The sequence below is a fragment of the Zoogloea oryzae genome (assembly GCF_030161255.1).
Classification (GTDB): domain Bacteria; phylum Pseudomonadota; class Gammaproteobacteria; order Burkholderiales; family Rhodocyclaceae; genus Zoogloea; species Zoogloea oryzae.
Genome location: NZ_BSPX01000015.1, coordinates 1 through 57,671, shown reverse-complemented (window position 1 = coordinate 57,671; position 57,671 = coordinate 1). Strand labels below are relative to the sequence as shown.

The 57,671-nt window shown below is 61.6% G+C and carries 54 protein-coding genes and 1 tRNA gene (1 of these 55 running past the window's edge); 15 read left to right on the top strand and 40 right to left on the bottom strand.

The window, feature by feature from the left end; genetic code table 11:
- Positions 1–1,737, top strand: the 3' portion of a protein-coding gene (locus QQK25_RS07145) for a nitrate reductase (protein ID WP_284187313.1). 996 nt of this gene lie to the left of the window's left edge; the window shows 1,737 of its 2,733 coding nt (coding positions 997–2,733); its start codon lies off the left edge, out of view; it ends in the stop codon at positions 1,735–1,737.
- A gap of 106 nt (positions 1,738–1,843) precedes the next feature.
- Here the strand turns inward: QQK25_RS07145 and QQK25_RS07140 are convergent, their stop codons facing one another.
- Positions 1,844–2,101 (bottom strand): acyl carrier protein, encoded by a 258-nt coding sequence (locus QQK25_RS07140; RefSeq protein ID WP_153160311.1) that lies wholly within the window; start codon positions 2,099–2,101, stop codon positions 1,844–1,846.
- 211 nt (positions 2,102–2,312) lie between these two features.
- Between QQK25_RS07140 and QQK25_RS07135 the strand changes: the two genes are divergently transcribed.
- Positions 2,313–3,911, top strand: coding sequence for an acyl-CoA ligase (AMP-forming), exosortase A system-associated (locus QQK25_RS07135; RefSeq protein ID WP_284187312.1), 1,599 nt, complete (start codon positions 2,313–2,315; stop codon positions 3,909–3,911).
- The gene (locus tag QQK25_RS07130; RefSeq protein WP_284187311.1) at positions 3,908–5,152 is read left to right on the top strand and encodes a pyridoxal-dependent decarboxylase, exosortase A system-associated; all 1,245 of its coding nucleotides are present in this window, start codon (positions 3,908–3,910) and stop codon (positions 5,150–5,152) included. Before QQK25_RS07135 ends, QQK25_RS07130 begins: the two co-directional genes overlap by 4 nt.
- 85 nt (positions 5,153–5,237) lie before the next feature.
- Here QQK25_RS07130 and QQK25_RS07125 read toward each other — a convergent pair whose 3' ends face one another.
- The 27 genes from QQK25_RS07125 to rlmE all read right to left on the bottom strand — a co-directional run bounded on the left by QQK25_RS07125 (position 5,238) and on the right by rlmE (position 31,126).
- Positions 5,238–5,531, bottom strand: coding sequence for a DUF3579 domain-containing protein (locus tag QQK25_RS07125; protein WP_153160313.1), 294 nt, complete (start codon positions 5,529–5,531; stop codon positions 5,238–5,240).
- Between the two features lie 219 nt (positions 5,532–5,750).
- Complete coding sequence (locus tag QQK25_RS07120) at positions 5,751–6,047, bottom strand: DUF2818 family protein (protein ID WP_284187310.1); 297 nt, start codon at positions 6,045–6,047, stop codon at positions 5,751–5,753.
- A gap of 21 nt (positions 6,048–6,068) precedes the next feature.
- Positions 6,069–7,535, bottom strand: a complete 1,467-nt coding sequence (gene nuoN / locus QQK25_RS07115; protein WP_153160315.1) for an NADH-quinone oxidoreductase subunit NuoN — start codon at positions 7,533–7,535, stop codon at positions 6,069–6,071.
- A 39-nt stretch (positions 7,536–7,574) separates the two neighbouring features.
- Positions 7,575–9,062 (bottom strand): NADH-quinone oxidoreductase subunit M, encoded by a 1,488-nt coding sequence (locus QQK25_RS07110; protein ID WP_284187309.1) that lies wholly within the window; start codon positions 9,060–9,062, stop codon positions 7,575–7,577.
- Positions 9,063–9,143: 81 nt separating this feature from the next.
- Positions 9,144–11,186, bottom strand: coding sequence for an NADH-quinone oxidoreductase subunit L (gene nuoL, locus QQK25_RS07105; RefSeq protein ID WP_284187308.1), 2,043 nt, complete (start codon positions 11,184–11,186; stop codon positions 9,144–9,146).
- Positions 11,187–11,198: 12 nt separating this feature from the next.
- Positions 11,199–11,504, bottom strand: coding sequence for an NADH-quinone oxidoreductase subunit NuoK (gene nuoK / locus QQK25_RS07100; protein ID WP_141349329.1), 306 nt, complete (start codon positions 11,502–11,504; stop codon positions 11,199–11,201).
- A 33-nt stretch (positions 11,505–11,537) separates the two neighbouring features.
- Positions 11,538–12,140 carry an NADH-quinone oxidoreductase subunit J gene (locus QQK25_RS07095; RefSeq protein WP_284187307.1) on the bottom strand — a complete coding sequence of 201 codons (603 nt, stop codon included), beginning with the start codon at positions 12,138–12,140 and terminating at the stop codon, positions 11,538–11,540.
- Positions 12,141–12,179: 39 nt separating this feature from the next.
- The gene (gene nuoI, locus QQK25_RS07090; RefSeq protein WP_284187306.1) at positions 12,180–12,668 is read right to left on the bottom strand and encodes an NADH-quinone oxidoreductase subunit NuoI; all 489 of its coding nucleotides are present in this window, start codon (positions 12,666–12,668) and stop codon (positions 12,180–12,182) included.
- An 8-nt stretch (positions 12,669–12,676) separates the two neighbouring features.
- Positions 12,677–13,726 (bottom strand): NADH-quinone oxidoreductase subunit NuoH, encoded by a 1,050-nt coding sequence (gene nuoH / locus QQK25_RS07085; protein WP_284187305.1) that lies wholly within the window; start codon positions 13,724–13,726, stop codon positions 12,677–12,679.
- Complete coding sequence (gene nuoG / locus QQK25_RS07080; protein ID WP_284187304.1) at positions 13,726–16,080, bottom strand: NADH-quinone oxidoreductase subunit NuoG; 2,355 nt, start codon at positions 16,078–16,080, stop codon at positions 13,726–13,728. Before nuoG ends, nuoH begins: the two co-directional genes overlap by 1 nt.
- A gap of 7 nt (positions 16,081–16,087) precedes the next feature.
- Complete coding sequence (nuoF, locus tag QQK25_RS07075) at positions 16,088–17,398, bottom strand: NADH-quinone oxidoreductase subunit NuoF (protein WP_284187303.1); 1,311 nt, start codon at positions 17,396–17,398, stop codon at positions 16,088–16,090.
- Entirely contained in the window at positions 17,395–17,871 is a 477-nt protein-coding gene (gene nuoE, locus QQK25_RS07070; RefSeq protein WP_153160322.1) for an NADH-quinone oxidoreductase subunit NuoE, read from the bottom strand. Before nuoE ends, nuoF begins: the two co-directional genes overlap by 4 nt.
- Positions 17,872–17,929: 58 nt before the next feature.
- The gene (locus tag QQK25_RS07065) at positions 17,930–19,183 is read right to left on the bottom strand and encodes an NADH-quinone oxidoreductase subunit D (RefSeq protein WP_284187302.1); all 1,254 of its coding nucleotides are present in this window, start codon (positions 19,181–19,183) and stop codon (positions 17,930–17,932) included.
- A complete protein-coding gene (locus QQK25_RS07060) occupies positions 19,176–19,778 on the bottom strand; it encodes an NADH-quinone oxidoreductase subunit C (RefSeq protein ID WP_284187301.1) in 603 nt (200 codons plus the stop codon). Before QQK25_RS07060 ends, QQK25_RS07065 begins: the two co-directional genes overlap by 8 nt.
- Positions 19,779–19,790: 12 nt before the next feature.
- Complete coding sequence (locus tag QQK25_RS07055; protein ID WP_153160325.1) at positions 19,791–20,267, bottom strand: NuoB/complex I 20 kDa subunit family protein; 477 nt, start codon at positions 20,265–20,267, stop codon at positions 19,791–19,793.
- Between the two features lie 46 nt (positions 20,268–20,313).
- Positions 20,314–20,688, bottom strand: coding sequence for an NADH-quinone oxidoreductase subunit A (gene ndhC / locus QQK25_RS07050; RefSeq protein ID WP_284187300.1), 375 nt, complete (start codon positions 20,686–20,688; stop codon positions 20,314–20,316).
- Between the two features lie 82 nt (positions 20,689–20,770).
- A tRNA-Leu gene (locus QQK25_RS07045) sits at positions 20,771–20,855 on the bottom strand.
- 62 nt (positions 20,856–20,917) lie between these two features.
- On the bottom strand, positions 20,918–21,280 hold the full coding sequence (secG, locus tag QQK25_RS07040; protein WP_284187299.1) for a preprotein translocase subunit SecG: 363 nt from the start codon (positions 21,278–21,280) through the stop codon (positions 20,918–20,920).
- Positions 21,281–21,298: 18 nt separating this feature from the next.
- Positions 21,299–22,051 carry a triose-phosphate isomerase gene (gene tpiA / locus QQK25_RS07035; RefSeq protein ID WP_284187321.1) on the bottom strand — a complete coding sequence of 251 codons (753 nt, stop codon included), beginning with the start codon at positions 22,049–22,051 and terminating at the stop codon, positions 21,299–21,301.
- Between the two features lie 112 nt (positions 22,052–22,163).
- Positions 22,164–22,919 (bottom strand): phosphate ABC transporter ATP-binding protein PstB, encoded by a 756-nt coding sequence (gene pstB / locus QQK25_RS07030; protein WP_284187320.1) that lies wholly within the window; start codon positions 22,917–22,919, stop codon positions 22,164–22,166.
- A 92-nt stretch (positions 22,920–23,011) separates the two neighbouring features.
- The gene (gene pstA, locus QQK25_RS07025) at positions 23,012–23,857 is read right to left on the bottom strand and encodes a phosphate ABC transporter permease PstA (protein WP_284187298.1); all 846 of its coding nucleotides are present in this window, start codon (positions 23,855–23,857) and stop codon (positions 23,012–23,014) included.
- Positions 23,857–24,903, bottom strand: coding sequence for a phosphate ABC transporter permease subunit PstC (gene pstC / locus QQK25_RS07020; protein ID WP_284187297.1), 1,047 nt, complete (start codon positions 24,901–24,903; stop codon positions 23,857–23,859). The genes pstA and pstC overlap by 1 nt, the downstream gene beginning before the upstream one ends.
- Positions 24,904–24,996: 93 nt before the next feature.
- Positions 24,997–26,034: a phosphate ABC transporter substrate-binding protein PstS gene (gene pstS / locus QQK25_RS07015; protein WP_284187296.1), complete on the bottom strand. Its 1,038-nt coding sequence runs from the start codon at positions 26,032–26,034 to the stop codon at positions 24,997–24,999.
- A 152-nt stretch (positions 26,035–26,186) separates the two neighbouring features.
- Entirely contained in the window at positions 26,187–27,539 is a 1,353-nt protein-coding gene (gene glmM, locus QQK25_RS07010) for a phosphoglucosamine mutase (protein ID WP_284187319.1), read from the bottom strand.
- A 57-nt stretch (positions 27,540–27,596) separates the two neighbouring features.
- Entirely contained in the window at positions 27,597–28,427 is an 831-nt protein-coding gene (gene folP, locus QQK25_RS07005) for a dihydropteroate synthase (protein WP_284187295.1), read from the bottom strand.
- 69 nt (positions 28,428–28,496) lie between these two features.
- Complete coding sequence (ftsH, locus tag QQK25_RS07000; RefSeq protein ID WP_284187294.1) at positions 28,497–30,389, bottom strand: ATP-dependent zinc metalloprotease FtsH; 1,893 nt, start codon at positions 30,387–30,389, stop codon at positions 28,497–28,499.
- A gap of 116 nt (positions 30,390–30,505) precedes the next feature.
- A complete protein-coding gene (gene rlmE, locus QQK25_RS06995) occupies positions 30,506–31,126 on the bottom strand; it encodes a 23S rRNA (uridine(2552)-2'-O)-methyltransferase RlmE (protein ID WP_284187293.1) in 621 nt (206 codons plus the stop codon).
- A gap of 59 nt (positions 31,127–31,185) precedes the next feature.
- Between rlmE and yhbY the strand changes: the two genes are divergently transcribed.
- Complete coding sequence (gene yhbY / locus QQK25_RS06990) at positions 31,186–31,635, top strand: ribosome assembly RNA-binding protein YhbY (protein ID WP_284187292.1); 450 nt, start codon at positions 31,186–31,188, stop codon at positions 31,633–31,635.
- A gap of 13 nt (positions 31,636–31,648) precedes the next feature.
- On the opposite strand, the gene QQK25_RS06985 is transcribed toward yhbY, so the two are convergent.
- The 7 genes from QQK25_RS06985 to QQK25_RS06955 form a co-directional block, all read right to left on the bottom strand.
- Complete coding sequence (locus tag QQK25_RS06985) at positions 31,649–32,110, bottom strand: DUF4149 domain-containing protein (protein ID WP_284187291.1); 462 nt, start codon at positions 32,108–32,110, stop codon at positions 31,649–31,651.
- A 10-nt stretch (positions 32,111–32,120) separates the two neighbouring features.
- Complete coding sequence (gene greA / locus QQK25_RS06980) at positions 32,121–32,597, bottom strand: transcription elongation factor GreA (RefSeq protein WP_284187290.1); 477 nt, start codon at positions 32,595–32,597, stop codon at positions 32,121–32,123.
- Positions 32,594–35,818 (bottom strand): carbamoyl-phosphate synthase large subunit, encoded by a 3,225-nt coding sequence (gene carB / locus QQK25_RS06975; RefSeq protein WP_284187289.1) that lies wholly within the window; start codon positions 35,816–35,818, stop codon positions 32,594–32,596. The genes greA and carB overlap by 4 nt, the downstream gene beginning before the upstream one ends.
- A gap of 71 nt (positions 35,819–35,889) precedes the next feature.
- Positions 35,890–37,032 carry a glutamine-hydrolyzing carbamoyl-phosphate synthase small subunit gene (carA, locus tag QQK25_RS06970; protein ID WP_284187288.1) on the bottom strand — a complete coding sequence of 381 codons (1,143 nt, stop codon included), beginning with the start codon at positions 37,030–37,032 and terminating at the stop codon, positions 35,890–35,892.
- Between the two features lie 171 nt (positions 37,033–37,203).
- The gene (locus tag QQK25_RS06965) at positions 37,204–39,798 is read right to left on the bottom strand and encodes a response regulator (protein ID WP_284187287.1); all 2,595 of its coding nucleotides are present in this window, start codon (positions 39,796–39,798) and stop codon (positions 37,204–37,206) included.
- Between the two features lie 128 nt (positions 39,799–39,926).
- Positions 39,927–40,733: a 4-hydroxy-tetrahydrodipicolinate reductase gene (dapB, locus tag QQK25_RS06960; protein ID WP_284187286.1), complete on the bottom strand. Its 807-nt coding sequence runs from the start codon at positions 40,731–40,733 to the stop codon at positions 39,927–39,929.
- Between the two features lie 63 nt (positions 40,734–40,796).
- Positions 40,797–41,168 (bottom strand): outer membrane protein assembly factor BamE, encoded by a 372-nt coding sequence (locus QQK25_RS06955; protein WP_284187285.1) that lies wholly within the window; start codon positions 41,166–41,168, stop codon positions 40,797–40,799.
- Between the two features lie 118 nt (positions 41,169–41,286).
- Between QQK25_RS06955 and fur the strand changes: the two genes are divergently transcribed.
- Positions 41,287–41,751, top strand: a complete 465-nt coding sequence (fur, locus tag QQK25_RS06950; RefSeq protein WP_284187284.1) for a ferric iron uptake transcriptional regulator — start codon at positions 41,287–41,289, stop codon at positions 41,749–41,751.
- A 28-nt stretch (positions 41,752–41,779) separates the two neighbouring features.
- Complete coding sequence (locus QQK25_RS06945) at positions 41,780–42,355, top strand: TMEM165/GDT1 family protein (RefSeq protein WP_284187283.1); 576 nt, start codon at positions 41,780–41,782, stop codon at positions 42,353–42,355.
- On the opposite strand, the gene recN is transcribed toward QQK25_RS06945, so the two are convergent.
- Positions 42,356–44,017, bottom strand: a complete 1,662-nt coding sequence (recN, locus tag QQK25_RS06940) for a DNA repair protein RecN (protein WP_284187282.1) — start codon at positions 44,015–44,017, stop codon at positions 42,356–42,358.
- A 29-nt stretch (positions 44,018–44,046) separates the two neighbouring features.
- Positions 44,047–44,931, bottom strand: a complete 885-nt coding sequence (locus QQK25_RS06935; protein WP_153160506.1) for an NAD kinase — start codon at positions 44,929–44,931, stop codon at positions 44,047–44,049.
- Positions 44,932–45,022: 91 nt separating this feature from the next.
- Between QQK25_RS06935 and hrcA the strand changes: the two genes are divergently transcribed.
- The 3 genes from hrcA to QQK25_RS06920 are packed head-to-tail and all read left to right on the top strand — an operon-like array spanning position 45,023 to position 47,544.
- Positions 45,023–46,051: a heat-inducible transcriptional repressor HrcA gene (gene hrcA / locus QQK25_RS06930; protein ID WP_153160345.1), complete on the top strand. Its 1,029-nt coding sequence runs from the start codon at positions 45,023–45,025 to the stop codon at positions 46,049–46,051.
- 16 nt (positions 46,052–46,067) lie between these two features.
- Positions 46,068–47,165, top strand: a complete 1,098-nt coding sequence (hemH, locus tag QQK25_RS06925) for a ferrochelatase (RefSeq protein WP_284187281.1) — start codon at positions 46,068–46,070, stop codon at positions 47,163–47,165.
- A gap of 34 nt (positions 47,166–47,199) precedes the next feature.
- Positions 47,200–47,544, top strand: coding sequence for a phage holin family protein (locus QQK25_RS06920; RefSeq protein ID WP_284187280.1), 345 nt, complete (start codon positions 47,200–47,202; stop codon positions 47,542–47,544).
- 14 nt (positions 47,545–47,558) lie between these two features.
- Here QQK25_RS06920 and QQK25_RS06915 read toward each other — a convergent pair whose 3' ends face one another.
- On the bottom strand, positions 47,559–48,014 hold the full coding sequence (locus QQK25_RS06915; RefSeq protein WP_284187279.1) for an AP2 domain-containing protein: 456 nt from the start codon (positions 48,012–48,014) through the stop codon (positions 47,559–47,561).
- 248 nt (positions 48,015–48,262) lie between these two features.
- On the opposite strand from QQK25_RS06915, the gene trxC reads away from it, so the two are divergent.
- Positions 48,263–48,700 carry a thioredoxin TrxC gene (gene trxC / locus QQK25_RS06910; RefSeq protein WP_284187278.1) on the top strand — a complete coding sequence of 146 codons (438 nt, stop codon included), beginning with the start codon at positions 48,263–48,265 and terminating at the stop codon, positions 48,698–48,700.
- A gap of 18 nt (positions 48,701–48,718) precedes the next feature.
- Here trxC and QQK25_RS06905 read toward each other — a convergent pair whose 3' ends face one another.
- Positions 48,719–50,080: a protein kinase domain-containing protein gene (locus QQK25_RS06905; protein WP_284187277.1), complete on the bottom strand. Its 1,362-nt coding sequence runs from the start codon at positions 50,078–50,080 to the stop codon at positions 48,719–48,721.
- Between the two features lie 162 nt (positions 50,081–50,242).
- Here QQK25_RS06905 and grpE point away from each other — a divergent pair, with 162 nt between their 5' ends.
- The 4 genes from grpE (at position 50,243) to QQK25_RS06885 (ending at position 55,393) form a co-directional block, all read left to right on the top strand.
- Positions 50,243–50,833, top strand: coding sequence for a nucleotide exchange factor GrpE (gene grpE / locus QQK25_RS06900; protein ID WP_284187276.1), 591 nt, complete (start codon positions 50,243–50,245; stop codon positions 50,831–50,833).
- Between the two features lie 92 nt (positions 50,834–50,925).
- On the top strand, positions 50,926–52,860 hold the full coding sequence (gene dnaK, locus QQK25_RS06895; RefSeq protein ID WP_153160352.1) for a molecular chaperone DnaK: 1,935 nt from the start codon (positions 50,926–50,928) through the stop codon (positions 52,858–52,860).
- Positions 52,861–52,964: 104 nt separating this feature from the next.
- The gene (dnaJ, locus tag QQK25_RS06890; RefSeq protein ID WP_153160353.1) at positions 52,965–54,095 is read left to right on the top strand and encodes a molecular chaperone DnaJ; all 1,131 of its coding nucleotides are present in this window, start codon (positions 52,965–52,967) and stop codon (positions 54,093–54,095) included.
- 143 nt (positions 54,096–54,238) lie between these two features.
- Positions 54,239–55,393 (top strand): ABC transporter substrate-binding protein, encoded by a 1,155-nt coding sequence (locus tag QQK25_RS06885; protein ID WP_284187275.1) that lies wholly within the window; start codon positions 54,239–54,241, stop codon positions 55,391–55,393.
- A 67-nt stretch (positions 55,394–55,460) separates the two neighbouring features.
- Here the strand turns inward: QQK25_RS06885 and cysS are convergent, their stop codons facing one another.
- Positions 55,461–56,846: a cysteine--tRNA ligase gene (cysS, locus tag QQK25_RS06880; protein ID WP_284187274.1), complete on the bottom strand. Its 1,386-nt coding sequence runs from the start codon at positions 56,844–56,846 to the stop codon at positions 55,461–55,463.
- Positions 56,847–57,057: 211 nt separating this feature from the next.
- Between cysS and QQK25_RS06875 the strand changes: the two genes are divergently transcribed.
- The coding region (locus QQK25_RS06875) for a tetratricopeptide repeat protein (RefSeq protein WP_284187273.1) at positions 57,058–57,671 on the top strand (614 nt) is incomplete at its 3' end.

Sequence of the window (57,671 nt, the reverse complement as noted above, 5' to 3'; positions counted from 1 at the left end):
CTCACCGGCCAGCCCAACGCCATGGGTGGGCGCGAGGTCGGCGGCCTCGCCAACCTGCTCTCGGCCCACCGCGACATGGCCAACCCCGCTCACCGGGCCGAAGTCGCCGCCCTGTGGGGCGTGGACAGCGTGCCCGCCACGCCGGGCAAGAGCGCCGTCGAGCTCTTCAAGGCGCTCAAATCGGGCGAAGTGAAGGCCGTGTGGATCGCCTGCACCAACCCGGCCCAGTCGATGCCAGACCAGGCTTTGATCCACGACGCCCTGAAGACCGCCGAATTCGTCATCGTGCAGGAAGCCTTCGGCCACACCGAAACCTGCACCTACGCCGATCTCCTCCTGCCCGCCACCACCTGGGGCGAGAAGGACGGCACCGTCACCAACTCGGAACGCGCCATCACGCGCGTCCGAGCCGCCGTGTCCGCGCCGGGTGAAGCACGCCACGATTGGGCGATCGTGGTGGATTTCGCCCGGCGTCTGGGCACTCGCCTGGGCAAGGGGGCGCTCGCCGAGCGCATGTTCTCCTACGCCAGCCCTGAAGAAATCTGGAACGAACACCGGGAATCCACCCGCGGCCGCGACCTCGACATCACCGGCATGAGCTACACGATGCTCGAGCAGGCCGGCCCCCAGCAATGGCCCTTCCCGGAAGGCGCCAGTGCCGGCAAGGTGAGGCTCTACGAAGACGGCGTGTATCCCACGCCGACTGGCCGCGCCCGCTTCGTGGCCACCGAACACCGCATCACCGCCGAATCCCCATCGGCCCACTACCCGCTCCACCTCAACACCGGCCGCCTGCGCGACCAGTGGCACGGCATGAGCCGCACCGGCCTCGTCGCCCGCCTCTACAGCCACGAATCCGAACCGCTGCTGCACATGCACCAGGACGACATGGAACGCCGCCGGCTGGCCGATGGCGATCTGGTCAAGGTGAAGAGCCGGCGTGGCGAGGTGGTGCTGAAGATCCAGCAATCGGCCACCGTGCGCCCAGGGCAATGCTTCGTGCCGATGCACTGGGGCGGCAACACCATGGGCGGCCAGGGCGTGAACGTGCTGATGCCCTCCGACTTCGATCCCACCTCAAAGCAGCCCGAGCTCAAGCACGCCGCCGTGCAGGTAGAGAAATACACCGCCGGCAAGTCGCTGGTGCTCATGCGCCGCAGCGAGGCCGACGCAGACGGCAATCTGCAGCCCAACCCGCTGGCGGTGATGGACCGCCTGCGCCAGTGGCTGCCGCACTTCCCCTACGCCAGCCTCACCCTCGCCGGCCGCAACTCGCCGGTGGTCATGCTCAAGGCCCGCGGAGAAGAGCTCGCGCCCGAACTCATCGAGGCCCTCGACCGGGAAATCGCCCTCGACGACCCGACCCGCGTGCTCTCGTACCAGGACAGCCGCAAGGACGTGGCCAAGCGCGCCCTCGTCGAAGGCGATTCACTCACCGCGGTGCGCCTCGCCGGCGAGACCAAGGCCGCCGACTGGCTCGCCGACATGATGGTGCAGGGGCACTCCGCCGCTGCCGTGCGCCAGTGGCTGCTCGCCCCGCTCACCCAGCCGCCTGCCGGCCAGGCAGCCCGGGGCAAGGTGATCTGCAACTGCTTTGACGTGGCCGAAGATGACATCCTCGCCGCCTTCCGGGCCGGCGAATCCCTCGACGGCCTTCAGGCTCGCACCAAGTGCGGCACCAACTGCGGCTCGTGCGTGCCGGAGCTCAAGCGCCTTCGCCAGAGCGTCAGCAACTGATCCGGGCCAATCCGTGCGGCGTGCGCTGCGCGGCCCCAAAAGCAAAACGCCGGGCTTGACCCGGCGTTTTTTGGTTCAGGGCGTCTTCGACGCGGAGCCCGGCAGATCAGGCCTGGGCTGCCAGCTTTCCATCCACGAACTCGACCAGAGAGCCCACGGAAGCGAAGGTGGAACCATCGATTTCGTCATCCTCGATCACAAAACCGAAATGCTCTTCGATGAAGTTGATCAGGCCGACCACCGCCATCGAATCCAGATCCGGCAGCGCACCCAGCAGAGGCGTGTCGAGATCAAACTGAGCCGCAGCGCCGCCCAGGCTCAGAACCTCGTCGAGAATCGACAGCACTTCCTTCTTCGTATCCAAAAGTCACTCCAGTCCGAAAAACCCACCGCAAAACCTGATACCGCGCCTTGCGACCTTGCAAGCACAAGCCTTTATCATTATAAGCGACAAGGTCGCATTCTGAACCGTGATCTACGTCGTGCGCCACCCCTCCGCGGCTGTCAAAAACAGTGCATTCACCGGGCTGGCGCACGATTCCGGCTGGCCAGACCCCATAACCGCTTCAAGATCGATGCCCAACACCTCGCTTCTGCACGAACTCATCACGGCATCCGCCGAACGTGCCCCAGACAGCCCGGCCCTCACCGCCGGCACATCGACCCTCAGCTACGCAGGCCTGGACGAACAGGTGGGCCGGTTTGCCGGTGGCCTCGTCCGCCTCGGGCTTGACCGGGGCGAGCGCGTCGGCGTGTTTCTCGACAAGCGCTTCGAGACCGTCGTCGCGTGCTTTGGTGCAGCCCGGGCCGGCGGCGCCTTCGTCCCGGTCAATCCGATCCTGAAGCCCGAGCAGATCGCCCACATCCTGCGCGACTGCAACGCGCGGGTGCTGGTCACATCCCCCGAACGCCTGCCCTTCATCGCCGAAGCCCTGGCCCACTGCCACGACCTGCGCCACATCGTCCTCACCAAGCCGCTGGCCAAGCCGATCGACCTCCCCGCCCAGCGCATCACCGACTGGGCCGAGCTGATCGCCAGCGCCAGCGGAGGCCATCGGGTCATCGATACCGACCTGCTGTCCATCCTCTACACCTCCGGCAGCACCGGCAAGCCCAAGGGCGTCGTGCTTTCGCACCGCAACATGGTCGCCGGCGCGAAGAGCGTCGCCAGCTATCTGGGCAACAACGCCGACGACACCCTGCTCGCCGCCCTGCCGCTCTCCTTCGACGCCGGCTTCTCGCAGCTCACCACCGCCTTCCACAGCGGCGCCCGCGTGGTGCTGCTCAATTACCTCTTCCCCCAGGACGTGCTGAAGGCCGTCGTCAAGGAGCGCGTCACCGGCCTCACCGCCGTTCCGCCGCTCTACATCCAGCTGGCCCAGCTCCAGTGGCCCGAGGACATCACCGAGCATCTGCGCTACTTCGCCAACACCGGCGGGCGGATGCCCCTGGAAACCCTCAAGGCCCTGCGCGCCCACCTGCCGAAGACCAGGCCCTTCCTGATGTACGGTCTCACCGAAGCCTTCCGCGCCACCTACCTGCCGCCCGAGCAGGCCGACCTCCGCCCGGATTCCATCGGCAAGGCCATTCCGGGGGCCGAAGTCATGGTGCTGCGCGAAGACGGCAGCGAATGCGGCCCCAACGAGCCCGGCGAACTCGTCCAGCGCGGCGCCCTCGTCGCGATGGGCTACTGGAACGATCCCGAAAAGACCGCCGAACGCTTCAAGCCGCTCCCCGCCACCGCCCCAGGGCGCCAGCCGGGCTTCGTGCTCCCCGAAATCGCCGTGTTCTCCGGCGACACCGTCCGGCGCGACGAAGAGGGTTACCTCTACTTCATCGGCCGCCGCGACGAGATGATGAAAACCTCGGGCTACCGGGTCAGCCCCACCGAGGTCGAAGAGATCCTCTACGCCACCGGCCTGGTCGGCGAATGCATCGCCTTCGGTGCCCCCCATCCCAGCCTCGGCGAAGCCATCTGCGTGATCGCCACCGGCAAGGACGGCCCGCTGGAAATTGAAGCGCTCCAGGCCGAATGCCGACAGCGGATGCCCGCCTACATGGTGCCCGCCACCATCGAAGCCCGCAGCGGCCCCCTGCCCCGCAATCCGAACGGCAAGATCGACCGGAAATCCCTCTCCAACGAATTCCTGCAACGCAGCCCGACGACGTCATGAGCGACACCCCCCGCGAAAAGCCGACCCACGCCCCGATGGATCAGTTCCGGTCCAAGGACGGCGAACTCATCATCGGCAACATCCCCCTTCGCCGCCTCGCTGCCCGGGTTGGCCAGACGCCCTTCTACGCCTACGACCGCGAGCTGCTGACCCAGCGTGTCGCCGCACTGCGGGCCGCACTGCCGGCCAGCATCAAGATCCATTACGCGATGAAGGCCAACCCCATGCCCGCCCTCGTCGACCACATGGCAAGGCTGGTGGATGGCATCGACGTGGCGTCCGCCAACGAACTGAAGGTCGCCCTCGACAGCGGCGCAGATCCCCACGAAATCAGCTTCGCCGGCCCGGGAAAGCGCCATGAGGAGCTCCGCCAGGCGGTCGCTGCCGGCATCCTGATCAACATCGAATCGTTCCGCGAAATCAGCGAGCTCGGTGCAATCCGGCAAGCCACCGGCTGGCAGGTGCGCGTGGCGGTACGGGTCAATCCGGATTTCGAGCTGAAGAGCTCCGGGATGAAGATGGGCGGCGGCCCCAAGCAATTCGGCATCGACGCCGAACAGGTGCCTCAAGCGCTCGCCGAAATCCATGGCGCGGGTCTAAGCTTCGAAGGCTTCCACCTCTTCGCCGGTTCGCAAAACCTCCGCGCGGAGGCGATCATTGAGGCCCAGCGCAAGAGCTACGAACTGGCGCTGAAGCTCGCCGAGCACGCGCAGACGCCCGTGAAATTCCTCAACCTCGGCGGCGGCTTCGGCATTCCCTATTTCCCGGGCGAACGCCGACTCGACCTCACCGGGATCGCCGCGAATCTTGCAGAGATTCAGGCCGACGCGAAAACCAGGCTCCCAGAAGCACAGATCGTCATCGAACTCGGGCGCTACCTCGTCGGCGAGGCTGGCATTTACGTCTGCCGGGTTCTCGACAAGAAGATTTCACGCAATCACTGCTTCCTCGTGACCGATGGCGGCCTGCATCACCACCTGTCGGCCTCCGGAAACTTCGGCCAGGTCATCCGGAAAAACTACCCGGTGACGATTGGTGATTGCATGGATCAAGCGCTTTCCGAGCCGGTATCCGTCGTTGGCCCCCTTTGCACGCCGCTGGACCTCCTCGCCGAGAAGATGCCCCTCCCGGAATGTGATCGTGACAACCTCGTCGTGATCTTCCAGTCCGGTGCCTACGGAGCAAGCGCTAGCCCGCGCGGTTTCCTCAGCCATCCCGATGTCGTCGAGATCCTGCTCTGAAAATAAAAAAGGTAGTGCGAACATCGCACTACCTTTCTGATTCCAGCCTCACAAGCCCCATCGACAGCGCGTGGCGGAAAACCCATCAATCAAAATAGCTGTCTGGCAGCGTTTCAACCTGCAGATCATTGTCCTTCGCAAAATTGCGCAGGAAGTTATACGCGAGTGGCTCGATGTCGTGAATCTTCGCATCGACGAGAACCGTCTTGTCACCCCTCAGATTACAGGCCGGCCGCACATAAGGCGAATAAGTCATCCGGTTATCCGAACCGAAAACCGACATGATCCCGCACAGCCGGTCCGCCCAATCACTCGGCCGAAAAGTCCTGCCGTCGCTTGTTCTCCCAACAATCACAAAATTTTCAGCTTTTTGAATCATGAGCGATTACGGACTTTGTTGAATGAAACTCAGGACAACTCGCCAGAACTGACGAACCGGACAACATTCGTTCAATTCTAACAGGAGGCATCTAGGCCCGGGTTGAACCACCACTAGCCAGATTCTCAACGGGTTCCAGCGGCGAAACTTGACCCAAATCGATAACCCGGCTGCCTGAAAACAAAACCCGGGAGGTTCCCGGGTGTTGTTGTGAAACGATCAAGCCGCACTTCGTTTCCAGAGATAGCGATACACGAAGCCCGGAAATACTGCCACCAGCATTACGCAGCCTGTAATTGCGTAAAACTCCCATCCCTGACTGTACGCCGAGCCATGTGAACTGGCCTCAAGCAGGCGCAACCCGAACATCAGCGCAGTTGCGATGACCGCCAACTCAAGCAAACGGCCCCCGACTCCCTTGCCCCCACCTCCCAGCCTGACTAGGCCAAAGAAGCGATCACTGACGAAGATCGCATTCACCAGCCCAACCAGCACCGAGAAAACAGCGTAGAACAAGATAATCTCGAACGTCGAAGATTACAGCGAGCCAAGCAGCGAGTACGCGCAGAGCGACATCAGCGCCTGCGGCACGAGCCCGAGCACCGCAACGGCAACGCCATTCATCGACAGCAGCACGCGCATGTCAGCCGGGGCATTGATCGGGGTCGCGTCGGCCGGTTCGTCGAAGAACATCACCTTGACCACACGGAGGTAGTAGAACGCGCCGATGAGGGACATCACCACCGCAAGCACGGCAACCCAGTAGTAACGGGCTGCAACCACAGCCTGAAGCACGGAGAACTTGGCAAAGAAGCCAATGAAGAACGGGATACCGGCCATCGAGAACATGACCATCGCCATCACCCCGGCGAACCAGGAATTCCGCTTGTTCAGCCCCTTGAAGTCGTCGATGTTCTCCGCTTCAAACCCGGCACGGGACAGCAGGATCAGGACACCGAAGGCACCCAGGGTCATCAGCACATACGAAACGACATAGAACATCGACGAGCTGTAGGCGTTCAGTGCGAAATGCCGATCACCACCCACCACGCCGGACATCAGGCCGAGCAGCATGAAGCCCATGTGCGAGATACCCGAGTAACCGAGCATGCGCTTGATGTTCGTCTGCGCGATGGCGGCGAGGTTACCCAGAACGATCGACAGCACGCCCAGGAACATCAGCATCGACTGCCATTGATCAGCAAGCTCGAACAGGCCATTCACCAGCAGGCGCATCGCCATGCCGAACGCAGCCAGCTTGGGCGCCGAGGCGATCATGAGCGTCACCGAAGTGGGCGCGCCGTGATAGACGTCCGGGATCCACATGTGGAACGGAACGACACCCAGCTTGAACGCAAGACCAGCCACGACAAACACCAGACCGAACATCAGGACGTTCTTGTTGGCCGCCTGATGATAGACAGCCTGTGCAACACCGGAAATTTCCAACGTACCAGTGGCACCGTAAAGCATCGAAATGCCGTAAAGCAGCAGACCGGAAGCCAGCGCACCCAGGACGAAATACTTCATCGCTGCTTCAGTCGCCCGAGCGGAGTCACGCTGAAGGGCGACCATCGCATACAGGGACAGGGACAACAGCTCCAGACCGAGATAAAGCGTCAGGAAGTGGTTGGCCGCGATCATGACCATCATGCCGAGGGTCGCGTAGATCGCCAGGACGTAATACTCGGTCGTCTCCATGCGACGATCGATCATGTACCCACGGGAGTACAGCAGGACGACCGCCACGGCGAAATACAGCATCAGCTTGAGGAAATCGCCCATCAAGTCGTCCACGTACATGTTGCTGAACGTGAATCCAACCTGACCGTCCATCGAAAACAGAGTAATGGCGCCCGCCCCGATAAGCGTCAGCTGCGTCAAATAGTACGCCAAGCCCTTGGAGTCCTTGGCGAAGGTTCCCGCCATGAGAACAACAAACGACATCGCAACAACAAACAACTCTGCTGCTGCTGGATAGAAATCGGGAATCACAAAGTTCATATCAACGCCACAGTCCTAAGGGATCTTTCGCGATTTGGATCAAAGCTTGCTGGTAGCAACGTGCTTGAGCAGATCATTGACCGACGCATGCATAACTTCCGTGACGGGGAAGGGATAGATACCCATCACGAGGACGCAAACAGCTAAGACGAGAAGGAACACAAACTCTCGATTGTTGATGTCGGTAAGCTCGGCCACATGATGATTGCCGATCGCACCGAACACCACGCGCTTGTACATCCAGAGGGTGTAAGCGGCACCGACGATCAGGGTCGTCGCAGCAGCAAAGCCCACCCAGAAGTTGAACTGCACCGCGCCAAGCGCAACCATGAACTCGCCGACAAAACCGGATGTCGCGGGCAAGCCGGAGTTAGCCATCGCAAACAGCATGAACAGCGCAGCGAATTTCGGCATCACATTCACAACGCCGCCGTAATCCGCGATCTGGCGAGAGTGCATCCGGTCATACAGCACACCGATACACGCAAACATGGCGCCCGACACAAACCCGTGGGAAATCATCTGAACCAGCGCACCCTCAACACCAAGCGGATTGAAGATGAAGAAGCCCAGCGTCACGAAGCCCATGTGCGAGATCGAAGAATAAGCAACCAGCTTCTTCATGTCCGTCTGAACCAGCGCGACGAACCCGATGTAGATCACCGCAATCAGCGACAGCGTGATCATCATCGGCGCAAAGGCATGGCTGGCATCCGGCGCAATCGGCAGGGAAAACCGAAGGAAACCGTATGCACCCAGCTTGAGGCCGATCGCCGCCAGAACGATCGAACCGCCGGTCGGGGCTTCAACGTGAGCATCCGGCAGCCAAGTATGCACCGGGAACATCGGGACCTTGACCGCAAACGAGACGAGGAATGCCCAGAACACCAAGGACTGAACATCCATACCCAGCTTCAGTTGGTGCCAGTCGAGGATACTGAAGCTACCACCCGACTCCATGAAGAGGTACAGCAGAGCGACCAGCATCAACAACGAGCCGGCAAGCGTGTAGAGGAAGAACTTGATCGCGGCGTAAACACGATTCGGTCCGCCCCATACGCCGATGATGATGAACAGCGGAATCAGGGATGCCTCGAAGAAGACGTAAAACAGCACACCATCAAGAGCGCTGAAGATCCCGTTGATCAAACCAGACATGATCAGGAAACCGGCCATGTACTGCGCGACCTTCTCCTGAATCACTTCCCAGCCAGCCACAACAACAATCACAGTGATGAAACTGTTCAGCAGAACGAACAGCACGGAAATGCCATCCACCCCTAGAACGTAGTTAATGTTGAAGCGAGGAATCCATGGGTAGGACTCCACGAACTGCATGGCGCTGGTCGTAACATCAAACGACGTGTACAGCGGAATGCTTACCGCCAGACCTGCCAAGGCAGAAAGCAACGCCAAGAACCTCGCGGCCGAGGCATTACGATCAGAACCCGTCGCAAGTGTCAGCAACCCACCAACGATCGGGACCCAGATCGCAAGGCTAAGGAATGGAATAGGATTACCCGTCATCTCAACTGTCCGTTCTAAGCACTCAATTGCAGCGCAAAAGTCCTAAATCTCTTAGTTACGCATTACCACGACTGGCTCTGATCAACCGCGGCTGAACCAGAAGGTCAGCAACACAAACACCCCGATGATCATCGAAAACGCGTACTGGTAGATATGCCCGCTCTGGAACAACCGCGAAAGCTGAGCGATAAGACCAACAGCCTTGGCCGAACCGTTTACCACCATTCCGTCAATCAGCGTCTGATCGCCAATCTTCCAGAGCCCCTTACCGAGGAGACGAGCGCCACCTGCGAAAACAACTTCATTGAACTTATCGAAGTAGTACTTGTTCTCGAGCAGCGTATGAATCGGCTTGAAGGTCTTCATGATTGCAGCCGGAATTGAAGGCGCAACCATGTAGAAGACGAAGGCAACAACAACTCCACTCATCGCGAGGAAGAACGGCAGCGAAGTGAAACCATGCAGCGCCATACCAACGGCCCCATGGAACTCCTCACCGAGCTCAGCCATAGCGTGGTGATGCTCTGCAAAGTGGATCACACCCTTGAAGAAACCACCGAACAACATCGGCTCGATCGTAACGAAACCGATCAGCATCGACGGGATCGCCAGCAGCACCAGCGGCAAGGTCACAACCCACGGGGACTCATGCGGCTTCTGGCCCGGAGCAAGGCCGTGGTGGTGATCGTCACCACCGGCATCATGCTCATCGTGTGCGTCGGCATGATGTTCATCGGCCGCGTGCTCAGCATGATCATGGGGGTGCCCGAACCGCTCCTCGCCGTGAAAGACCAGGAAATACATCCGGAACGAGTAGAACGCGGTTACGAAGACACCCGCGATCACACAGAAGTATGCGTAGCCAGCCCCAGGGATGTGAGACAGCGCCACAGCTTCAATAATCGTGTCCTTGGAATAGAAGCCCGACAGAAACGGGAAACCAATCAGCGCAAGCGAACCGACTAGAGACGTGAACCAGGTGATAGGCATGTACTTCCACAGACCACCCATGTTCCGCATGTCCTGATCATGGTGCATCCCGATGATCACGGAACCGGCACCGAGGAACAGCAGCGCCTTGAAGAATGCGTGGGTCATCAGATGGAAAACTGCCGCCGAATACGCCGAAACACCGAGAGCAACCGTCATGTAGCCAAGCTGAGAGAGCGTCGAGTAAGCGACGACGCGCTTGATGTCGTTCTGAACGATCCCAAGGAAGCCCATGAACAGCGCAGTCGTCGCGCCAATCACCAAAACAAACGACAGTGCGGTCTCGGAGAGCTCGAACAGCGGGGACATCCGGGCAACCATGAAGATGCCAGCGGTCACCATCGTTGCCGCATGGATGAGTGCAGAGATCGGGGTCGGACCCTCCATCGAATCCGGCAGCCAAACGTGCAGAGGAACCTGGGCCGACTTGCCCATTGCACCAATGAACAGACCGATACAGATGGCAGTGATCAGCGGCCAGCCCGTTTCCGGGACGACCATCGAGACAAGCTCGGGGCTCTTGGCAAAAACCTCGGCGTAGTTCAGCGTTCCCGCGTAAGCGGCAACGAGACCAATACCGAGCAGGAAACCGAAGTCGCCAACACGATTGACAAGAAACGCCTTCATGTTTGCGAAAATCGCAGTCGGCCTCGTGTACCAGAAACCGATAAGCAGATACGAAACCAGGCCAACTGCTTCCCAGCCGAAGAACAGCTGAAGGAAGTTGTTAGACATGACCAGCATAAGCATCGAGAAGGTGAACAGCGAGATGTAGCTGAAGAATCGCTGGTAGCCGGGATCCTCGGACATGTAACCAATGGTGTAGATGTGCACCATGAGCGACACAAAGGTGACGACGAGCATCATCATCACAGTGAGCGAATCCACAAGGAAGCCAACTTCAAGCTTCAGGGCTCCAGAGGTCGCCCAAGTGTAGAGAGTCCCGTTGAACACGTTCCCCGCGGCAACATCCTGGTAGATGAAGATCGACGCAACAAATGCAACAGCAACACCGAGAATTGTCACGGTGTGGGCACCTGCACGCCCAATGGCCTTGCCGAACAGACCCGCCACAATTGCCCCGAACAGCGGGGCAAGAGGTACGAGCAGATAGAGCTTCTGAATCCCTGTCATCGAAAAGCTTCCTTATCCCTTGAGACTGTCCAGATCATCGACATGAATCGTGCGCAGGTTCCGGAACAAAGCAACCAGAATCGCCAACCCGATAGCAGACTCTGCAGCCGCGACCGTCAAGATGAAAAATACAAAAATCTGCCCCGCGGCATCCCCGAGATAGTAAGAGAACGCTACGAAATTCAAATTAACAGCCAGCAACATCAACTCGATCGCCATGAGCAGAACGATCAAGTTCTTTCTGTTCAGAAAGATACCGACCACACTGATGGCGAACAAAATGGCGCCCAATATCAAATAATGAGACAACGAAAGCATCTGGTTTCCCTTCCTGGACGATCGCTAGCTGACTTAACGCTTTTCCGAAGTCATCGACACAATGCGAACCCGATCGTCACGCTTAACGGAAATCTGCTGCGCAGGATCGACCTTCTTGACATTCTTTCTCTTGCGAAGCGTCAGCGCCACTGCGGCCACCATAGCTACGAGCAAAACAATTGAGGCAAGCTCAAACGGGTATACATAATCCGTGTAGATCAGACGCCCGAGTTCCTTGGTGTTGCTGTAGCCAGCCGGCGCGGGGCCCGGTTCAGGCATTCCTTCCAGACCAAAATAACGCCCACCGAGAACCATGATCATTTCGACTACCATCAACACGCCAACCAGCGCGCCAACGGGCAAGTAGCTCCAGAACCCCTGCCGAATGCGCTCAAGATTGATGTCGAGCATCATCACGACGAACAGGAAGAGAACCATAACTGCACCGACGTAAACCATCACCAGTGCAATGGCCAGGAACTCTGCGTGCAAGAGCATCCAGATACCGCCGGCGCTGAAAAAAGCGAGCACAAGAAAGAGCGCCGCATGCACCGGATTCCTGGCGGTAATGACTCTGAGCGACGCCAGAACCATCACAGCGGAGAAGAAATAAAATACAACCGTCTGAAAATCCATGACCGCGTCCGTTTCGATGTAAGACAGCTCGAGCTTCTATCAGCGATAGCGAGAGTCGGTCTCGCGATCCTTTGCAATTTGCGACTCGTACTTATCTCCGACCGCTAAAAGCATCTGCTTCGTGTAGTAGAGATCCCCGCGCTTCTCACCGTGGTACTCGAAAATCCGGGTTTCCACGATTGCATCGACCGGACAGGCTTCTTCACAAAAACCGCAGAAGATGCACTTCGTCAGATCGATGTCGTAACGGGTGGTCCGACGCGAACCGTCGTCCCGAACATCCGATTCGATCGTGATTGCCATTGCCGGGCAAACCGCCTCACAAAGCTTGCATGCGATACAGCGCTCCTCGCCATTCGGATAACGTCGCAGCGCATGAAGCCCCCGGAAACGCGGACTCTGCGGCGTCTTCTCATCCGGATACTGGACAGTAATCTTCCGCGCGAAGAGGTGGCGCCCGGTAAGCGCCATACCCTTGAGCAATTCCTTGAGGAAGAGGCTTCCTACGTAATCTTTCAAAGCACCCATTTAGAGCCTCACTTCCAAATCGACAGCGGCGACATGATCCAAACCGCGACAACCACGACCCAAAACAGCGTGAGCGGAATGAACACCTTCCAGCCCAGACGCATGATGTGGTCGTATCTGAAGCGCGGGAAGGTCGCACGGAACCACAGGAACAAGAACAGGATGAACGAGGTCTTCAGTGCCAACCAGACAAAACCATCAGGCAGGAAACCCACGGGAGACAGCCAGCCACCAAGGAACAGCAGGGAAGTGAGCGCCGAGACGAGGATCATGTTCGCGTACTCTCCGAGGAAGAAGAGTGCGAAAGCCATACCCGAATACTCCACCATGTGACCCGCAACGATTTCCGACTCGCCCTCAACCACGTCAAACGGAGCACGGTTGGTCTCGGCGATGCCAGAAATCAGATACACCAGAAACATCGGGAACAGCGGCAACCAGTTCCAGCTTAGGAATCCAAAACCCCAGTCGGCCCACTGCCCCTTGCCCTGACTATTCACGATATCCGTCAGATTCAGGCTCGAAGAAATCATCAGCACGCAGACAAGGGCGAAACCCATCGCGATTTCGTAAGAAACCATCTGCGCTGCAGCACGCATCCCCCCAAGAAAAGCGTACTTCGAGTTGGACGCCCAAGCTGCGATGATCACGCCATAGACTTCGATGGACGTGATCGCAAGCAAAAAGAGCAACCCAGCGTCGACGTTGCCGATCACCCAACCCTCGCTGAAGGGGACAACCGCCCACGCAGCCAGAGCCGGTCCGAGCGCAAGGACAGGACCGATGATGAAGAGACTCTTGTTTGCACCCGACGGAACGATGATTTCCTTGAGCAGGAGCTTCACACCGTCAGCAATCGGCTGGAGCAGGCCTCGCGGCCCAACGCGATTGGGACCGATACGGACCTGCATGTAACCAATCACCTTACGCTCAGCAAGCGTGAGGTACGCAACACACAGAAACAGCGGCGCAATGATGCCGACGATCTTGAGCAACGACCAGATTAGCGGCCAAGCGGGGCCGAAAAACTGGGCTACCGGGTCAATGTAGGCTTCCATCACACCTGCTCCACGCTGATTTCACCATGCCAGCTACCGAGCTGAGCAGTGCTGGAATGCGCAGCTGCAAGACGCACGCAACCCTCCGCAACCCCAGCATCCTCAACCAGCGCCACGACAGCACTCCCTGCTGCGGAGCTTACCTTCACCTTCCCACCGACCTTCAGACCAAGAGCATCTGCGGTGCGCGGATTCATTCTTGCTACCGGCGCTGTCGCATCGACGGTTTGCTGCAGCGGCGCAGCCCGCCGAGCGATGGGATCAGCAAAGTAAATCGGCACATCGGCAACTCGTTCGATTGCAGCCGACTTGCCCGGAAGCTTCTCAAGTTTCGCACCGACATCATTAGAAAGTCCGCTCACGTCGCCCGAGAAGACCGGAGCCATGAGAGCACGCACATCTTCAACCGTTTCGAACGAGAAGTCGGAAAGTCCCAGGGTGGAACCGAGAACGCGCAGGGCCTTCCAGCCCGGACGGGATTCACCAAGGCTCTTCACAACCGGGAAGAAGCTCTGCGCCCGCCCTTCGCAATTCACGAAAGTACCAGCGGTCTCAGTGAAAGGAGCAATCGGCAACAGTACATCCGCAACTTCCATCAATTCAGCAGACTTGAACGGAGACAGGGCCGCAACCATCTCTGCCTCGCGAATGGAAGAAAGCGCGGTGGCACCAGCGGCCATATCCAGGCTTGGCTCAAAACCGAGCAGGAGATAGGCTTTGATTTTGGATGCGAGCATCTCAGAGACATTCTTGCCCTTGACGTCACCAACGAACGGCACAGCCCCTGCGAGGTAGCCCCCCACGCTGTTGGCTGCCTCGCCAATCACTCCCAATTTAGCCCCGGCCAGGCGCGCGACCTCAGAAGCGAGCACATGGATAAGGCCAGCTTGTTCGTGCTGAACAGCGAAGTTACCAAGCCACACGGCCGTCTTACGACCAGACGCGAGGCTACGGGCAATGGCAAGAGCGCTCTCGGACACATCCAGTCCAGAACACACATCAGCCGCGGGACCAGACAGGCTCAGCTCCTTTTCGGCAGCAAGTGCCTTGACCACGGAGGCCAGGAAGGCTGGGATGCCACTCGGAGCAACAATCGCCTTGTTGGTAAGATTGAGCTGCCAGTCGTCAAAGGCCGGATTCACCGCGGAGATCTTCAGACCGCGTTTTGCCGCCTGACGCACACGCTGCGCGATCAAGGGGTGGTCCTTCCGGAAGAAACTGCCAACAATGAAAAGCCGGTCGAGGGAACCGATATCGGCGACAGGCATGCCAAGCCAAGGAGCCCCGGCGCGCTGACCGTCGAGGGAGAAATCGGATTGGCGGAGACGGAAATCGACGTTTCCGGAACCGAGCCCCCGAACCAGGGATTGCAGAAGATTCAGTTCTTCCAGGGTGCTGTGCGGCGAAGCCAGCGCACCGATTGCCTCTGCGCCGTGATCAGCCTTGATGGACTTCAGGCCGTTGGCGACATACTCGATCGCAGTCTGCCAATCAGTCTCGATCCAATTGCCGCCCTGCTTGAGCATCGGGCGGGTCAAACGATCAGCTGAATTCAAAGCATCGTAGGAGAAACGATCCTTATCGGACAACCAGCATTCGTTCACCGCTTCGTTTTCGAGGGGAAGCACGCGCTTTACCGTATCGTGCTTGACCTGAACAACGAGATTGCTACCAAGCGAGTCATGCGGACTGACGGACTTGCGGCGAGACAGTTCCCACGCACGAGCGCCAAAACGGAAAGGCTTCGAAGTCAAAGCACCAACCGGACAAAGATCGATGATGTTGCCCGACAATTCGGTCTCGATTGTCTTCTCGACAAACGGCATGATCTCGGCGTGCTCGCCGCGGAACGCCTGACCAAGCTCCATCAGGCCGGCAATCTCCGACGTAAACCGGACACAACGCGTGCAATTGATGCAGCGGGTCATGTCGGTGGAAACGAGCGGCCCAAGATCTTTGTTGCCGACAACACGCTTCTCTTCCTGATAGCGGGATTCCGTGCCACCGTAACCGACGGACAGATCCTGCAGCTGGCACTCGCCACCCTGGTCGCAGATCGGGCAATCCAACGGGTGGTTGATCAGGAGAAACTCCATCACCCCTTTTTGTGCCTTCACAGCCTGCTCGGAGTGAGTCCAGACTTTCATCCCGTTGGTAACAGGCGTGGCGCAGGCCGGAAGCGGCTTGGGCGCCTTCTCAACCTGAACCAGACACATCCGGCAGTTAGCCGCGATGGAGAGCTTCTTGTGATAGCAGAAGTGCGGAACATAGGCCCCAACCTTGGTAGCGGCCTCCATGACGGTACTGCCGTCAGGAACCTGCAACTGCTTTCCGTCAATTTCGATTTCTAGCATGTCGAGCCTACGCTACAAAAATCTTGCTGCCGTCACGCTGAACATCAGGCGCTACGAAGCATTTTTTATGTTCGATGTGATAAGCAAATTCGTCGCCGAAATGCTTCACGAAACTTTGAACCGGCATGGACGCAGCATCACCGAGTGCACAGATGGTGCGTCCCATGATGTTCGCAGTCACGCTATTGAGTAGATCGAGGTCATCAGGGCGGCCGAGGCCGTTTTCAATCCGATGCACCACACGGTACAACCAACCGGTTCCTTCGCGGCAGGGCGTACATTGCCCGCAGGACTCCTCGAAATAGAAGTACGACAATCGCTCCAAGGCCTTGACCATACACGTTGACTCGTCCATCACGATCACGGCACCGGAACCAAGCATCGAACCAGCCTTGGAAATGGAGTCGTAATCCATGGTGCAATCCATCATGACAGCGCCTGGAAGCACAGGTGCCGACGAACCACCGGGAATCACAGCTTTCAACTTACGGCCGCCGCGCACACCACCAGCCATTTCGAGCAGCGTGGAGAACGGCGTTCCGAGGGGAATCTCGTAATTGCCCGGACGATTGACATGACCGGAGACAGAGAACAGTTTCGTGCCACCGTTGTTCGGCTTTCCGAGCGCCAGGAAAGCATCACCGCCTTCGCGAATGATGTACGGAATGGAAGCGAACGTCTCAGTGTTGTTGATGGTCGTCGGCTTGCCGTACAGACCAAAACTGGCAGGGAAAGGCGGCTTGAATCGCGGCTGCCCCTTCTTGCCCTCAATTGACTCCAGCAGGGCGGTTTCTTCACCGCAGATGTACGCCCCGTATCCGTGATGCGCAAACAGATCGAAACTGAAGTCAGAGCCGAGAATGTTCTTCCCGAGGAGCCCTGCGTCCCGAGCTTCCTGGAGCGCTTCCTCGAAGCGCTCATAGACCTCGAAGATCTCACCGTGGATATAGTTGTAGCCGCGCTCACACCCCATGGCGTAGCCGGCGATGATCATGCCTTCGATGACAGAGTGCGGGTTGTACCGAAGGATATCGCGATCCTTGAAGGTACCCGGCTCACCTTCATCCGAATTGCAGGCGAGATACTTGGCCCCCGGAAAGGCGCGCGGCATGAAGCTCCACTTCAGCCCCGTCGGGAAACCTGCACCGCCGCGTCCGCGGAGAGCCGACTTCTTCACCTCACCGATAATCTGATCCGCGGGAATCTTTTCCGCAATAATATTCTTGAGAGCATCGTAGCCTTGCCGTTTGACGTAATCATTCAAACGCCAGGTGCGATCACCGTCAAGCCCAGAAAGAATAATTCCTTGAGAGGTCATTTTGCGAGATCAGCCAGAAGTTGATCGATTTTCTCTTCAGTCATCCAGCTGCACATCCGGTGGTTATTCACCAGCAACACGGGCGCATCACCACAGGCCCCCATGCATTCACCTTCCTTCAAGGTGAATCGTCCGTCCGGAGTCGTCTCATTAAAGTCGATTCCGAGCTTTTTCTTGATGTAATCCGCAGCGTGGACACCACCGGAAAGCGCGCACGGTAGATTCGTACAGACAGTGATCTTTCGCGCCCCAACCGGAGAGAGATCGTACATGTTGTAGAAACTCGCTACCTCGTACACCGCAATCGGCGGCATCTCCAGGTAGGCTGCCACAAACTCAATCGTCTCGTTGGAGAGCCAGCCTTTCTCCACTTGCGCGATACGCAACGCAGCCATCGAAGCAGACTGCTTTTGATCAGCTGGATACTTGGCGATCTCACGATCAATTTTCTTCAGGGATTCTGGACTCAACATTTTTGTCTACTGTCATCAGAATGTCGATCGGAACTCCGGATGCTGACCAGATACAACATCAGCGGTCCACGTCTCCAAATACGATATCCATGGTTCCGATAATGGCAACTACGTCAGCAATCATGTGGCCGCGAGACATCTCATCCATCGCTGAAAGATGGGTGAAACCAGGAGACCGCAGCTTGAGACGATAAGGCTTGTTCGCGCCGTCAGAGATCGCATACACACCGAACTCACCCTTCGGGTGCTCGACAGGCGCGTAGACCTCACCCGGGGGAACGTGCATCCCTTCAGTAAACAACTTGAAGTGATGGATCAGTTCTTCCATGTTGCTCTTCATCCGCTCACGCGACGGCGGGGCAACCTTGTGATTGGTCGAGATGACCGGTCCGGGGTTCTTCCGCAGCCAGTCGATACACTGCTTCATGATCCGGTTCGACTGACGCATCTCTTCAATGCGGCAGAGGTATCGGTCATAGCAATCACCTTCCACGCCAACCGGGATGTCAAAATCCAGCTGGTCGTAGACTTCATAGGGCTGCTTCTTGCGGATATCCCATTCGACGCCGGAACCACGCAGCATGACGCCGGTAAAGCCTAGTGCAAGCGCCTTCTCGGGAGTAACAACACCGATGCCGACCGTCCGCTGCTTCCAGATACGGTTATCCGTCAGCAGCGTCTCGTACTCATCGACATATTTCGGGAAGCGAGCTGTGAAGTCCTCAAGGAAATCAAGCAGTGAACCTTGCCGATTCTCATTGAGCTCGGAAACAGTCTTGGCGCTCTTCCACTTGGAAACCTCATACTGCGGCATCCGATCCGGAAGATCACGATATACACCACCCGGCCGATAGTAGGCGGCATGCATCCGCGCGCCGGAGACGGCCTCATAGGCGTCCATCAGATCCTCCCGCTCACGGAAGGTGTACAGCACCATCGTCATCGCACCGATATCCAGTGCGTGAGTACCGACAGCCAGCAGATGGTTCAGAACCCGAGTGATCTCATCGTAGAGAACGCGAATGTACTGGGCCCGAAGAGGAACTTCCAACCCGAGGAGACGCTCGATTGCCATGCAATAGGCGTGCTCGTTACACATCATGGACACGTAGTCGAGACGATCCATGTACGGAACCGACTGAACCCAGGTCCTGGTCTCGGCAAGCTTTTCAGTGCCACGATGAAGGAGGCCGATATGCGGATCAGCGCGTTCCACAACTTCGCCATCAAGCTCAAGAACCAAGCGAAGTACCCCGTGGGCAGCGGGGTGCTGAGGACCAAAGTTGATTGTGTAGTTACGAATCTCAGCCATGACCGACATTCCCATAATTTTCGTCACGCACAATGCGCGGCGTATTCTCACGCGGCTCAATGCTGACCGGCTGATAAACGACACGACCAAGCTCTTGATCGTAACGCATTTCTACATAACCAGAGATCGGGAAATCCTTTCGGAAAGGATATCCAACAAAACCGTAATCGGTGAGAATTCTGCGCAGATCCGGGTGTCCAGAGAACAGGATGCCGAAAAGGTCGAAGGCCTCGCGCTCAAACCAATTCGCGCTCGGCCAGATTTCGCAAAGCGAAGCCAGCACAGGGAACGACTCATCCTCAGCAAAAACCTTAAGCCGGAGACGATAATTATTCTTGACCGACAGCAGATGAACCGATGCGGCAAAACGCCCGCCCTGGTCTTCTCCGGCATAACTGGAGTAATCTACACCAGTCAGATCGATGAGCTGCTCGAAGTGGAGAGCGGGATCATCCCGAAGCTCAGCGGCAACAGCCAGATAATCAGCTGCCGAAACAACGACTGTAACCTCACCACAGGCATTCACCACCCGCTTGGCGCGCTCTCCGAGCTTTTCAGTCATCAATTGAGCCAGAAGCTCTAGCTTTTCAGTCATGATGGTCTGCACTCAACAGGCAATCGTGTATTCACGCTTGATTTTGTTCTGGAGCTGAACGATGCCGTACAGCAAGGCCTCTGCCGTCGGGGGACATCCGGGAACATACACGTCAACCGGGACAATCCGGTCACAACCACGGACCACCGAGTAAGAATAGTGGTAGTAACCGCCACCGTTCGCGCACGACCCCATCGAGATCACCCAGCGCGGCTCAGACATCTGGTCGTAGACCTTGCGTAGCGCGGGCGCCATCTTGTTGCAGAGCGTGCCGGCGACAATCATCAAGTCGGACTGCCGCGGACTGGGACGAAAAACCACACCAAAGCGGTCCAAGTCATAACGAGAACAGCCCGCATGAATCATCTCTACCGCGCAGCACGCAAGACCGAAGGTCATGGGCCACAGCGAACCTGTGCGAGTCCAGTTGATTACCGTATCAAGCGAAGTGGTTACAAACCCTTCCTTGAAGACACCCTCGATGCTCATAGACACCCTTTAACCAACAATTTATGCAGCACGGCAGCCCGACCGATCACTCCCAGTCGAGAGCGCCCTTTTTCCACACGTAGATATAACCGAGCAGAAGAATGCCGAGAAAGACAATCATTTCAAGAAAGCCGAACAAGCGAATGGATTCGTTCGCAGCAATTTCCCGAAGAATGGTCGCCCACGGGAAAAGGAAGGCAATTTCAAGATCGAAGAGAATGAAGAGAATAGCCAGAAGATAGTAACGGACATCAAACTTGATGCGCGCATCTTCAAAAGGCTCGAAGCCACACTCAAAGGGAGAGAGCTTCTCGGCATCCGGCTTGCTCGGACCCAGAATCCAGCCAGCTACAATAGGAATAAAGCCGAACGCAGCTGCAAACAGGATAAAGACAAGGACTGGAAAATAGGATTCCAACATACTTTAGCTCCCGCAACCGAATAGCAGTTTAGCGCTGCCTGCAAGCAAACGCCCGCGTACTGCGGGCGAATCACTTATTTTATGGTGCCGACGATGAGACTCGAACTCATACGGCTTTCGCCACTACCCCCTCAAGATAGCGTGTCTACCAATTTCACCACGTCGGCCAGCTTGTTTGTTGCCGCGCATTATAAAGGCAATCACCCTCTGCGCCAAGCATTACTTATTTTTATCGGGGGATATCCTTGGCCTTGGAGCCAGCCTCAACCGGGGCGACCGGGGTCTGCTCGGGCGCGGCGGCAGGCGCAGAAACAGAAGCACCCTCCATCACGCTCTTGCTGGCGGGCGCCTTGGCGCCAGCGAGGTAGCTCAACCCCAGACTGGTCACGAAAAACACAGCAGCAAGCGCACCCGTCGTACGGCTCAGAAAGTTCGCCGAGCCGGACGAGCCAAACAGGCTACCCGACGCACCACTACCGAAGGCCGCCCCCATGTCCGCCCCCTTGCCGTGCTGCATCAGAACCAGACCAATAACCCCAAGACCAGCCAGCACATGAATCGTCAGAACGATCGAAAAAACAACACCACCCATGAATATCTCCAAGACAACTCAGCGCGCAGCAGCAGCCGCGCAAATTGACGAAAAACTGTCAGCAACGAGCGACGCACCACCTACGAGAGCGCCGTCGATATCGGGCTCCGCAAAAAGCTGCGAAGCATTGGCAGCGGTTACGCTGCCGCCATAAAGAATCTTTACACCTTCAGCCGCCACACCACGGCGCTCAAGATGCATGCGAATTTCCCTGTGCATTCCCTGAGCCTGTTCCGGCGATGCCGTCTTGCCGGTGCCGATCGCCCAAACGGGCTCATAGGCCACAACCACGCCCGCAAACCGCTCAGCCCCGAGCACATCAACCACATGATCCAGCTGAGAACAAACGACTGCCTCGGCTTCGCCAGCCTCACGCTGCGCGAGAGACTCTCCCACACACAAAATCGGCGACAGGCCGGCATCCAGCGCAGCCTGCACCTTTGCGGCAACCACGGCATCAGCTTCGCCAAACAGGCTACGCCGCTCGGAATGCCCGACGATGACCCACGCGCAACCAAGATCGAGGAGCATCGAGGCGCTCACCTCACCGGTATACGCCCCATCCTTGAATGCGCAGAGATCCTGCCCGCCAACCGCAACCCCGGCGCCCTTTACGGCCGCCACAGCCTGGGCTAGGTACGGATACGGGGGGCACACCACCACGTCGACACCCTCACGATTGCCGCACGCAGCAAGCCCGGCGAGCAGCGCGGCATTGCGCTTGAGCCCGCCATTCATCTTCCAGTTTCCGACAACCAGCTTTTTCCGCACCTTGAACACCAGAGCCAAATCGTCGGATTGTATCTCGCGGCATCCTCAGGGTCAAAAAAACGGGGCTGGATCAACCAGCCCCGTCGCAAGCACAACAGAGTCAAACGCTGTATCAGCCAAACCGACCCGTGATGTAGTCCTCGGTTTCCTTGCGCTTCGGTTTGATGAAGATCTCGTCCGTCAGGCCAAACTCCACGAGCTCGCCCAAGTACATGTAGGCAGTATAGTCGGATACCCGAGCAGCCTGCTGCATGTTGTGGGTGACGATGGCAATCGTGTATTCGCTCTTCAACTCATGAACCAGCTCTTCGACCTTGGCCGTCGAGATCGGATCCAGCGCCGAGGTCGGCTCGTCGAGCAGCAGCACCTCCGGCTTCACGGCCACGCCGCGGGCGATGCACAGACGCTGCTGCTGACCACCCGAGAGCGACAACCCGCTCTGGTTGAGCTTGCCCTTCACTTCATCCCACAGCGCCGCCTTGCGCAGCGCCCACTCCACCCGGTTGTCCATGTCGGCTCGGGAGAGGTTTTCATAGAGCCGCACGCCAAACGCGATGTTCTCGTAGATCGACATCGGGAACGGCGTGGGCTTCTGGAAGACCATGCCGACCTTGGCCCGCAGGGCATTCACGTCCTGACCGGGATCGAGCACGTTCTTTCCGTTGAGCAGGATCTCACCCGTCGCGCGCTGGCCCGGGTAGAGGTCGTACATCCGGTTGAGGGTACGCAGCAGCGTGGATTTACCACACCCCGACGGCCCGATGAAGGCGGTCACCATCCCTTCGTGGATATCCAGGTCGATGTGCTTCAGACCCTGGAAGGAACCATAGAAGAAATCGAGATTCCGGATCCTGATCTTGGGAGTCATGGTCGGAGCCGAAGTGCCGGCCGACTCGCCCCGCACTTCCGCGAAGGACATGTCGCGCTTGGTCGCTACAGGAGTTTGCATGATGAGTTTTCCTAGATCTTCTTGCGGAACAGGGTGCGAACAACGATGTTCAGGCAGAGTACGCCAAAGGTAATGAGGATCGCACCGCCCCACGCCAGCGAATTCCAGTTCTCGTACGGGCTCATTGCGAACTGGAAGATCACGACGGGAAGGTTGGCCATCGGCCCGTTCAGATCGAAGTTGGTAAATTGGTTGTTCAGCGCAGTAAAGAGCAGCGGTGCAGTTTCGCCGCTGAGACGCGCGACGGCGAGCAGGATGCCGGTGAGCACCCCAGCGCGTGCCGAACGCAGCACGACCTGCAACACCACCTTCCAGCGCGGCGCTCCAAGCGCCGAAGCTGCTTCACGCAGACTGGCCGGAACCAGATTGAGCATGTTCTCGGTCGTCCGCACGACCACCGGAATGGCGATCAGCGCAAGCGCCAAGGAACCCGCCCAGCCCGAAAAGTGCTGAACCTGCGCCACATAGACGGTGTAGATGAAAACACCAATGACGATCGACGGTGCAGATAGCAGGATGTCGTTGATGAAGCGCGTCGTCGGCGCCAGCCAGCCCTTCCGTCCATACTCGGACAGATACACACCGGCCAGAATGCCTACCGGCGTCGCGATGAAGGTCGCAACACCAACCATCATCGTACTACCGACGATCGCGTTGAAGAGACCACCTTCTGAACCCGGCGCCGGCGTGGGCTGGGTGAAGAGCGAGATGCTCAGGGCGCCGAGCCCCTTGTACAGCAGCACCGCAAGAATCCAGGCGAGAAAGCTCATCCCCAGCAGCATCGCACCGGTGGACAGCAGCAGCGCGATCCGGTTGGTGCGGATCCGCTTGCGATAGAGCGCAGTCGAATTGCTCATCAGGTCTTCTCCCCTTCACTGCGGCCCAGACGCATCAGCAGCACCTTCGAGAGCGCCAGCACGATGAAGGTCACGAAAAACAGGATCAGGCCAAGGGCGATCAGCGACGACACATGCAGGTCGCTCGCCGCCTCGGCGAATTCGTTGGCCAGGGTGGAAGCGATACTGTTGCCTGCCTCGTAAAGCGACGGACTGATCCGGTGAGCATTGCCGATCACGAAGGTGACCGCCATGGTTTCGCCCAGCGCGCGACCAAGACCCAGCATCACCCCACCGATCACGCCCACACGGGTATAGGGCAGCACCACGTTCCAGACAACCTCCCAGGTGGTCGCGCCAAGACCGTAGGCGGATTCCTTGAGGATGCCGGGAACAACTTCAAAAACGTCGCGCATCACCGACGCGATGAACGGAATCACCATCACCGACAGGATCAGGCCCGCCGAAAGAATGCCGATGCCGTTCTGCGGCCCCTGAAAGAGCCCGCCGACAACAGGAAGATTACCCAGGGTAGCGGTCAACAAAGGCTGGATGTAGTCGGCAAACAGCGGCGCAAATACAAACAGACCCCACATCCCGTAGATGATGCTGGGTACTGCGGCGAGCAGCTCAACCGCCACGCCAAGCGGGCCACGCAGGGCCGGCGGGCAGAGCTCGGTGAGAAAGACCGCAATCCCGAAACTCACCGGAATCGCCACGATCAGTGCGATGACCGAAGTGCTGAGGGTGCCATAGACGGAGATCAGGCCGCCGAACTTGTCGGTCACCGGATTCCAGTCGGAACTGAAGGCAAAGCCCGTGCCGAACTCCTGCAGCGCCGGCCAGGCGCCGTAGATCAGCGAACCGATGATGGCGATGAGGATCGCCAGCACGGAGAAAGCAAAGAAACGGGTTACCTGGTGAAAAAGCGCGTCCTGGAACCGCTGGGCCCGCATGCGGTCGCGGGGAGGAGGCGGAAGCTTCTCGCCGACGCCGGCGTCCGGCAGCCCGAGGGCGCTTCCGCCGGGCGTGGCGGCATTTCCAAGTACTGAGCTATTGGATGACATTACGGCTCACCGTTTGTTAGACCGAAAAAGCGCAAACACGGATGGACGGGCATTGCACCTGCCCCGCCCACCCGTTTCAGAGGCTGGACCGACTTACTTCAGGACCGGATTGCCTGCACCATCCTTGAGGGAGGTGCGCCAGGCGCCGTCGATCTGCTTGACGAGGGTCTGCGGCAGGGCCACGTAGTCGAGTTCCTCAGCGGTCTTCTGACCATTCTTGAAGGCCCAGTCAAAGAACTTCAACACTTCAAGACCCTTGGCCGGATCAGCCTGAACCTTGTGCATCAGCACGAAGCTCGCGCCAGTGATCGGCCAGCTGGTCTTGCCCGGCTGATCGGTCAGGATCTCGCCGAAGCCCGGAACCTTGTTCCATTCGGCGTAAGCAGCGGCGGCCTGGAAGGTCAGGTCATCCGGCTGGACAAATTCGCCGGCCTTGTTCTTGAGCGCCAGGTGAATCATCTTGTTCTTCTTGGCGTAGGCGTACTCGACGTAGCCGATACCGCCCTTGATACGCTGAACGTAAGAAGCGACACCTTCGTTACCCTTGCCGCCCACACCTTCCGGCCACTGCACGGCCGTACCGGCGCCAACCTTGTCCTTCCACTCGACGTTCACCTTGGAAAGATAGTTGGTAAACAGGAAGGTGGTGCCAGAACCATCGGCGCGACGCACGACGGTGATGTTCTCGTCCGGCAGCTTCACACCGGCGTTCAGCGCGGTGATGGCGGGATCGTTCCACTTCTTGATCTTGCCGAGGTAGATGTCGGCCAGCAGCTGACCGGTCATCTTCATCTGACCCGGCGCAACACCTTCCAGATTCACGACAGGCACAACACCGCCGATGACCGCCGGGAACTGGACGAGGCCGTCCTTCTCCAGATCTTCAGCCTTCAGCGGCATGTCGGACGCGCCGAAATCGACAGTCTTCGCCTTGATCTGCTTGATGCCGCCACCGGAGCCGATGGACTGATAGTTCAGGCCGACATTGGTCTTCGCCTTGTAGATCTCGGCCCATTTGGAGTAGATCGGGTACGGGAACGTCGCCCCTGCACCGGTGATGTCAGCAGCCTGCACAACGGCGGCACTGCCAAGGGCAACAACGAATGAACAGGCGCGAAAGAAACCTTGCATGAAATTCTCCATCGTAGCGGGCACCGCAGGGATATCCAACAGTAAAGCCCAAAAAAACAAACCCGGCACTCAACTGTCTCTGACAGCTCAGCACCGGGTTACATTCTACGAACTGAAAATTTCAGATTTGTTACATATCGCACCGCAACAAATCAGACTGCGGCAGCCCTCACGACTTCGGCGAGGCCATGGACGATGCGATCGACCTGTTCCGCATCCTCACCCTCGACCATCACGCGCAACAGGGGCTCGGTACCCGACGGGCGCAGCAGAACGCGTCCACGATCGGCCAGATCAGCCGTCGCCGCCTTTACCGCCGCGCTGATGGTTTCGTTGGTCGACCACGCGAAGCCTGCGCGAATCGGCACATTGACGAGCTTCTGCGGATAGAACACCAGATCCGCACACATCTCGTCGAGGGTCGTGTTGTTCTTGCGCAGGGCCGCCAACACCTGAAGGCCCGCAATGATCCCGTCGCCGGTGGAGTGCCGATCGAGGCAGATGATGTGACCGGAGTTCTCGCCACCCAACTTCCAGCCGTTCTCGTGCATCAGCTCGAGCACATAGCGGTCGCCCACCTTTGCCCGCGCGAACGGCAGCCCGAGCCGGCCCACGGCATGCTCGAAGCCCAGGTTGCTCATCAGCGTGCCGACCACGCCGTTCGCCAGCCCTTCGGCCTTGCCGGCCTTGGCGATGACATACAGTAGCTTGTCGCCGTCGTAGATGTTGCCCTTGGCGTCCACCATCACGATCCGGTCGCCGTCGCCATCCAGCGCAATACCCAGATCTGCGCCGCTGCGCAGCACGGCGTCGCGGATGGACTGGGGCGAGGTCGCCCCGACCTTGTCGTTGATGTTCATCCCGTTCGGCTCGGCACCGACGAGCACAAGCTCCGCACCCAGTTCGTGGAAGACCTTGGGTGCAACCATGTAGGCCGCGCCGTGGGCGCAATCCAGCGCGATCTTCATGCCGCGCAGGTCAAGCTCGTTCGGGAATGTGTTCTTGCAGAACTCGACGTAACGGCCGCGGGCATCGTCGATGCGTTGGGCCTTGCCCAAGCGGGAGGAAGGCTCGCAACCCATCGGCTCATCGAGCCGCGCCTCGATCTCGAGCTCGACCGAATCCGGCAGCTTGGTGCCAGCCGCCGAGAAGAATTTGATGCCATTATCCTGAAACGGATTATGGGAAGCCGAAATCACCACACCAACCTGCAGGCGCAGCGCACGGGTCAGGTAGGCGATCGCCGGGGTCGGCAGTGGCCCTGCCAGATAGACATCCACCCCGGCAGCGGAAAAACCAGCCTCAAGGGCAGACTCCAACATGTAACCCGAGATCCGCGTGTCCTTGCCGATGATCACCGCAGGGTGCTCACCCGGCCGCAGATGCTCACGGGCCACGAGCGTCTTACCCGCGGCGTAGCCGAGTCGCAGCGCAAAATCCGGCGTAATCGGCGATTCGCCGACGAGACCACGCACACCATCCGTTCCGAAGTACCGTCTAGACATTTTCCCTCTCACAATCACGTCTTTCATCAACTTGGCATTCTGCCGCAAGCGCGCCGCTCAGTCTGACTGAAGTGCGCTCCACAAGCGCAAAACATCACGGGTCGCGCCCACGTCATGGGTGCGCACGATCCGCGCGCCGTTCTGGACGGCGACCAGTGCCGCCGCCGCCCCCGCCACAACCCGTTCACCCACATCCCGCCCGGTGATCGCCCCCAGCATGCTCTTTCGGGACATGCCAACGAGAAGCGGATAGCCACCCGCACCAAACCGCTCAAGCTGGCGCAGTAGCATCAGGTTGTGCTCCACCGTCTTGCCGAAGCCAAATCCGGGATCAAGCAGGATACGATCGCGCGAGACACCGCACCCCAGCAGTACCTGTACGCGCTCGTCAAGAAAGGCCTCGACCTCCTCGACGACATGGGTGTATTGCGGCGAGCGCTGCATGGTACCCGGCTCGCCTTGCATATGCATTACGCAGAGTGCAACAGGCGCCCCACAAACAGCATCCACGGCGCCGGGCACGCGAAATCCGGCGATATCGTTGATCAGATCGGCGCCTGCCCGAATGGACTCCCGCATCACCACCGGCTTCACCGTATCCACCGACAAGGGCACGCCAAGTCCGGACAGCGCCTCAACCAGCGGCACGACCCGATCCAGCTCCTGCTGCTCCGGCACGGGCGTCGCTCCGGGGCGCGAAGACTCGCCGCCGATGTCGAGGAGCTCGGCCCCCTCCTCCACCGCACGTTCGGCAGCACGGATGGCGGCGTCGAGCGCCGGGTTGCCGTCACCCGAGAACGAATCGGTGGTCACATTGACGATGGCCATGATCTTCGGCTGGGTGAGATCAAGCTGGAAACGTCCGCACTGCAAGACGGGAGCATTCATGATGTACTCGGACAGAAATGAAACAGGGCCGGCTCAAGAGCCGGCCCTGAAAAACACAGGACGGATGTATCAGGCCGCAGGTGCAGGCGCAGTCGGTGCCGCACCGGGCGAATCGTCGCTCGGACGACGGGGCGGCTGCGAGGTCGGCTTCGGGGCGCGGGGCGCCTTGCCAGCCATGATGTCGTTGATCTGATCGGCGTCGATGGTCTCGAGTTCGAGCAGCGCCGCGGTCATGGCTTCCACCTTGTCGCGGTTGTCTTCGATGAGGCGACGGGCAAGGGCGTACTGCTGGTCGAGGATGCGACGGATCTCGGCATCCACCTTCTGCAGGGTCGCCTCGGACATGTTCTTGTGGGTCGTGACCGAGCGACCGAGGAAAACTTCGCCCTCTTCCTCGCCATAAACCATGGGCCCGAGGTTGTCGGACATGCCCCACTGGGTCACCATCCGACGAGCCAGATCGGTTGCCCGCTGGAAATCGTTGGAAGCTCCGGTGGTCATCTGGTTCATGAAGATCTCTTCCGCAATCCGGCCGCCGAACAGCACGGCAATCGTCTGCAGGAGGCGCTCACGGTCCTGGCTGTAACGATCCTGCTCCGGAAGCTGCATCGTCACGCCAAGAGCACGGCCACGAGGAATGATCGTGACCTTGTGAACCGGATCGGTCTTGGTCAGGCACTTGGCAACCACAGCGTGCCCCGACTCGTGGAACGCCGTGTTGCGACGTTCCTCTTCGGGCATCACCATCGAGCGGCGCTCGGCGCCCATCATGATCTTGTCCTTGGCGCGCTCGAAGTCATCCATATCCACCAGACGCTTGTTGCCACGAGCGGCAAAAAGGGCAGCCTCGTTCACCAGGTTGGCCAGATCCGCACCGGCGAACCCGGGGCAGCCACGGGCCAGCACCAGCGCGTCCACGTCCGGCGCAATGGGCACCTTGCGCATATGCACGCGCAGGATCTGCTCGCGCCCACGGATGTCGGGCAGCGGAACAACCACCTGACGGTCAAAACGGCCCGGACGCAGCAGCGCCGGATCAAGCACGTCAGGACGGTTGGTGGCGGCGATCACGATGACACCGGACACACCTTCAAAACCATCCATCTCGACGAGCAACTGGTTGAGGGTCTGCTCGCGCTCGTCGTTGCCACCGCCAAGGCCGGCGCCCCGCTGACGACCCACGGCGTCGATTTCATCGATGAAGATGATGCACGGCGCCTGCTTCTTGGCCTGCTCGAACATGTCGCGCACGCGAGCCGCACCCACGCCGACGAACATCTCGACGAAATCGGAACCGGAGATCGAGAAGAACGGCACCTTCGCCTCGCCGGCAATCGCCTTGGCGAGCAGGGTCTTGCCGGTACCGGGCGAGCCAACCATCAGCACACCCTTGGGAATATGGCCGCCGAGCTTCTGGAACTTGGAAGGATCACGCAGGAACTCGACCAGTTCACCGACCTCTTCCTTCGCTTCGTCGCAACCCGCCACATCCGCAAAGGTAACGGTGTTGGCCGTCTCATCAAGCATCTTGGCCTTCGACTTGCCGAAGGAGAACGCGCCACCGCGCCCGCCCCCCTGCATCTGACGCATGAAGAAAACCCACACGCCGATGAGCAGGATCATGGGGAACCACGACACGAAGATGTTCATGAGGAAGGACTGCTCTTCCTCGGGCTTGGCGGCCGTCACCTTGACGCCGTAGCGCATCAGGTCACCCACCATCCAGATATCCTGCACGCCCGGCGTGTACACCGTGATCTGGCGGCCGTCCTGGGTCGTCGCCCGCACGGTACGACCATCGACGATCGCCTTGGAAACCTTGCCCTGCTTGGCGTCCTCCATGAACTGGGAGTATTCGACCGAATTCTGGGCGGCCTGGCGATTGTTGAACTGGTTGAAAACCGTCATCAGCACAACGCCGATCACCAGCCAGATCGCAAGATTCTTGAATAAATTGTTCAACGCAATTCCTTGAAGGCCCGACAGGGGCCATAGCTTAGTGGACTGATTCTATGTCCGAACGTTCGGCGGATCAAATCATCGTCGCCATAGTCAAGCTCAATCCTTGGCGACGACACTCAATTGCGTTTTCCGGAGCCCAGCAGATATACCTCTGAACTGCGCCCCCGGGATGCCTGCGGCTTCCGGACGGCAACCGACCTGAAGACCCCCTCCATCTGCTTGCGGAACTCGTCAAAGCCCTGCCCTTGGAAGACCTTCACCAGAAAGCGCCCGCCTGGCGCCAGATGCTGACTAGCAAAATCCAGCGCCAGTTCGGCAAGGTAGATCGACCGGGCCTGATCGCTCGTCGGAATCCCCGATATATTGGGGGCGATATCCGACATCACAAGGTCCACCGTACGCCCTTCGAGCAAAGCCTCGAAGCGCTGCACGAATTCCTCGTCGTGAAAATCCCCCTGCATGAACTGCACGCGGTGGATCGGCTCCATCGGAAGCAGGTCGAGCGCAAACACGCGGCCGTTGTCCCCCACGCGGTTGATGGCCACCTGGCTCCATGAGCCGGGCGCCGCGCCCAGATCGACGACAACCATCCCCGGACGGATCAGTTTGTCCTTGTCGTCGATCTCCATGAGCTTGTAAGCCGCCCGGGCACGGTAGCCCTCGGTCTTCGCCCGCTGGACGAACGGATCGTTAACGTGCTCCGTCATCCATGATTTACTGGTCTTGGTGCGCTTCATCGCGGTACAATTACGCCCTTTTTTCAATGAGTTGGACTTAGTCCAACTTTGCCAAAACCATGATCGAACTTACCCCTGCGGCACGGCGAGCCCTTCGCGCGCAAGCCCACCATCTCAACCCCGTCGTCAGCGTGGCCAGTAACGGCCTTACGCCGGCCGTGCTCAAGGAAATCGACCACGCCCTGCAGGCCCACGAACTCATCAAGATCCGGGTTTATGGTGAAGATCGCACCGAACGCGACCTGATCATGGCGACGGTGTGTGCCGAACTCGGCGCCGCGTCCGTCCAGCATATCGGCAAGACGCTGGTCGTCTGGCGCGAGAAGCAGGAAGTGGAATCCACCCCTGGCACGCCTTCCGACAAGCCCAAGAAGCCGGTGTCCAAGGCCAAATCTGCGAAGGCCCTGTCGGCCCGCCGTGGCGTAGCCTCGCTGAATGCCAACAAATCCAAGAAGCCCCACTGGTTCGCTGCGCCAGGCAAGTCATCCCGCGGCCCGTCGGACCGCTGAACGATTACCGCGGTCAGCGCAGACCGCGGCCCTGCAAGGCAACGAGCATCAGCCCGAGCAGGCTCTGGATCAGATAAACAATGCTGGAAACGCCATGCCAGGCCGCAAAGCGGTCACGCAGGGCGCTTTCCATCACTTCGCGCGGAAACGAATCCGCCTTCAACTGGGTCAGGATCGGCTGAATGCCGAAGTAGCCGGCAACGGTGAGCGCCAGCATCAGGAAGACCAGCCAGAACACGCTGCTCTTGAAGGCGCCGCTATCCTTGCGCAGTGCGACAAACACCAGCAGGTAAGCGGCGGCAGCCATGCCCAGCCAGGCCACATAGGTGAACAACTGGCCGGCAACCTTGCCGGCCAGCACCCGATCGTCCAGTACATGAAACAACGTGGGCGCCGCCAGGTAGCCGATCGCCCACAGCGCGCCCACCCAGAGGGTGATCACGATGCTGTAGAGGTGCTCGGCAACGCGGTGCATGTTCCGTGGCTCAGACGTAGCGCACGTCGATCAGTTCGAGCTCACGCACGCCCTTCGGCGCCTGAACCTCGGCCACATCGCCGGCAAACTTGCCAATCAGCGCCCGCGCAATCGGGGAGCTGATGGCGATCTTGCCTTCCTTGATGTCCGCCTCGTCATCGCCGACGATCTGGTAGGTCACCGTGTCACCGGTATCCAGATCCTCGAGCTCGACGGTCGCGCCAAACACGCAGCGGCCATCGGCATCAAGCAGCTTGGGATCGATGATCTGCGCGTTGGAGAGCTTGCCCTCCACCTCGCGGATGCGCCCCTCGATGAAGCCCTGGCGCTCCTTGGCTGCGTCGTACTCGGCGTTCTCGGAGAGATCGCCGTGGGAACGGGCTTCAGCGATGGCCGCGATCACGCTCGGGCGATCAATGGTCTTCAATCGATGCAGTTCCTGCCGGAGCTTCTCGGCGCCGGCAACGGTCAAGGGAACCTTGTTCATGCCTTCGCGAGCTCCGCATGGAGACCTTGCAGCGAGTAGGTCTCGAGGCCGGACAGGTGGCGCATGCCCGCACAGGCGGCGCGAGCGCCTTCGATCGTCGTGTAGACCGTGACCTTGGCAGCCAGCGCGCTGGTGCGGATCGAACGGGAATCGGACACGGCCTGACGCTTCTCCTCAACGGTGTTGATGACCAGGCTGATCTCGTTGTTCTTGATCATGTCCACAACGTGCGGACGACCTTCGTTCACCTTGTTCACCGCAGACACCGCGAGACCCGCTCCGGCAATCGCCGACGCGGTGCCACGGGTGGCAACGACGGTGAAGCCAAGATCAAGCAGCTCACGGGCCACTTCGATGGCCTTCGGGCGGTCGGCGTGCTTGACGCTGATGAAGGCCTTGCCGGAAGTCGGCAGGCGCACACCGGCACCCAGCTGGCTCTTGACGAAGGCTTCGGCGAAGGTGCGGCCGACACCCATCACTTCGCCGGTAGACTTCATCTCGGGGCCGAGGATGGTATCGACGCCGGGGAACTTGACGAAGGGGAACACCGCTTCCTTGACCGAGTAGTACGGCGGCACGACTTCACCGACGACACCCTGGTCGTCAAGACTGCGACCGGCCATGCAGCGGGCGGCGATCTTGGCCAGCGGCAGGCTGCACGCCTTGGACACGAAGGGCACGGTGCGCGAGGCACGCGGGTTCACTTCGAGCACATAGACGATGGCGTCGTCGCCCTTGCCCTGGATCGCGAACTGGACGTTCATCAGGCCGCACACGTTGAGGGCACGGGCCATGGCTTCGGTCTGGCGACGCAGCTCGTCCTGCAGCTTGGCCGACAGGCTGTACGGGGGCAGCGAGCAGGCGGAGTCACCGGAGTGCACACCGGCCTGTTCGATGTGTTCCATGATGCCGCCGATCATCACGCGCTTGCCGTCGGAGAGGGCATCCACGTCCACTTCGATGGCGTCGTTCAGGAAGCGATCGAGCAGCACCGGCGAATCGTTGGAGACCTTGACGGCCTCGCGCATGTAGCGCTCGAGATCCTTCTGCTCGTGGACGATTTCCATCGCACGGCCACCGAGCACGTAGCTCGGACGCACCACCAGCGGGTAGCCGATCTCGGCAGCCAGGCGCACGGCGTCTTCCGGCGTACGGGCAGTGCGGTTGGGCGGCTGCTTGAGACCCAGCTCGTGCAGCAGCTTCTGGAAGCGCTCGCGGTCTTCGGCGGCGTCGATCATGTCCGGGGTGGTGCCGATGATGGGCACACCGTTGGCTTCGAGATCACGGGCGCGCTTCAGCGGAGTCTGACCACCAAACTGGACGATGACGCCGACGGGCTTCTCGACGGCGACGATCTCGAGGATGTCTTCCAGCGTCAGCGGCTCGAAGTACAGACGATCGGAGGTGTCGTAATCGGTGGAGACGGTTTCCGGGTTGCAGTTGACCATGATGGTCTCGTACCCGTCTTCACGCATGGCCATTGCGGCATGCACGCAGCAGTAGTCGAACTCGATACCCTGACCGATCCGGTTCGGACCGCCGCCCAGCACCATGATCTTCTTCTTGTCGGTCGGGTGGGCTTCGCACTCGTCCTCGTAGGACGAATAGAGGTAAGCGGTGGCGGTGGCGAACTCAGCCGCACAGGTATCCACGCGCTTGAAGACCGGGCGCACACCCAGAGTGTGGCGGTGCAGACGCACGGAGGTTTCATCAGTGCCGAGGAGCTTGGCGATGCGGCGATCGGCAAAGCCCTTGCGCTTCAGCTCGCGCAGTTCAGGCGCGGCGATGCCCTTGAGGGAGCGGCCGGAGAGCGACTTCTCGGTGAGGACAATGTCTTCGATCTGGATCAGGAACCAGGGGTCGATACGGGTCAGCGCGTGGACCTCCTCGAGGCTCAGGCCTTCGCGGAAAGCCTGGCCGACGTACCAGATGCGCTGGGCGCCCGGATCACCGAGCTCACGCTCGAGGTCGTCGCGATCGGCCTCGACTTCATCCAGACCGTAGGCGCCGGTTTCCAGGCCACGCAGGGCCTTCTGGAAGGATTCCTGGAAGGTGCGGCCCATGGCCATCACCTCGCCCACCGACTTCATCTGGGTGGTCAGGCGGTCGTTCGCCTGCGGGAACTTCTCGAAGGCGAAGCGGGGGATCTTGGTGACGACGTAGTCGATGGACGGCTCGAAGGACGCCGGGGTCGCGCCGCCGGTGATGTCGTTCTTGAGTTCATCCAGGGTGAAGCCCACCGCCAGCTTGGCCGCGACCTTGGCGATCGGGAAGCCGGTGGCCTTGGAGGCCAGCGCGGAGGAGCGGGACACCCGCGGATTCATCTCGATGACGATCATCCGACCGTCCTTCGGGTTGATCGCGAACTGGACGTTGGAACCGCCGGTATCGACGCCGATCTCGCGCAGCACCGCGATGGAGGCGTTACGGAGGATCTGGTATTCCTTGTCGGTCAGCGTCTGGGCCGGGGCGACGGTGATGGAGTCGCCGGTGTGGACGCCCATCGGGTCGAGGTTCTCGATGGAGCACACGATGATGCAGTTGTCCGCCTTGTCGCGAACGACTTCCATCTCGTATTCCTTCCAGCCGATCAGCGACTCTTCGATGAGGAGTTCGTTGGTCGGGCTGGCTTCGAGGCCGCGCTTGCAGATCTCGACGAATTCTTCAGTGTTGTAGGCGATGCCGCCGCCGGTGCCGCCGAGGGTGAAGGACGGGCGGATGATCACCGGGAAGCCGATCTCGGTCTGGACCTGATGAGCTTCTTCCATGGTGTGGGCGATGCCGGAGCGGGCAGAACCCAGACCGATCTTGGTCATCGCGTCCTTGAACTTCAGGCGATCCTCGGCCTTGTCGATGGCCTCTTCCTTGGCGCCGATGAGCTCCACGCCGTACTTGGCGAGCACGCCGTGCTTGGCGAGATCGAGGGCGCAGTTGAGCGCAGTCTGGCCACCCATGGTGGGCAGCACGGCGTCGGGGCGTTCCTTCTCGATGATGCGCTCGACGACCTGCCAGGTGATCGGCTCGATGTAGGTGACGTCGGCGGTGCCGGGGTCGGTCATGATCGTGGCCGGGTTGGAGTTCACCAGCACGACCTTGTAACCCTCTTCGCGCAGGGCCTTGCAGGCCTGGGCGCCGGAGTAGTCGAATTCACAGGCCTGGCCGATGATGATCGGGCCGGCGCCAATGATGAGAATGGTCTTGATGTCTGTACGTTTGGGCATGGTTCTTCAGCGACTGGATAGCGGATGGCCTGGAAGTGGCGCGCCCGGGCGCGCCGGCATGGCGATCGGCCTCAGCCCTTCGCCTCCATCAACTTGATGAATCGGTCGAACAGGTAGGCCACGTCGTGGGGGCCGGGACTCGCTTCGGGGTGACCCTGGAACGAGAAGGCCGGCACGTCGGTGCGAGCAAGACCTTGCAGGCTGCCATCGAACAGGGACACGTGGGTGACCCGGACGTTGGCCGGCAGAGTGGCCGCATCGGCCGCGAAGCCGTGGTTCTGGCTGGTGATCAGCACCTGACCGGAGTCGAGATCCTTGACCGGATGGTTGGCACCGTGGTGGCCGAACTTCATCTTCAGGGTCTTGGCACCGGAGGCCAGCGCGAGCAGCTGGTGACCCAGGCAGATGCCGAAGGTCGGGATGCCCTTCGCCAGCACTTCCTGGATGGCCTTGATCGCGTAGTCACAGGGCTCCGGATCGCCAGGGCCGTTGGACAGAAACACGCCATCCGGGTTCAGGGCGAGCACTTCGGAAGCCGGCGTCTGGGCCGGCACGACGGTCAGGCGGCAGCCGCGCTCGGCGAGCATGCGCAGGATGTTGCGCTTGACGCCGTAGTCGTAGGCCACCACGTGGAAGCGGGGATTCTCGGCGGCCACATAGCCCTGCTCGAGACGCCATTCGCCTTCCGACCAGAGGTAGGTTTCGGTGGCCGACACGACCTTGGCCAGATCCATGCCAGCCAGCCCCGGGAAGCCGCGGGCCTGGGCCACGGCGGCCTCAGCGTTGAGCTCGGCGGCGGTGGCGGCAGTGACGATGCAGCCGCCCTGAGCGCCCTTCTCCCGAAGGATGCGGGTCAGCTTGCGGGTGTCGATGCCGGCGATGGCGACGATGTTCTCGGCTTTGAGGTAAGCATCCAGCGACTGCTCGCTGCGCCAGTTGGACGCCACCAGCGGCAGATCACGAATGACGAGGCCTGCGGCAAAAACCTTGCCGGCCTCACAGTCTTCGCGGTTGATGCCGGTGTTGCCAATGTGCGGGTAAGTGAGGGTGACGATCTGACGGCAGTAGCTCGGGTCGGTGAGAATTTCCTGGTAACCCGACATGGAGGTGTTGAACACAACCTCACCAACCGTCGAACCGACCGCTCCGATGCCTTTACCGTAAAACACCGTCCCGTCGGCAAGAGCAAGAATGGCGGGCGGGAAAGCTGACACGGCGGACTCCTCGAATTCTGGTGATTGGGCAACTGGCATGTGCAGCAGGCTACACATGAAAAACGGGATCAGCCGCTGTGGCTATCCCGCTGAGAAACTTTCTAATTATAGCCCGTGACGGGCCACTCCGGCAAACTCGTCTGTAGGTAAACTGACAAGACGCTGACACGCCTAGCCTGACCGGCGCGCTCTGCGCAATACGCCCGCGAGATTGCCGAGCTCCGTCATCAGGACAGGTAGCTCACGCTTGACCGTCGGCGCATCCGCATCCTTGGCGGCCACTTCGATGCGCTGGGCCACCGCGGTGACAGCGGCGGCATTGAAAACGCCGGCGGAACCCTTGATGGAATGGGCGATGCTGCGGATAGTCGGGAAATCCCCGTCAAGGTGGGCCTGCTCCAGGGTGCGCCGATTGCGCTCCAGGTCACTGACGAACAGGCTGATGAGTTGCTGCAGCGCGGCGTCGTCGCCATCGAGCAGGTCGCGGGTCGCGCCCAGGTCGGCGATGGCGTTTTCGCCAACCATCTCCACGTAGCCGCCCCCCGCCTCCTCGGGCTCGTCGTCAGCGACGTTCATGTCGCCCATCACCCGATCGATCACCGCATGCAGCTCGACCGGCTTGATCGGCTTGGCGATGTAATCATCCATCCCCGCCATCAGGCAGCGATCACGGTCGCCCTGCATCGCATGGGCGGTCATCGCAACGATGGGGGTCGAGCGCCACTGCCCGCCCGCGGCCCAGCTCCGGCGTGCCTCGCGGGTACGGATGGCCTGCGTGGCCTCCAGCCCCCCCATCACCGGCATCTGCACATCCATCAGGATGATGTCGAAGCGCTCCTTGTCAAACAGATCCAGCGCCTCCTGCCCGTTTCCGGCCACGGTGATCTTGTGACCGACCTTCTCGAGCATCTTCACGGCCACCGTCTGATTGACCGGATTGTCTTCGACCAGCAGGATCTTGAGATTCTGGCGCGCCCTCGATACGGGCGGCGCGTAGGCCTGGGTCTGCGCCGCGTCAAAGGCGAACATCTTCTCTTCGTCCACGGCCTCGCCCTGCAGGGTCAGGGAGAGCGCATCGAACAGATCGGTCTGGGCAAAGGGCTTGATGAGGCGCGCTCCAACCTTCAGGTTCTCGCACTTGACGGTATCGCTACGCTGGGTGTTGGCGTCCAGCATCATCACCAAGCGGTCGAGACGTGGCCAGCCCTTGCTGAGGGATTCGGCCAGCGCATAACCGCCGGGAGCCGGCATGGTGGCATCCATCAACAGCCAGTCGAAAGGCTCGTTCGCCTTGTGGGCAGCCGCCAGGGACTCCTCGACAGCCTCGCCGGAGCCCGCCTCGAGCACATCGAGCCCCACCGACTTCAACTGCCTGCCAACGCAGCGACGGAGCGCCGCATTGCGCCCGGCGACCAGCACCCGGCGCGCTCCGAAGTTGGGCTGCACAACCTGACCAGCCTGGCCGATACCCACGCGGATGGTGAATCGGAAGGTGCTGCCGACACCAGGCGCGCTATCGAGGGTGATCGCGCCGCCCATCAGCTCGACGATCCGCCGGCTGATCGCCAGCCCCAGCCCAGTGCCGCCGTACTTGCGCGTGGTGGATTCGTCGGCCTGGGAGAAGGCGCCGAAGACCAGCGCCTGCTTGTCGTCCGGAATGCCGATACCCGAATCCCGGACAGCGAACTCGAGGCTCAGCACGCCCGAGTCCTCACCCAGGCTGCAAACCGAAACCTCAACCTCACCCTGTTCGGTGAACTTGATCGCATTGCCCACCAGATTGGTGAGCACCTGACGCAGCCGGGTCGGATCGCCGACGAGCACCGTCGGCACCCCCGGCGCCACGTCGTAGAAGCACTCCAGGCCCTTCTGGTATGCCCTCAGCGCCAGCGACTTCATCATGTCGCCAAGCAGGCCCGGCAACGAGAAGCCGACCCGCTCAAGGGTCAGGTGCCCAGCCTCGATCTTCGAGAAGTCGAGCACGTCGTTGATGATCCGCAGCAGCGAATCGGCGGAGCTCTTGACGGTCTGGAGGTATTCCCGCTGCTCGATGTCGAGCTGGGTGTCGAGGAGGAGTTCCGTCATCCCGATGATGCCGTTCATCGGGGTGCGGATCTCGTGGCTCATGTTGGCAAGGAAGTCGCTCTTCGCCCGATTGGCCGCCTCGGCCTGCTCCTTGGCGTGAAGGAGCTCAAGCTCGGAACGCTTTGCCTGGGTGACATCCCGATAGGTGCCGACCATCCGGGCCCAGCGCCCTTCCGAACTCCGGTTGGAGGCACGCCCATGCACGAAAACCCAGCGCCAGGTGCCCGAGCAGTGGCGGATGCGGAACTGCACCTCAAAGTGATCCAGCTCGCCGCGCAGATGAACGATGGCGTGATACCGGATGGCCTCCAGGTCATCGGGATGCACGAGCGAGATCCACTCGGGCTTTGCTGCCGCATCGCGATCGGTGTAGCCGAGGATTTCGCGCCAGTTGTCGTCGAGGACGATGGCGCCAGAGGCCAGATCCCAGTCCCACAGCCCACCTTCGGTGTTCTGCATGGCGAGGTCGAGGCGCTCGCTGAATGCCCGGACGTTGCACTCTGCTTCGTCCCGGGCCGCAATGACCCCGCGGAGGATGTCGAGCATCTGCTCCGGCGAAGCGGTCGCCGGATCGCAGGTGGCAGACAGGCTGCCACTGGCAATACGCTGGGCAACAAAGTCTCGCAGTGCGCGTCCAAGCGTGTCGTCGGACGCGGCGGAGTCGGCTTCTGGGCTGGTCACTTCGGCAAGGAGGTCGGGGGGCGTCTGTCTGGCACGAAGGCACACCTAAAAACCGGTGCGCCACCTTGAATCTGACGACTATAACGGCATGCCGACCCCGTCCTTGAGCCCGGAAAACCGGGGCCCGATCACTTCAGGCCGAGCACATCCTGCATATCGAAGAGCCCCGCCTTGCGACCGGCGATGAAGCGCGCCGCACGCAGGCTGCCGGAAGCGTACGGCATACGGCTGCTGCTCTTGTGGGTGATCTCGATGCGCTCGCCGATGCCGGCAAACAGCACGGTGTGATCGCCGACGATGTCGCCGCCGCGGATCGTCGAGAAACCGATGGTCTGGGCGTCGCGCTCGCCGGTCACGCCTTCGCGGCCGTAGATGGCGCAGGTTTCCAGATCGCGACCGAGCTCCCTCGCGACCACCTCGCCCATGCGCAGCGCAGTGCCGGAGGGCGCGTCGATCTTCAGGCGATGATGGGCCTCGATGACTTCCACGTCGTAGCCTTCGCTGAGGATGCGCGCGGCCACTTCGAGCAGCTTGAACACCGCATTGACGCCGATCGCCATGTTGGGCGCAAAGACCACCGGGATCGATTCAGCCGCCGCAGCAATGGCAGCCTTGCCCTCAGCCGAGAAACCGGTCGTGCCGATCACCATGCCACACGAGGCCGCCTTGGCGAGCTCGAGGTGATGCAGTGTCCCCTCAGGGCGGGTGAAGTCGATCAGGCAGTCGGCCTTGGCGAGGCCGGCGGCTACGTCAGTAGTAATCGCCACGCCGCAGGGCTGGCTGACCAGTTCACCGGCATCCTTGCCGATGAAGGGGCTGCCCGGCTGATCGAACGCCGCCACGAGTTCGGCATCGGCAGCCTTGAGGGTCGTCTCGATCAGCATCCGGCCCATGCGGCCCGACGCACCGGCAATCGCGATACGAACTTTCTTCATGTGTTTCCCGAAAATGAACGATAGGAAATGGGTGTCGAGGGGCGTGACAGCCCGCCCCGCAGATTACTGGGGCTTTGCAGCCGCATCCTCGGGACGGACATCGCCTTCCAGGCGGGCCAGGCCGTCACCGGCGAAGATCACCGTGAGCCGGCGCTCGAGAAGCGTGTCGCCCTTGCCGGGCCGGAAGCGATAGACGTAGTCCCAGCGGTCGGCGTGGAAGACGTCGGCGACCAGCGGCGTGCCGAGCACGAAGCGGACCTGGTCGCGGGACATGCCCGGCTTGAGCTGGGCGACCATCTCCTGGGTGACGTAATTGCCCTGGCGGATGTCGATCCGGTAGGGCTTCACGAAATCGCTGACCGCGGTCGGGGAGCAACCGGAAACAGCCGCACCCAGCGCGGCGAACAGCAAGGCGGAAGAGATCAGATTGCGCATGGGGTTCGGAGCGGACGCAGGCGCGGCCCGGAGGCCGCATTCTCAACGAGGGGCAGAAACTATATCATACGGGGCCGGCCGGGCTCCCGGCCGCCTTCTCGTGTTTTTCGGGGCCTCCATGTCCAGCAACTCCCAGAATCTAAAAAGTATCGGCCTGAAGGCGACCTTCCCCCGGCTGAAGATCCTCGATCTGTTCCAGAAGGCCGAAAACCGCCATCTGACCGCCGAAGACGTCTATCGCCTGCTGATCGCCGAAGACATGGATATCGGCCTCGCCACCGTCTATCGCGTGCTCACCCAGTTCCAGCAGGCGGGCATCCTCGAGCGCCACTACTTCGAATCCGGCAAGGCGGTCTTCGAGCTCAACGAAGGCGGCCACCACGACCACCTCGTCTGCATGCAGTGCGGGCACGTGGAAGAATTCTTCGACCCCGCCATCGAGGAACGCCAGAACCGCATCGCCGAAGAGCGCGGCTTTGCCGTGCGTGAACACGCCCTCTATCTTTACGTGGACTGCAAGAAGACCGACTGCCCGCACAAGGCCGTTGGTGTCAGCCAGGCCAGCAGCACTTCTGATTCCTGATTCCCCGCGGCCCTGACGCCGCCATCCCGTGGACGCATTCCTGACTTCGACCGCCCTCGTCGCCCTGGCTGAAATCGGCGACAAGACCCAGCTTTTGTCTTTTGTTCTGGCGGCCCGCCTGCGCAAGCCCTGGCCGATCATCGCCGGGATCTTCGTGGCGACGATCCTCAACCACGCCCTCGCCGGCTCGGTGGGCGTATGGGTTGCCCAGTACATCCCGACCCACTGGCTGCCGTGGATCGTCGGCATCGTGTTTGTGGTGTTCGGCCTGTGGACGCTCAAGCCCGATACGCTGGATGACGACGAGGCGCCTTCCGAGATGCACCCGGCGGGCGCCTTCGTGACCACCGCCATCGCCTTCTTCATCGCCGAGATGGGCGACAAGACGCAACTCGCCACCGTCGCCCTCGCCGCCCGTTTCGATGCGCTGGCCTGGGTGGTGCTGGGCACCACGGTGGGCATGATGCTCGCCAACGTGCCGGCCGTGCTGCTAGGCGAAGGGCTGGCGAAGCGCCTGCCCCTCAAGCTGATCCGCTGGATCGCCGCCGGCGTGTTCGTGCTCACCGGCGTCGTGACCATGGCCGGCGCCGCCAGCCTGGGCTGATCAGCCGGTCAGGCCAAGCATCTCCGCGGCGTGGCTGCGGGTGGTGTCGGTGATGTTCACCCCGCCCAGCATCCGGGCGATCTCCTCGATCCGCGCCGGGTCGTCCAGCGGCGTGACCCGCGACAGGGTCTCGCCATCCCGTGTTTCCTTGGCGATGGACCACTGCCAGTTGGCCTGGGCGGCCACCTGCGGCAGGTGGGTGACGCACAGCACCTGCCGGTCGTCGCCCAGCTGACGCAGCAGCCGGCCGACGATCTCGGCCACCCGACCGCCGATCCCCACATCCACCTCATCGAAAATCAACGTCGGCGTGGCCGCGTTGCGGCTGGTGATGACCTGGATCGCCAGGCCGATCCGCGACAGCTCGCCGCCAGACGCCACCCGGGCCATCGGCCTGAGCGGCTGGCTGGCGTTGGCGGTGACGAGGAACTCGACGCTCTCCAGCCCGCTCGCGGCCCCTTCTTCGACGGGTCGCAGCGCAATCTCGAACTGGGCACCGCCCATCGCCAGCGACTGCATGGCTTCGGTAACCGCCGCCGACAACTCGGCCGCAAGCTCGCGCCGGGCTGCCGAGAGCGGCTCGGCCACGGCCAAAAACGCCGACCGGGCCGCGGCCTCTTCCCGGGCCAGGGCTTCGGGATCGGACTGGCGGACCAGCCGATCGAGCCGACCGACACTCTCGGCCAGCACTTCCGGCAGCCCTTCGGGCGCGACGCGATATTTGCGGGCCATGGCCGTGATGGCCTGGATGCGCTGGTCGATCTCGGCGAGACGATCCGGATCGAGATCGAGCCGGTCGCGGTAGCGACGCATGGCGTGGAGCGCCTCGTCGAGCTGGATGCTGGCGCTGCCGAGCAGCTCCTGCACGTCGGCAAGCTGGCCGTCGTGGCTGGCCATGTCGGCAACGCGGGAGAGCAGGCGCTCAAGCTGGGAGACCAGCGCGTACTCGCCTTCCGCCAGGCCGTCGATGACTTCGGCGCTGCCTTCGATCAGGCCGGCTGCGTGGGCCAGCCGGGCCTGCTCCTGATTGAGCTGGGCCCATTCTTCGGGCTCGAAGGCCAGCTCGCGCAGTTCCGCCACCTGCCAGCCAAGGAGCTCCCGCTCGCGCTCGGTGGAGGACGCGCCCTCCTCCGCCGCCTCCCGCGCCCGCCGCAGGGCCGACCACACGCGGTGACGCTCGGCCACCTCGGCCGCCTGGGCGACAAGGCCACCGTGGGCATCGACGAGCGCCAGCTGGGCGTCGGGCCTGAGCAGCGCATGATGGGCGTGCTGGCCGTGGATGTCGGCCAGCCATTCGCCGGCCGTCCGCAGCTGCGCCAGCACCACCGGCGAGCCGTTAAGCCACGCCTTGGAGCGGCCGCCGCTTTCGATGACGCGGCGCATCAGCAGCACGCCTTCATCGGCGTCGATCTCCTGCTCAGCCAGCCAGGCCCGCAGCGGGCCGTCGGGCGGCAGGTCGAACTCGGCGACGATCTCGGCGCGCGCCTGACCGCTGCGCACCACGCCGGCCTCGGCCTTGCCACCGAGGGCGAGGCCAAGGGCATCCAGGAGGATCGACTTGCCCGCACCGGTCTCGCCGGTAAGCGCGCCAAAGCCGGCCTCGAAGGCCAGCTCGAGCCGATCGACAATCACGAAATCGCGAATGGAAAGATGACGCAGCATGAAAAAACCGAATGGGTGAAACCGGCAGGTCAGCCGTGACGGGGCGTCGAGCTCCAGTGCAGCTTTTCGCGAAGCATCGCAAAGTAGCTGTAGCCCGGGGGATGAAGCAGGCGCACGCGATGGGGCGAGCGGGTGATCCGCACGGTGTCGCCGGCGCGGGTGTCGTAGCGGCTCTGGCCGTCGAAGTGGACGCGGGAATCGTGGGGCGGCAGCAGCACGATCTCGATGCAGCAGTGATCGGGCAACGTGATCGGCCGGGCGGTGAGCGCGTGGGGGCACATGGGCACCAGCGCAATGCCTTCGACGCTGGGGTGGAGGATCGGCCCGTTGGCCGACAGCGCGTAGGCCGTCGATCCGGTGGGGGTCGAGACGATCATGCCGTCGGAGCGCTGGGTGTAGACGAACTCGCCGTCGACACGCAGGTCGAATTCGATCATCCGGCCCAGCTCACCCTTGTTGACCACCACGTCGTTGAGGGCCACCGTATGGAACACCCGTTGCCCGCCGCGCAGCACTTCGGCGTCGAGCAGGATGCGGGATTCTTCGGTGTAGCGGCCCTGGAGGATCTCGCCGATCTTGTCGAGGGCGACCTCGCGGGAGATGTCGGTGAGAAAGCCCAGCCGGCCCTGATTGACGCCCGCCAGCGGCACGTTATAAGCAGCGAGCCGGCAGGCGCTGTTGAGCAGGGTGCCGTCACCGCCGAGCACCACGGCCAGATCCGCCCTGGCACCGATCTCGTCGTAGCTCGCCACCGTGAAACCCGCCGTGAGACCGGTGGAACTCGCGGTTCCCTGCTCGATCAACACGGCAATGCCGAGGCCGCGCAAATAATTGGCCAGCCGAAGCACCGCCTCGGCCACTTCAGGGCTCTGATACTTGCCGATCAGTGCGATAGTCTTGAACTCGCAGGTCATGCATTGATTAAACCACATTCTGCCGCGTGCTCCTGCTTCTCATGAACGCAGGCCTTCTCTTAGAATCGCCGGGAACCATCCATCTGCCGCCATGACCCGTCTCGACCAACGCTCGCAAATCCTCCTGAAGACCCTGGTGGAGCATTACATCGCCGAAGGCCAGCCCGTCGGGTCGCGGGCCCTGTCGCGCTATTCGGGCCTGCAACTGTCGCCGGCCACGGTGCGCAACGTGATGTCCGACCTGGAGGAGCTGGGCTTCATCACCAGCCCGCACACCTCCGCCGGGCGGATTCCCACGCCCCTGGGCTATCGTTTTTTTGTGGACAGCCTGCTCACCGTACAGCCCATCGGCACCGGCCAGCTCCATGAACTCCAGGGCCAGATCCAGCCCGGCGAGCCCCAGCGCGTGCTCAATGCCGCCTCCCAGCTGCTGTCGGGCCTCACCCACTTCGCCGGCGTCGTCGTCTCGCCCAAGCAGGACGTGCCGAGGATCCGCCAGATCGAGTTCGTCAGCCTGTCCGACACCCGCATCCTGCTGATCCTTGTCACCAGCGCCGGCGACGTGCAGAACCGCATCCTGTTTACCAAGCGCGCCTACAGCCCGTCGGAGCTCGTCACCGCCGCCAACTACCTCAACCAGCACTTCGCGGGCCTCGCCTTCGACGAGATCCGCACCCGCATCCAGGACGAGCTCAAGCAGCTGCGCACCGACATGACCGAGCTGATGAGCGCGGCCGTCGAAGCCGGCAGCGAGGCGCTGGAGGAAACCCGCAGCACCTACGTAATCTCGGGCGAAACCAACCTGCTCGATGCCGAGGATCTGTCGTCGAACATGGCCCGCCTGCGTGAGCTCTTCAAGCTCTTCGAGCAGAAGACCGGGCTGATGCAGCTCCTCGACATCTCCAACCGCGCCCAGGGCGTGCAGATTTTCATCGGTGGCGAGAGCGGCCTTAGCCCGCTGGACGACTGCAGCGTCGTCACCGCTCCCTACGAGGTGGACGGCCAGCTGGTCGGCTCGGTCGGCGTGATCGGCCCCACCCGGATGGCCTACGAACGGGTGATCCCGATCGTGGACGTCACCGCCCGCCTCATTTCAAGCGCCCTCTCCGGGCAAAACTGAACCTGAAAGCTCCCCGATGACCCGATTCTGGCAAGCGCCAGCGCACACCCACGGCAAGGCGCCGCGTACCGGCATCCTGCTGGTCAATCTCGGCACCCCCACCGCCCCCACGGCGGCCGCCCTGCGCCCGTATCTGCGACAGTTCCTGTCCGACCCGCGGGTCGTGGAGATCCCACGCTTCGTGTGGTGGCCGATCCTCCACGGCATCATCCTGCGCACCCGTCCGGCCAAGTCGGCCGCCAAGTACGCCAGCGTGTGGACGGACGAAGGCTCGCCCCTCAAGGCCCACACCGAGAAGCAGGCCAAGCTCCTGAAGGGCTTTTTCGCCAATGCGGGCGAGCGGGATCTCGTCGTCGAATGGGCGATGCGCTACGGCCAGCCGTCGATCCGCACCCAGCTCGACGCCATGCGCGCCGCCGGCTGCACGCGCATCCTCGTGGTGCCGCTCTACCCCCAGTACGCCGCCAGCACCACCGCCACGGTGATCGACGAGGTCGCCGACTGCCTGCGCCACTGGCGCAACCTGCCGGAAATCCGCTACGTGCGCAGCTTTCCGGGCGAGCCCACCTACATCCAGGCCCTCGCCAATTCGGTGCGCGAACACTGGAAGCGCAACGGCGAACCCGACCGGCTGGTACTCAGCTTCCACGGCACCCCCAAGCGCTCGCTCGAGCTCGGCGATCCCTATCACTGCGAATGCCTGAAGACCGCGCGCCTGCTGGGCGAAGCCCTGGCACTGCCGCCTGAGAAGCTGGTGGTGAGCTTCCAGTCGCGCTTCGGCAAGGCCGAGTGGCTGCAGCCCTACACCCAGCCTACCCTGGAGGCGATGGCGCAGGCAGGCGTCGGATCGGTGGACGTGATGTGCCCGGGTTTCGTCTCGGATTGTCTCGAGACGCTGGAAGAGATCAACATGGAATGCCGCGAGGCCTTCCTGCACGCGGGCGGCAAGCGCTTCGGATACATCCCGTGCCTGAACGAACGCGACGACTGGATCGAGGCGCTGATGGCCGTGTGCGTGCGGGAAATGGGCCACTGGCTGACGGAGCCGCAACCGGATGCGGGCACGCTCGAACGCCAGGCGCGCCTGGCACGCGACCGCGGCGCCAAGGCCTGATCAATCATCGCCCCGCCGGGGCTGGAGAGAACCAATGAAACTGATATTGCGCTGGGTGCTCAACGCGGTCGCGCTGATGCTGATCCCGGAGATCATCAGCAAGGTGCAGGTGGACAGCTACGCAGCGGCGCTGATAAGCGCGGTACTGCTGGGCTTCGTCAATGCGATCATCCGGCCGCTGCTCGTGCTGATCACCCTGCCGATCACGATCCTGACGCTGGGTCTGTTCACGCTGGTGATCAACGCGCTGATGTTCTGGAGCGTGTCCGGCCTCGTCAAGGGCTTCGTCGTGCCGGACTTTTCAACCGCTTTCTGGGGTGCGCTGGCGTACAGCCTGCTTACCTGGATGGTCAGCCTCGCCCTGGCGGACAAGGACTGACGGCATCGCAGCTTTCAGTGCGCCCCTGACGCGACCACCGGAGCCGTACGGCGCCGGGCGGCCTTGCGGCGCACCGCACCCGGGTCGAACGCACCGACCAGCTTGCCGAGCGCCGACGCCCGGGCGTCCATCGCCATCTGGAAGGCGCCATCCTCGCCGTACTTCTTGACGGAGAACTTGACCCGCTTTCGACGGCCATCCGGCAAGGGCCACGACGCCACCCAGAACCAACGCTGCTTCTCTTCGGGCAGGTCGCGGGTTTCCGAGGCGCAGTAGCGACACACGCCGACAACCCCGGAACGGTTGTTCTTCTTGACGATGTTGGAATACTCCTGCATCGACAACGGGGGGTGGGCTGCAATGATCTCGTCCCGGTATTCCTTCGCAGCCGCAAAAGAGCGCTGCTTTCCGCCAAACACGCCGTCACTGAAGTGTTTACGGTAGATCACACCGCGACGCTGGATCGTCACCAGCCAGCCGTGGGTACGGCTGGTTTCATTGTCTACCCGACTGATTCCGTATGTGCTGCCTCGGCTCACAGGCCACCTCCTCAAAGGTCCGCGACGACATCGCGCTTCAGGAGCAAATTTCGGCCCGGGCGGCCAGAACTTTAGGCGTCGATTGGCCATGGAGAAACACACCGGCAGCGGTCGCCCCCTTGAAAGCCGGCCACTTCACCCCATCTGCGCTCTTGCCACAGCTTTCCGGATGACATGCCATGAACCAGCCCATTCTCGTTCCCTGCCCCCACTGCCAAGCCGTAAACCGCGTACCGGCCGACAAGCTGGGAGACAACGGAACCTGTGGCCGCTGCAAGGGGGCGCTCTTCACCGGTGCCCCGCTGACGCTGAATGCGGCAAATTTTGCCGCCCATGCGGAAAAGGGCGATCTGCCGCTGCTGGTGGATTTCTGGGCGCCCTGGTGCGGCCCGTGCCGGAGCATGGCGCCGGCGTTCTCGGCCGCCGCAGGGCAGCTGGAACCGCGCGTAAGACTTGGCAAGGTGAATACGGAAGAGGAACAGGCGCTGGCGGCACGTTTCGGGATCCGCAGCATCCCGACGCTGGTGCTGATCCGCCACGGGCGGGAGATTGCCCGGCAGGCTGGCGCCATGGGCGCAGACGACATCCGCCGCTGGACCCTCGCCCACCTGGGCTGAGGCCCGCGGCGAGGCCGCTCAGGTGTCGACCAGCTGGAGTTCCATGCCGAAGCCGCTGGCAGTCACCTGCTCGGCCGGCACGCCGGTCTTGGAGAGTTCACGGTAGGCCGCGCCCAGCCGACGCGCCACGGTGGTGACCAGCCGGCTGCGGAAGGCATCCTGGCACTCGTCGGTGGCCAGCGACAGCGCGGCGGGGTTGATCTCGAGGTAGACCGTTTCGGTGGTCGTCACCGCGGTGTTCATGTGCTTGTGATCCTGGGCATCCAGGAAGGCGAGCTCGCCAAACACCTCGCCCGCCCCCAGCTCGTACACCCGATGGCCATCGACGGACACCTCGACCCGGCCATCGATGACGATCCCGAAACGCTGGTCGGCGTCGCCTTCGCGCAGCAGCAGGGTATGGGATTCGACCTTGCGCCAGCGCGAGATGCGGAGCATCTCCCAGATCTCCACATCCTCGAACTCGGTGAAGAAAGGCATCTTGCGCAGGGTTGCGTAGCGGGTGGTGTCCTGCTGGCTGGTCGAGTCGTCGAGGATCTTGTAGCGCACCGCCGACAGATCCTTCGCAAACTCGGCGCCGTTCTTGTAGCGGGAGTAAAGATCCTTCTCGAGGGCCTTGCGGATCACCTGATCGAGCTGTTCGGGCAGCTCCGAGTTGATCTGCGACACCAGCGGCGGCTCGGTATTGATGATCTTGTAGATGAGCTGGGCCGGGTTCTTGGCCCGGAAGGGCAGCCGGCCGGTGAGCATGTGGAACAGCACCACGCCCAGCGAGAACAGGTCGGTCTTCTGGTTGAGCGGGTAGCCCTTGATCTGCTCCGGGCTCATGTAGGCCGGCGAGCCCACGCCCATGATGAAGGTCGAATCGGCCGCGCTCTTCTTGCTCACGTTGAGCGCAAGGCCGAAGTCAGTGATCTTCACATTATCGTTGTCATCCACGAGGATGTTGGCCGGCTTGATGTCCCGGTGCACAACCCCTTGGCGGTAGGCGTAATCGAGCGCCATCGCGCACTTGAAGATCATGCCGATGGTGCGATGCAGGGGGAGCAGGCTCTGGAAGCTGCAGTACTTCTCGAGGGTCGTGCCCGGAAAGTACTCCATGACGATATAGGCGTAGTCCTTATCGACCGCCGTATCGAAGATCTTGATGATGTTGGGGTGATCCAGCCGCCGCGACACGTCCATCTCGGCGCGCAGCAGCTTGAGCAGACGCCGGTTCCACTTGGCCTCGTCCTTCGACTTATCGTCGAAACGGATCAGCTTGAGGGCGACGTTGTCCGGGTATTGGGGATGCTCGGCGAGATAGACCGTCGCCGTCGCGCCGCGCCCAACCTCCCGGATCAGCTTGTACTTGCCGATTTTATCAGGTGCTTTTTCCATACCTGCTTTACGCGAAAACATTCGTAAAGATGACCGGAGAAAACCCGGAACACTCGGATTTTACACTCCCTTTCGCTGCCAGCCGGCAACTTTGGTGACGCCCTCTTGAAATCATATTCTCCGTCCCCATTTAAAGCGAGTCAAAAAAAGGAGCCGTTACCCATGCAAGACCAGGACACCCCTCTGAGCCCCGAAGACAAGGCCGCGCCGGAGCTCGTGGAGAACGTCGCGGGCGCCGCGGATGCCGCCACTGCCAGCGCAGTCGAAGCCGCCGGCACCGACACCCTTCCCAGCCTCGCCGAGCAGCTCCGCCAGGCCGAGCTGAAAGCCGCCGAGCACCACGACGCCTGGCTGCGCGCCAAGGCCGAGACCGAAAACGTGCGCCGTCGCGCCCAGGACGACATCGCCAAGGCGAGCAAGTTTGCCGCCGACAAGTTCGCCCAGGCGATGCTGCCGGTGAAGGACAGCCTTGAAGCCGCCCTCGCCACCGAGAACGCCACCCTCGAAACCCTCAAGCAGGGCGTCGAGCTCACGCTCAAGCAGCTCGTTTCCGCCTTCCAGAGCGCCAACGTGACCGAAGTGAGCCCCCTCGGCGAGAAGTTCGACCCGAACAAGCACCAGGCCATCAGCGCCATCGAGGCCGACGGCGAACCCAACACCGTGATCAACGTGCTGCAGAAGGGCTACCTGCTCAACGAGCGCGTGATGCGTCCGGCGCTCGTTGTCGTCTCGAAAGCCAAGCCGGCCGCTTGAAAGCCGCCGCGGCATCCCCATATTCGCTAACAAGCAGCGGGCCGGCCTGACCGACCCGCCACCAGACAGCATTCAAATTCAAGGAAAAACTCATGGGCAAGATCATCGGCATCGACCTCGGCACCACCAACAGCTGCGTTTCCGTGATGGAAGGCGGCAAGCCGAAGGTCATTGAAAACTCCGAAGGTGCGCGCACCACCCCGTCCGTCGTCGCCTACGCCGACGATGGCGAGATCCTGTGCGGCGCGCCGGCCAAGCGTCAGGCCGTCACCAATGCACGCAACACCCTCTACGCGGTCAAGCGTCTGATCGGCCGCCGCTTCGAGGAAAAGGAAGTGCAGAAGGACATCGACCTGATGCCCTTCACCATCTGCAAGGCCGACAACGGCGACGCCTGGGTTGAAGTGCGTGGCAAGAAGATCGCCCCGCCGCAGGTTTCCGCCGAAGTGCTGCGCAAGATGAAGAAGACCGCCGAAGACTACCTCGGCGAAGAAGTCACCGAAGCCGTCATCACCGTGCCGGCCTACTTCAACGACAGCCAGCGCCAGGCCACCAAGGACGCCGGCCGCATCGCCGGCCTCGAAGTGAAGCGCATCATCAACGAGCCGACCGCGGCTGCGCTGGCCTTCGGCATGGACAAGAAGCCGGGCGACTCCAAGATCGCCGTGTTCGACCTTGGCGGCGGCACCTTCGACATCTCCGTGATCGAGATCGCCGACATCGACGGCGAACACCAGTTTGAAGTGCTGGCCACCAACGGCGACACCTTCCTGGGCGGCGAAGACTTCGACCAGCGCATCATCGACTACATCGTCACCGAGTTCAAAAAAGAGCAAGGCGTCGATCTCAAGAACGACGTGCTGGCCCTGCAGCGCCTGAAGGAAGCCGCCGAAAAGGCCAAGATCGAGCTGTCCTCCGGCCAGCAGACCGAAATCAACCTGCCCTACATCACCGCCGACGCCACCGGCCCGAAGCACCTGGCGCTGAAGATCACCCGCGCCAAGTTCGAGTCGCTGGTCGAAGACCTGGTCGAGCGCACCATCGAGCCCTGCCGCGTGGCCCTGAAGGACGCCGGCGTGAAGGTTTCCGACATCGACGACGTGATCCTCGTCGGCGGCCAGACCCGTATGCCGAAGGTCATCGAGAAGGTGAAGGAGTTCTTCGGCAAGGATCCGCGCCGTGACGTGAACCCCGACGAAGCCGTCGCCGTCGGCGCCTCCATCCAGGGCGGCGTGCTGCAGGGCGAAGTCAAGGACGTGCTGCTCCTCGACGTCTCCCCGCTGTCGCTGGGCATCGAAACCCTGGGCGGCGTGATGACCAAGCTGATCCAGAAGAACACCACGATCCCGACCAAGGCCTCGCAGGTCTTCTCCACCGCCGACGACAACCAGTCCGCCGTGACCATCCACGTGCTGCAGGGCGAGCGCGAGATGGCCTCCGGCAACAAGAGCCTCGGCCAGTTCAACCTGTCTGACATCCCGCCGGCGCCGCGCGGCATGCCGCAGATCGAAGTCACCTTCGACATCGACGCCAACGGCATCCTGCACGTGTCCGCCAAGGACAAGGCCACCGGCAAGGAAAACAAGATCACCATCAAGGCCAACTCCGGCCTGTCGGATGAAGAGATCCAGCGCATGGTGCGCGACGCCGAGGCCCACGCCGAGGAAGACAAGAAGGCCCACGAACTGGTCGACGCCCGCAATCAGCTTGACACCCTGGTCCATTCGGTGAAGAAGGCCCTGGCCGAGCACGGCGACAAGATCGGCGACGACAAGGCCAAGATCGAAGCCGCCATCGCCGAAGCCGAAGAAGCCATCAAGTCCGGCGACAAGGCCGCCATCGACGCCAAGAGCGAAGCCCTCGGCGCCGTCAGCCAGAAGCTCGGCGAGCACATCTACGCCCAGGCCCAGGCCGAAGCGGGTGCTGCCGGTGCGGCGGGCGGTGCTGGCGCCTCCGCCGGTGGCGCCAAGTCCAACGACCCGGACGTGGTGGATGCCGAGTTCACCGAAGTGAAGGACAAGAAGTAAGCACCACAGCTGAAAAGCTGATCTGACTGACCCGGCCGAGCCATGCCGGTGCCTCGCGCACCGCTCGGCTCGGCCTTTCCACAAGATAGCCAGAGCACCCAAAAATGGCGAAACGGGATTTATACGAAGTCCTCGGCGTCAATCGCGACGCCTCCGAGGACGAGCTGAAAAAGGCCTACCGCAAGCTGGCCATGAAGTACCACCCGGACCGCAACCCGGACAACAAGGAAGCCGAGGAGAAGTTCAAGGAGGTCAAGGAGGCCTACGAGATCCTCACCGACGCCAACAAGCGCGCCGCCTACGACCGCTACGGCCACGACGGGATCAACCCGCAGATGGGTGGTGGCGGCGGCGGTCAGGGCTTCGACGGCTTTGCCGATGCCTTCGGCGACATCTTCGGCGACATCTTCGGCGGTGGTGGCGGCGGCGGTCGCGGACGCTCCAACGTCTATCGCGGCGCCGACCTGCGCTACAACCTCGAGATCACCCTCGAAGAAGCCGCCCGCGGCGCCGAGAAGACCATCCGCATCCCGGCCCAGGAAGAATGCGGCACCTGCCATGGCAGCGGTGCCAAGCCCGGCACCCAGCCCAAGACCTGCCCCACTTGCGGCGGCGCGGGTCAGGTGCGCATCCAGCAGGGCTTCTTCTCGATCCAGCAGACCTGCCCCAAGTGCCACGGCAGCGGCCGGATCATCCCCGAGCCCTGCACCACCTGCGGCGGCGCTGGCCGCGTCAAGCGTCAGAAGACCCTGGAAGTGAAGATCCCGGCCGGTATCGACGACGGCATGCGCCTGCGTCACGGTGGTCAGGGCGAGCCGGGCGTCAATGGCGGCCCTGCCGGCGACCTGTATGTCGAGATCCACATCAAGCAGCACCCGGTCTTCCAGCGCGACGGCGACGACCTGCACTGCGAGATGCCGATCAGCTTCACCACCGCGGCGCTCGGCGGCGAGATCGAGATCCCGACCCTGGATGGCGCGGCCAACATCCGCATCCCCGCGGAAACCCAGAGCGCCAAGGTCTTCCGCCTGCGCGGCAAGGGCATCCGCAACGTACGCACTCACGCCCCGGGCGACCTGATGGTGCACGTGATCGTCGAGACGCCGGTCAAGCTCACCGATCGCCAGAAGGAGCTGCTGCGCGAGTTCGGCGAGATCGCCTCGAGCAATGCCGAACGGCACAACCCGAAGGCAAAATCCTGGATGGACAAGGTGAAGGATTTCTTCAGCAGCTGATCCGGCTGAAAATATTGCACCGCAATATCCAGAACCGCGGGCCGACGTTGCAGAACGTCGGCCCGTGTCCTTTTCCGAAACCGATTTCTTTGTCCTATACTGGCCGGCGCGCACCAACTTTTGACAGAAAATAACGACAAACCATGCTGATCAAGTCCATCAAGACAAGCCTGGCCAGCCTCTGCGCCGGACTCGCTTTCGCTGCGTCGGGCAGCGTCCTCGCCGCGGATCCCGGCATCACCGACACGACCATCACCCTCGGCATGTCGGCGCCTTTCTCAGGCCCCAACGGCGCTTACGGCAAGGAAATGAAGGAAGGCGCCCTCGCCTACTTCGCCCAGCTCAACGCCAATGGCGGGATCAACGGCAAGAAGGTCGAACTGGTCACCCTCGACGACGGCTACGAAACCGAGCGGACCGTCGCCAACACCCGCAAGCTCATCAACGAACACAAGGTGTTCGCGCTGATGGCTTTTTACGGTTCATCGCCCACCACCGAGGCGATGAAGGTCTTTTCCGAAGCCAAAGTACCCCTTCTGGGTACCATCAGCGGCGCCGGCAGCCTGCGCTCGCCAGTCAATCGCTACATGTTCCACCTGCGCGCCAGCTACGCCGATGAAACCGAGGCCATCGTCAATCACCTGGTTGGCCTGGGCATCACCAACATCGCGGTCTTCTACCAGAACGACGGATTCGGCAAGTCGGGCAAGGACGGCGTCGTGGCAGCGCTCGCCCACCACAAGCTGAAGCCGGTGGCCGAGGGTTCGGTGGAACGCAATTCCCTGCAGGTCGAAAACGCCGTTGCCCAGATCGCCAAGGCCAATCCCCAGGCGGTGATCATGGTCACGCTCTACAAGCCCACCGCCGAGTTCATCCGGCAGATGCGCAAGGCCGGCCAGATTCCCCAGTTCTCGACCCTCTCGCCCATCGGCGCCGATCTGCTGGTCGGCGAAATGGGCGCCAAGGATGCCCACGGCGTCGGCATCTCCCAGGTCATGCCCTACCCCTGGAACGACACCCAGCCAGTCGCCAAGGAATACCACAAGGCCATTCAGGCCTTCGCCAAGCACAGCAACTACAGCTATTACGGCATCGAGGGCTTCATCAACGCCAAGCTGATCGCCGAAGCCATGAAGAAGGCCGGCCGCGACCTCAGCCGCGAGAAGCTCGTCAATACCCTCGAGAGCACGCCCTTCGACCTGGGCGGCTACAAGGTGAGCTATTCGGCGAGCAACCACAACGGCTCGCGCTTCGTGGATCTCACCGTGCTCGGACGGGACGGGCGCGTGCTGCGCTGAACGCTCACGCCTCCGCCATGAAAAAGGGCGCCTCGCGGCGCCCTTTGTCTTGCAACCGAAACGCCGGTCAGGCGCGGCGCCAGATCGTGCCCTGAGGGCTGTCTTCCAAGGCGATGCCTTCGGCCAGCAGTTCGGCACGGATGCGGTCGGCCTCGGCGAAGTTCTTCGCCTTCTTGGCTGCGATCCGCGCTTCGATGCGCGCCTCAATGGCGGCCACGTCGTCGCTGCCCGCGGCATCGACACCGCCCTGCAGGAAGGCCGACGGGTCCTGCTCCAGCAGGCCGAGCACGCCCCCCAGCGCCTTGAGCTGCGCCGCAGCTTCGGCCGACTGGCTGCGATTGACCTCGTTGGCCAGATCGAAGAGCACTGCGATCGCCTCGGCGGTATTGAAGTCGTCGTCCATCGCCAGCTTGAAACGGGCCGGCAGCGGCGCGGACCAGTCGATCGCACCGGCATCCGCCGCCGGCACGTTGCGCAGCGCGGTGTAAAGCCGCGAAAGCGCCTGGCGCGCATCGACCAGATGGGCGTCGGAATAGTTGAGCGGGCTGCGGTAATGGGCGCGCAGGATGAAGAATCGCACCACCTCCGGCGCGTACTCCTTCAGCACGTCGCGGATGGTGAAGAAGTTGCCGAGGCTCTTCGACATCTTCTCGTCGTCCACCCGCACGAAACCGTTGTGCATCCAGTAATTGACGAAGCTGCACTGGTGCGCGCCCTCGCTCTGGGCGATCTCGTTCTCGTGGTGCGGAAACTGCAGATCCGCCCCGCCGCCGTGGATGTCGAAGTGATTGCCGAGGAGTTCGGAACTCATCGCCGAGCACTCGATGTGCCAGCCCGGACGGCCCGGGCCCCAGGGCGAGGCCCACTTCACCTCGTCCGGCTCTTCGGGGCGGGCGTGCTTCCAGAGCACGAAATCGAGCGGATCGTGCTTGCCACCGGCCACCTCGACGCGCTCGCCGGCGCGCAACTCATCCAGCGACTTGCCCGACAGCTTGCCGTAGCCCTCGAACTTGCGCACCGCGTAACACATGTCTTCATTGGTGGCCTTGTAGGCGAGGCCGTTGTCCACCAGATTACCGATCAGCTTCTGCATCGGCTCGACGAACTCCGTCGCCCGCGGCTCGTGATCGGGACGCAGCACGCCGAGGGCGTCGGCGTCTTCATGCATGGCGGCGATGAAGCGATCGGTGAGCGCACGGATGCTCTCGCCGTTTTCCTGGGCGCGCTTGATGATTTTGTCGTCGATGTCGGTGATGTTCCGGACATACGTGACGTTATAGCTGCTGGCCCGAAGCCATCGCGCAACCATGTCGAAAACCACCATGACCCGCGCGTGTCCGAGGTGACAGTAGTCATAGACCGTCATGCCGCAGACGTACATGCGTACCTTGCCAGGTTCGATGGGGCTGAACTGCTCCTTTTTGCGCGAAAGGGAGTTATGAATTTTCAACATGAGAAAGACCGCAATGAAACCGAGTGAAAGAAGGGAAAAACGCAGGATCTTGCCGGGAGAGAGCCAGTCCGGGCAGACGGAAGGCCCGGGCGGCAGAGAATCGGGAAGCGCTCATGGCCGGCGACTGCGCTTCTTGATAAAATGGCTGGCTTGTAGCAACCCGACCAACACGCCATTTCGCGCGCCCGCGTATGCCGGCGGATCATATCACATGTCAAAACGTGCTCTCGCCGCCTCCCTGCTCCTCGCCAGCCTGCTCTGTGGGCCGGTCAGGGCGGATTCCCTGCAGGATCTGCAAACCCTCGTCAAACAGGGGCAGCTTACCCAGGCCCTCGAAAAAGCCGATCAACTCCTCGCCGCCAAGCCGCGGGATGCGCAGGTGCGCTTCCTGAAGGGCGTCGTTCTGTCCGAACTCAACCGCGGCAGCGAAGCCGTCACTGTGTTCCAGAAGCTGACCGAGGACTACCCGGAGCTTCCCGAGCCCTACAACAACCTCGCCGTGCTCTACGCCCAGCAGCGCCAGTACGACAAGGCCCGCAACGCGCTGGAGATGGCGATCCGCACCCATCCCAGCTACGCCACCGCCCACGAGAACCTCGGCGACATCTACGCCCGTCTGGCCAGCCAGGCCTACGACAAGGCCCTCGCCCTCGATTCCTCCAACGTGGTCGCCCAGAACAAGCTGGCGATGATCCGCGAGATGATGAGCGTCACCGGCAAGACGACCCGCCCGGCCGCGCCTGCTGCAGCCGCGCCGGCCGCCAAGCCGGCGGTGGTCGCTGCTGCACCCGCCGCTGCGCCGGCGCCTGTGGCACCCGCGGCCAA

Coding starts and splice junctions, on each gene's coding strand:
- QQK25_RS07135 (WP_284187312.1), top strand. CDS start 2,313: ATGCCCAACACCTCGCTTCTGCACGAACTCATCACGGCATCCGCCGAA.
- QQK25_RS07130 (WP_284187311.1), top strand. CDS start 3,908: ATGAGCGACACCCCCCGCGAAAAGCCGACCCACGCCCCGATGGATCAG.
- QQK25_RS07125 (WP_153160313.1), bottom strand. CDS start 5,531: ATGATTCAAAAAGCTGAAAATTTTGTGATTGTTGGGAGAACAAGCGAC.
- nuoN (WP_153160315.1), bottom strand. CDS start 7,535: ATGAACTTTGTGATTCCCGATTTCTATCCAGCAGCAGCAGAGTTGTTT.
- QQK25_RS07110 (WP_284187309.1), bottom strand. CDS start 9,062: ATGACGGGTAATCCTATTCCATTCCTTAGCCTTGCGATCTGGGTCCCG.
- nuoL (WP_284187308.1), bottom strand. CDS start 11,186: ATGACAGGGATTCAGAAGCTCTATCTGCTCGTACCTCTTGCCCCGCTG.
- nuoK (WP_141349329.1), bottom strand. CDS start 11,504: ATGCTTTCGTTGTCTCATTATTTGATATTGGGCGCCATTTTGTTCGCC.
- QQK25_RS07095 (WP_284187307.1), bottom strand. CDS start 12,140: ATGGATTTTCAGACGGTTGTATTTTATTTCTTCTCCGCTGTGATGGTT.
- nuoI (WP_284187306.1), bottom strand. CDS start 12,668: ATGGGTGCTTTGAAAGATTACGTAGGAAGCCTCTTCCTCAAGGAATTG.
- nuoH (WP_284187305.1), bottom strand. CDS start 13,726: ATGGAAGCCTACATTGACCCGGTAGCCCAGTTTTTCGGCCCCGCTTGG.
- nuoG (WP_284187304.1), bottom strand. CDS start 16,080: ATGCTAGAAATCGAAATTGACGGAAAGCAGTTGCAGGTTCCTGACGGC.
- nuoF (WP_284187303.1), bottom strand. CDS start 17,398: ATGACCTCTCAAGGAATTATTCTTTCTGGGCTTGACGGTGATCGCACC.
- nuoE (WP_153160322.1), bottom strand. CDS start 17,871: ATGTTGAGTCCAGAATCCCTGAAGAAAATTGATCGTGAGATCGCCAAG.
- QQK25_RS07065 (WP_284187302.1), bottom strand. CDS start 19,183: ATGGCTGAGATTCGTAACTACACAATCAACTTTGGTCCTCAGCACCCC.
- QQK25_RS07060 (WP_284187301.1), bottom strand. CDS start 19,778: ATGACTGAAAAGCTAGAGCTTCTGGCTCAATTGATGACTGAAAAGCTC.
- QQK25_RS07055 (WP_153160325.1), bottom strand. CDS start 20,267: ATGAGCATCGAGGGTGTCTTCAAGGAAGGGTTTGTAACCACTTCGCTT.
- ndhC (WP_284187300.1), bottom strand. CDS start 20,688: ATGTTGGAATCCTATTTTCCAGTCCTTGTCTTTATCCTGTTTGCAGCT.
- secG (WP_284187299.1), bottom strand. CDS start 21,280: ATGGGTGGTGTTGTTTTTTCGATCGTTCTGACGATTCATGTGCTGGCT.
- pstB (WP_284187320.1), bottom strand. CDS start 22,919: ATGACTCCCAAGATCAGGATCCGGAATCTCGATTTCTTCTATGGTTCC.
- pstA (WP_284187298.1), bottom strand. CDS start 23,857: ATGAGCAATTCGACTGCGCTCTATCGCAAGCGGATCCGCACCAACCGG.
- pstC (WP_284187297.1), bottom strand. CDS start 24,903: ATGTCATCCAATAGCTCAGTACTTGGAAATGCCGCCACGCCCGGCGGA.
- pstS (WP_284187296.1), bottom strand. CDS start 26,034: ATGCAAGGTTTCTTTCGCGCCTGTTCATTCGTTGTTGCCCTTGGCAGT.
- glmM (WP_284187319.1), bottom strand. CDS start 27,539: ATGTCTAGACGGTACTTCGGAACGGATGGTGTGCGTGGTCTCGTCGGC.
- folP (WP_284187295.1), bottom strand. CDS start 28,427: ATGAATGCTCCCGTCTTGCAGTGCGGACGTTTCCAGCTTGATCTCACC.
- rlmE (WP_284187293.1), bottom strand. CDS start 31,126: ATGAAGCGCACCAAGACCAGTAAATCATGGATGACGGAGCACGTTAAC.
- yhbY (WP_284187292.1), top strand. CDS start 31,186: ATGATCGAACTTACCCCTGCGGCACGGCGAGCCCTTCGCGCGCAAGCC.
- QQK25_RS06985 (WP_284187291.1), bottom strand. CDS start 32,110: ATGCACCGCGTTGCCGAGCACCTCTACAGCATCGTGATCACCCTCTGG.
- greA (WP_284187290.1), bottom strand. CDS start 32,597: ATGAACAAGGTTCCCTTGACCGTTGCCGGCGCCGAGAAGCTCCGGCAG.
- carB (WP_284187289.1), bottom strand. CDS start 35,818: ATGCCCAAACGTACAGACATCAAGACCATTCTCATCATTGGCGCCGGC.
- dapB (WP_284187286.1), bottom strand. CDS start 40,733: ATGAAGAAAGTTCGTATCGCGATTGCCGGTGCGTCGGGCCGCATGGGC.
- QQK25_RS06955 (WP_284187285.1), bottom strand. CDS start 41,168: ATGCGCAATCTGATCTCTTCCGCCTTGCTGTTCGCCGCGCTGGGTGCG.
- fur (WP_284187284.1), top strand. CDS start 41,287: ATGTCCAGCAACTCCCAGAATCTAAAAAGTATCGGCCTGAAGGCGACC.
- recN (WP_284187282.1), bottom strand. CDS start 44,017: ATGCTGCGTCATCTTTCCATTCGCGATTTCGTGATTGTCGATCGGCTC.
- QQK25_RS06935 (WP_153160506.1), bottom strand. CDS start 44,931: ATGACCTGCGAGTTCAAGACTATCGCACTGATCGGCAAGTATCAGAGC.
- hrcA (WP_153160345.1), top strand. CDS start 45,023: ATGACCCGTCTCGACCAACGCTCGCAAATCCTCCTGAAGACCCTGGTG.
- hemH (WP_284187281.1), top strand. CDS start 46,068: ATGACCCGATTCTGGCAAGCGCCAGCGCACACCCACGGCAAGGCGCCG.
- QQK25_RS06920 (WP_284187280.1), top strand. CDS start 47,200: ATGAAACTGATATTGCGCTGGGTGCTCAACGCGGTCGCGCTGATGCTG.
- trxC (WP_284187278.1), top strand. CDS start 48,263: ATGAACCAGCCCATTCTCGTTCCCTGCCCCCACTGCCAAGCCGTAAAC.
- QQK25_RS06905 (WP_284187277.1), bottom strand. CDS start 50,080: ATGGAAAAAGCACCTGATAAAATCGGCAAGTACAAGCTGATCCGGGAG.
- grpE (WP_284187276.1), top strand. CDS start 50,243: ATGCAAGACCAGGACACCCCTCTGAGCCCCGAAGACAAGGCCGCGCCG.
- dnaK (WP_153160352.1), top strand. CDS start 50,926: ATGGGCAAGATCATCGGCATCGACCTCGGCACCACCAACAGCTGCGTT.
- dnaJ (WP_153160353.1), top strand. CDS start 52,965: ATGGCGAAACGGGATTTATACGAAGTCCTCGGCGTCAATCGCGACGCC.
- QQK25_RS06885 (WP_284187275.1), top strand. CDS start 54,239: ATGCTGATCAAGTCCATCAAGACAAGCCTGGCCAGCCTCTGCGCCGGA.
- cysS (WP_284187274.1), bottom strand. CDS start 56,846: ATGTTGAAAATTCATAACTCCCTTTCGCGCAAAAAGGAGCAGTTCAGC.